This is a genomic window from Nonomuraea sp. NPDC051298 (assembly GCF_055586305.1).
Map to the genome: position 1 here is coordinate 762,508 of NZ_JBVJIM010000001.1, position 56,717 is coordinate 819,224.

A 56,717-nucleotide genomic window follows, 5' to 3' on the forward strand; every position below is an offset into this window, starting at 1 on the left:
CCGAGGTCCCACGCGGGGTCGCCGGCGAACAAGGCATCGAAATCGATCACGCCCGAGAGCGTTCCGTCCGAGACGACGACATTCGCGGGATGGAGGTCGCCATGCACCCACACCGGCGGGCCCTCCCACTCGGGGGCCGCGACGGCATCGGCCCAGACGGCCCGGACGGCGCGGACGTCGCCGACGGCGTCGGGGTCAATGGCCTGCAAGAACTGCTCGAAGCCGCCCGTGCAGCCCTTGGGGTGGGCGCCGCGGTCCGAACTGGCCGGGGCCTCGGCGGGCGCCTCCACATGGAGCGCCTGGAGGAAGCCCGCCAGCGTGTCGGCCGCATGGGTGCCGCGGCTGATCGTGCCGTGGTCCCCCGGCTCGCCGGGAACCCACGTCATCACGGTCCAGTGCTTGGGAAAGCGCTCGGACGGTTCGCCGAACCGCACCGGGGTCGGCACCGGGAGCGGCAGACGCGGGGCCAGCACGGGCAGCCACCGCCGCTCCTTGAGCTGGAGCTCCGGGGTTGGGGCCATGCGCTGCATGCGCACCACCAACTCGTCCCCAAGGCGCCACATTTGGTTGCCCCAGCCGCCCTCCACCTCGCGAATGGTCAGCCCTGCCAGGTCTGGATGTTGCTCCTGCAGCAGTTCGCGGACCAGGTCTGCGGTGATCTCGATCTCGGCCATGCGAAGTCAGTGTACTGAGGCGGCATGCACAGTGGCAGATCAGCGGCTTTGCGACGGAACGGCCGTTCAGACGAGCCTGCATCCGCTGCCCGATGCTGTCGATCAACCCCAAGATGGCACCGCGCTTGGACGAACTGGAGGCCGACCTGCCGACTCGCCGCCAACGCGCGCTTGGCAAGGGCCGGCACGGCGAGCTTGTGGGTTCCCGGCGTTTGCGATGATCGCCGGGCACTGGCCGGTCGAGTTGAGCAAGCATATGCTTGGTTTCGTGTCTGACTATCGCAACCTCATCGGCGGCGAGCTGGTCCCCGCCGCGCGCACCATGGACACGGTCAACCCCGCCACCGGCGAGGCGTGGGCCCGCATCCCGGCCTCCGGCGCGGCCGAGGCCGAGGCGGCGGTCGAGGCGGCCCGCCGCGCGTTCCCCGCCTGGTCGGCGCTGCCCGCCGCGGCCAGGGCCCACTTCCTGCGCGAGGTGTCGGAGCTGTTCGTCCGCCACACCGACGAACTGGCCAGGCTGGAGACGCGCGACAACGGCCGGATCCTGCGCGACACGCTCAGGCGGGACCTGCCGGGCATGGCGTACCTGTGGCAACTGGCCGCCGGGCAGTGCCTGGACGCGGTCAAGGGCGACACCGTCGTGCTCGGGCCGGACACGCTCGGGCTGACGCGGCGCGAGCCGTACGGGGTGGCGGTCTGCATCATCCCGTGGAACTCCCCCATCTCGACCTTCTCGGCCAAGGCCGCGTACGCGCTGGCCGCCGGGAACACCGTGATCGTCAAGCCCGCCGAGCAGGCCGCCGCGTCGGTGCTGCGGCTGGGCGAGCTGTTGGCGGAGGTGCTGCCGCCCGGCGTGCTGAACATCGTCAGCGGCCTGGGCGAGGAGGTCGGCGACGCCCTGGTGCGCCACCGCAGCGTCGGCAAGATCAGCCTCACCGGCTCGACCGCCACCGGCCAGGCCATCACGCGGGCCTCGGCCGACGCGCTGAAGCCGATGACGTTCGAGCTGGGGGGCAAGTCGCCCAACATCGTCTTCCCCGACGCCGACCTCGACGCCGCCACCAGGGGCGTCACCGTGAACTCCGTCTACACGGGCAACGCCGGGCAGGTGTGCGTGGCGGGCTCGCGCATCCTCCTCCACCGCTCGATCTGGGACGAGATGCTCGGCCGCATCGAGCGCGCCTGCGCGGACCTCGTCCTGGGCGACCCGCTGGACCTGGGCACGACGATGGGGCCGATCGTGTCCGCCGGGCAGTACGAGCGCGTGACCTCCTACCTGGAGCTGGCCGAGAAGGAGGGCGCGCGGCTGGTCTTCGGCGGCCGTACCGGCGCGGACGTGGTGCCCGCGCTGCCCGGCGGCTACTGGGTGGCGCCCACGCTCTACGCGAGCGAGGACAACGCGCTGCGTGTGTGCCAGGAGGAGATCTTCGGGCCGGTGGCGGTCGCGCTGCCGTTCTCGACGGAGGAGGAGGCGCTGGCGATCGCGAACGACTCCCCGTACGGGCTGGCCGCCGGGCTGTGGACCCGTGACCTGGGGCGGGCGCACCGGTTCGTACGGGATCTGCACAGCGGCACGGTCTGGGTGAACACCTTCCGCCAGATGCCGCCGGGGCTGCCGTTCGGCGGGGTGAAGGACAGCGGGTACGGCCACGATTCAGTGCTGGAATACACCCGCGAAAAGGCAGCCATCATCCAGATTTAGTCGGATAGATTTACCCCTCGTGAGCGAGGGGATCAAGGACCATTCCGAGCCGTCCGAGCCGTCCGGGCTGTCCGAACCGTCCGAACCGTCCGAACTGTCCGAGGCGGCCGCACAGTCCCGGGCCTCGGTGTTGCGCAGCCGGGCCGAATCGTACATCGCGCTGTCCCGCCACGACGCCGCGATCGCGGACCTGACGGAGTCGATCGCACTGGCGCCCGACCACGCCCGCGCCTGGCGGCTGCGCGGTGAGAGCCATCGGGTGCTCGAACGGCACGAGGCCGCGCTGGAGGACTTCGGCGAGGCGCTGAAGCTGGAGCCGGACAGCGCGTACGCGCTCGGCTCGCGCGGCCAGACCCATGCCGCGATGGGGCGTCTGGAGGAGGCCATGGCCGACTTCGAGCACGCGCTCACCCTCGCCCCCGACTCGTTGTGGATCCTGGAGGCCAAGGCGGACGTCCTGGTGGACCTGGACCGGCTGGACGAGGCGCTGACCGAGCACTCCAAGATCATCTCGCTGGACGAGGAGCTGGCGTACTCGTGGGTGGCCAGGGGCGACCTGTACCAGCGCATGAAGCTCTACGCGGAGGCCATCGACGACTACACCAGGGCGCTGGAGGCCGACCCCGACTACGCGCGGGCGCTGAGCCGCAGGGGCGAGGCGCTGCGCATGGCCGAACGCTACGAGCAGGCGCTCGCCGACCTGAACCGGGCGCTCGAACTGGACCCGGCCAACGACCGGGCGCTCGGGAGCCGGGGGGCGGTGCTGAGCGAGCTGGGCGACAACGAGGGGGCGCTGAAGGACCTGGACAGCGCGATAGAGCTGGACCCCGACTACAACTGGGCCTTCCGGGTGCGGGGGGAGATCCTCCAGGAGCTCGACCGGCACGAGGAGGCGGTGTCGGACTTCACCCGGGTCCTGCACCTGGAGTTCGGCGACTGAGCCACGCGGGGACGGCGGCGCACGCGGCGGGCGGTGTTCCAACGTGGGACGGCCGCCCCCTCCGTGCCGGAGTCCGGTGAGTCCGGGCCCCGGCACGGAGGGGGGTCACAGGGCCAGCAGGGCGCTGACCGGGAGGCGGGAGTCCGACAGCGGACGCATCGCGATGCGCAGCAGCGCCAGCGCGTTGTCGTCGCCCGCGATGCGGTTCGCGCTGAGCCCGCCGCACGACTGGCAGCAGTGGATGATCAGCCACTCACCGTCCGGCCGGACGGTGACGCTCAGCGCCGACATCCGGCCCCGGCAGCCCGCCCGCCGGTCCCCCGGGACGCGGTGGTCGAGGTGCAGGCTGGTCAGGCAGTGCGGGCAGTGGTTGCGATGGGCCGTGCCCGGCGCGGACATCGGCACGTCCAGCCGGCACCCGACGCACCGGAACGCGTCTCCCGGCTCCGCGTGCTGTGCCTTCTTGCGCCGTTGCGGCCGTTCGCGGCCTGGGTTCCTCCTGGGCATGTCACAGGTCGCCGAACGCCTCGAGCGGGAACGGCGGCTGCGCCAGCGGCCTGACGGCCATGCGCATGAGGATGAGCTGGTTGTCGTCGCCGCAGATGGGGTTCGACGTCAGCTCGCCGCACCGGGTGCAGCGATGGATGAGCATCCACTCCCCGGTGCGCAGGACGGCGATCGAGATGGGAATCATCCGTGCCCTGCACTCCGACGGGCCGCCTTCCACGCGGTCGAGCACGTGCAGCGAGTGCAGGCAGCTCGGGCAGTGGTTGCGGCGTACGCCGTCGGGTGCGTTCACCGTGACCGTCAGGCCGCAGCGTACGCACGCGAAGGTGTTCAGGGTGGACGGGGACTTGCCGTTGGTGGACAACCTTGGTACTCCTTGCCGGAAAACAGCTCATAGGGCAGCAAGGAAGCGCCAAGCGGCCTCGCGGGCACGCTGTGGTTGATGACGACAGGCGGTCCGGCCCGTCTGGGGACGGTGTGGTGGTCGTCCTGGTCAGGGGCGGGATCCGCCGGTGGCACGACTGCGAGGCGCACTTGGCGCGGTGCCGGGCATAAATCCCCCTCCTCCACGGGCATGACGGCCCAAAGGTTCCACTGAACGGACGGATCCGACCCTAACCGGGCACGGCGATCGGCCGCCAACCATTTTTTCGAGGCCGGTCGGCGGACGTACCTGGGTCACTGGCTGCTCTCGCGCCACCTCACCGACTCGCGCGGAGAACCGCCGGCTACGTGACCCAAGTCCGTCCATGTGCGTTACAGGGCCATTACTGGACCATCAAGGCGTACTTGTGGGGTGGGATCGCCCCGTGCCGCTGGCAGTACCACGAGTACCACGCCCCTGTGGCCACGCCCTTTCTCCCGACGGCCGCGCAGTCCGCGTCCGACAGGTAATAGCCGTGCAGCCTGTAGGCCGCCGCAGTGCTGGGCGAACCGGCGAGTGTCTCTGCGAGGTTCCCGGCGTCGGCGTTCGCCTGTGCGGGCACCGACACCATCACGCAGGCCCAGACAGCCACCGCTGCCGCCCCCGCCGCCCGTCTCGACCACCGCTGAGCTTTCAGCAATCTCGGCTCCTCTTTCCCCTGACTGGCATGAATGGGAATGCGACACCAGTGACCTTGTCTGTCGCACTTCGAGGATCAGGCGTCGGTGGCATGCAGCGCAAAGTCCCGAATGGACTCCCGACATACCCGCAAGGTATGGACGACCCGCGGCGGGCTCAGGCGGTCGCGGTTCCGGGCCCAGGTGTGCTTCCCGGGGCGATCAGGCCGGTCTCGTAGGCGAGGACGACCGCCTGCACCCGGTCCCTGAGGCCGAGCTTGGACAGGATGCGCGCGACATGGGTCTTCACCGTCGTCGGGCTGAGGGTCAGCCGGTCGGCGAGTTCGGCGTTGCTGAGCCCGGTGGCGAGCAGGCGCAGCACCTCCAGTTCCCGGGGCGTCAGGTCCGACAGATCCCGGTGCACGGTCGCCCTGGCCTCGTCGCGGCGGGCGAACCGTTCGACCAGGCGGCGCGTGATCGTCGGGGCGAGCAGGGCGTCCCCCGCGCGCACCAGGCGCACCGCGGCCACCAGGTGCTCGGGGGTGACGTCCTTGAGCAGGAAGCCGCTGGCCCCCGCGGTGAGCGCGGCGTAGACGTAGTGGTCGAGGTCGTACGTGGTCAAGATGAGGACGCGGGTCCCGGTCGCGCCCTCCGCCATGATCTGCCGGGTGGCCTCCAGTCCGTCCATCTGCGGCATCCTGATGTCCATCAGCACGACGTCGGGCCGCGTACGCCGGACGGCGGCGACGGCCTGCGCCCCGTTGGCCGCCTCGGCCGTCACCTCGATGCCGTCCGCGGCGAGGATCATCCCGAACCCGCTGCGTACCAGGGCTTGATCGTCGGCGATGACCACGCGCAGCGGCCCGCTCACGTCGTCGTCCACGGAACTTGCGCCTCGATCCGGTAGCCGCCGTCGCTCCGCGGCCCCGCCAGCAGGGTGCCGCCGTAGAGGGCGAGCCGCTCCCGCAGCCCGATGAGGCCCCGGCCCTGGCCGTCTCCGGCGCGCGCCGTCCGCCTGCCGCCGGTGTCGGTGATCTCGATCTCCAGCCGGTCGCCGCGGTGGCCGATGGTGACGGACGCCGCCGCACCGGACGCGTGCTTGATCGTGTTGGTCAGCGCCTCCTGAACGACGCGGTAGACGGTCAGGTCCACGCCGGGCGGAAGGGGATCGGGCGGCGGATTGATCGCGACGGTGACCGGCACTCCGGCCGCGCGAACCCGTTCGATCAAGGAGTCGAGCTGGTCGAGCCCGGGTTGCGGTTCGAGCCCGTCGGCGCCGGCGGCCGCCCGCTCGCTCTCCGGCCCGGCGAGCAGGCCCATGACGTGGCGCAACTCGGCCATGGCGGCCCGGCCGCCGGCCTCGACCGCGAGTATGGCCTGCTTCGACCGGTCCGGGGCCGTGTCCATCACCTTGCGTGCCGCTCCGGCCTGGATCACCATCACGTTCACATTGTGGGTGACGACATCGTGCAGTTCGGCGGCGATCCGGGAGCGCTCTTCCCGAACCGCCCCGCGCAGGGCCTCCTCCTGTGCGCGCTGCAGTTCGGCGAGTCGACGGCGGCCGGCGTCCAGTTGCGCCCGCCAGGACCGCACGAAGCTGGCGGCGACCCCGGCGCACACCACCACCACGAACGGCCCCAGCCAGCTCGGCAACGCCGGAACGGAGTCCTGGAAGGCGACGCCCGCCGGCACGGTGGCGACGACGAGCCCGCCGAAGGCCGTCGCACGGTGCCGGCTGTGGGCGACAGCGCCGTAGGCGGCGATGGCGAACGCCAGCACGGTGATCCACGTCGCGTCGTCGTGGGCGGCCAACGCCGCGGCCAGCACCACCCAGAAGGTGGCCAGCGGGTACAGCCGTCGCACCGCCAGCGGCAGAGCCGTCAGGACCACCAGGAGCGGAAGCGGGCCCGGAGTCTCCCGGTCGTCGGCGGGGATGACGGGCCGTTCGAGACGGTCGGGCGGGGCGTCGGTGCTCCGTGGCGGTGGAGACGGCCGCAGTTGCAAGGGCGCCAGGAGGGAGGGGCGCAGGACGTCGACGGGATGGGCGCCGTCCGTGGCGCCCGCCGTCGCGGCCACCGCGACGACGGTCAGGACGAGCGCGAGCAGCAGGTCGGTGACGAGCGACCGACGCGAGAGCCGGGCTGCCCGGGCTGCCCGGGTTGCCGGGGTTGGCCGGACCGGCTCGGCCGGCTGGGCGGGTTCTCGCGCGGGGCGTAGCGCGTCCAGCCAGGACTGCCACCATCCACGTCGCTCGCGCACTGTCGTCATCGGTGCATTGTCCCGGCCGTACGGTATGTCCCGCGTCAGCCCTGGTGACCGGGTCCGACGTCCGCCGGGAGTACATCGCAAGGATGACCCGGCCGAGGGCTCCTCCCCGGGAAGTGTCCTCTTTCGGCAGAACGGCCGACGCGGACGAAACCGGCTGCCCCCTAGCGTCGTTGCCGCCACCGGCCGCCCGCGGAAGCCCCCGCCGAGGCGGCCCGTACGTAGGAAGGACACATGTTGATGGAGCGGGAAAGCACGCACCGCACCGCCTCGGAGGACTCGGGGCGCGGTGGATCCGGCGCGGGAAGAGTGACGACGCCGCGCCGGATCCGCCGGAGCGCCACCACCGTCGCGGCCCTGCTCGCCGTCGTGGCCGCCGCCTCCTGCGCCGCCGCACCCGGTTCGACGGCATCCGATTCGACGGCATCGGCTTCGATGACGGTCGGTACGGTCGCGACCGAGGTGACGTCCGCCCGCACCGGTACGCCGTCCCTCCCGGAACCGACCGGACCCCAGCCGGTCGGCACCACGTCCCTCCACCTCAAGGACACCTCCCGCGCCGACCCCTGGGTCCCCGGCGCCAAGGCCAGGGAACTCATGGTGTCCCTGTGGTACCCGGCCAAGTCCCGTGGCGGGAAGCGGGCCCCGTACATGACGGCGAAGGAGTCGGAGCTCATCCTGAAGGGTGCGGAGATCACCGGCGTGCCGTACGACGCGTTGAGCAGGACGCGGACCAACGCCTTCACCGACGCCGCCCCGGCCGGACGCGCACGCGGCCTGCCCCTGGTGGTGCTCTCCCCCGGCTTCACCGAGCCCCGCAGCTCCCTCACCGCGCTGGCCGAGGAACTGGCGAGCAGGGGCTACGTGGTGGCCGGCATCGAGCACACCTACGAGAGCCTGGCCACGGCCTTCCCCGACGGCCGGGTCACCACGTGCGTCGCGTGCGCGGCGGACAAGACCCAGGAGTTCTGGAACAAGGTGGGCCAGAGCCGGGCGGCCGACGTCTCCTTCGTGCTCGACGCGCTGACCGGCAAGAACCCCCGGTGGAAGGGCGCCTCGCTGATCGCCCCGTCCCGGATCGCGATGGCCGGGCACTCGGCAGGGGGCGCGAGCGCGATCGCCGCCATGCTGAAGGACACCCGCGTACGCGCCGGGATCAACCTGGACGGCACCACGTTCGCCCCGATCCCGGAGAGCGGGCTGTCGCGGCCGTTCCTCTTCCTGGGCACGCAGGCCATGCACAGCCCCGGCGGCAGGGACACCACGTGGGAACGCGACTGGTCACATCTGACGGGATGGAAGCGCTGGCTCGTGGTGGCGGGGGCAGAGCACGCCTCCTTCACCGACACCGCGCTGCTGGTCGAGCAGCTCGGCATCCACCGCAGTCCCGACCTGTCCGGCAAGCGCGCGATCGAGATCACCCGGAGCTACGTCCGGGCCTTCTTCGACCTGCACCTGCGCGACCGGCCCCAACCCCTGCTGGACAGGCCGTCCACGCGCTACCCCGAGGTCAAGCCGTGCGACGTCGTACGGAAGACCTGCGCGTAGACCGCCCGCCGAGCCACGTCACGTGACGGCCGCGGGGCAGCCACCGCCGAACCCCTCCTACCGCGAGTACGCCAAGTGCTGGAGCGACGTTAAGCACGCCTGGGGCCTATCCATGCAGGCCAGCGAGAAGGAAGCACTCATCGAGTCGCTCGCCACCTGTTGGACGGCGACCACTGGAGTCCACGATCGGAAGGAACACCACACCATGGGTTCAGCCACCAGAGCGGCCCTGACCGCCCTCACCATCACGTGCTGCACGCTCACGCCCGTGCCCGCGCAGGCCGCGACACCCGTGGGGAACGCCCCGATGTGCGTGGCCGTCTGGCAGACCACGGGAAGGATCACCAAGACCGGACACGCCCGCAACGACTGCGACACCCGACTACGGCTGCGGATCGCCTGGTCGCGTGGGACCGACAGCGCGTGCGAAACCGTCGACCCCGGAAAGACCATCTCCTCCCGGGTGCCACGAGGTGTCCGTTCCTTCAACGGCGCTGACACCTGCTGACGACCATCCGAGCAAAGGCCCGGCCCCTTCGACTGCGCCAAGAGGGCCGGGCCGTACGACGGCTCCTTGTCCCTACCCCGGGCCCCGCAGCGTGCCGGGGGGCGGGAAGTGGACCGTCGCACCGGCCGCCCCGGCAGCAGAGCAGGGCGGCCGGAGCCGTGTTACGAGCGGCAGGCTCCGCCGGTCCCGGTGATGTGAGCCTGGTTCACCCAGAAGCGGACATTGCCCACCACGGTCGTCGTCTTCACGACCACGATGTTTCCGTGCCTGCGGGTCTCCCCCTGATAGATGTTCAGCAGGGCGCCCGTCCTGAAGAAGTTGTGGAAGGAGAAGGTGCCGTCATTCTTCAGGTACCAGCGCTGGGTGCTTTTGAGGACCTTCACCGGGCAGATGGCCGCCGCGGCCGTGGAGCCCGCTCTCGCCGCCGCCGCTTCCGACGTGCCGGCCTGGGCCGCGGGAGCCGTCAGGGCCAGGGAACCGGCGAACGCGAGCGCCGCCGCCCCGAAAACGGCCGGACGGGCTTTCCGCATGAGTTGGTGCATGACACTCCAGAAGAAATCGGTGCACACCCGCCGCGGTGGTGGCGGGCTTCTGCGCCAAGATTCGCGGCCCGCGCTTGAGTCACACTGAACAGCCGCTGAAAGTGCAGATCATGCCCGCCGGGAGCACCCCGACGCTCCGCGCCTCCCACCCGCCAGTTGGATCAGGAGGTACGTTCCTGCGCGACGCCCTTCCAAGGGGGAATTTCCGCAGCCATTCGGCGGAGACGCCGGGGGAGATCCGGGAGACGGATCAGCGCCGTCCGGACCGGAGCCGGTCCAGGAAGCGCCGGGCCCTCTGCTGGTTGCGGGGGTCACGGGCGATGCGCTTCGCCTTCTCGATGTTCTGCCTGCCTTTGGGGCTGCGCAGGTACGCGCGCACCCGATCCATGAGTCTGGTCATCTGTCTCCCCTACCCTGGCCGGTCGGCACGAATCGCCGCAGCCGCCGCACCCCGACGCTGACAACCTGGTGTCCGGACAAATCCGCAGACCACCGCGCCGCCCGGGTCGTCGGCTCAGCTTGGCTTCGAACCCCGCCTAATCGTCAGCACCATCACCCGCCCGAACCACCGATCCGGGTCGGGTGTACCCAGCCTCGCCGTCGCGGCGTGCTGCTTCGCGACGTCGCATGGCGAGCTTCCTCCCGTATGGCTGTGCCGGGTGGAAAATCTCTCCACTCAGGGGAAAGGTATTCCACCCGCGGGTGGGAAGTGGCGCCGAGCTGGGACGGCACCACGATCCGCCCGGCTGCACGCGAGTTACGTTCACATCTCTACCGCACACGAGGACGCCGCACGGCCAGACGACCCACCCCAGGCCTCACGCCTGGCCGTGTGGCCCACGGCGTTCGATCCTGCCCGTAGGCTCTGACCGTGCTCACCTTCGCCCTCGACATCGGAGAAACTCTTCTCCGCGACGACCGCTACTGGGCCTCGTGGGCCGACTGGCTCGACATCCCCCGCCACACCCTCTCAGCGCTCGTCGGCGCCGTCGTCGCCCAAGGCCGGGACAACGCCGACGCCCTCCGCCTCCTCCGTCCCGGCATCGACCTCGACGCCGAGTACGCCGCACGAGAGGCCGCCGGCCGGGGCGAGCACATCGACGAGGCCGACCTCTACCCGGACGTCCGCCCGGCGCTGATCGCACTCCGAGCGGCCGGCCACCGCCTCCTGATCGCCGGGAACCAAACGGTTCTCGCCGCCGAACTGCTGCGCGCTCTCAACCTCCCAGTCGACGCGATCGCCACGTCCGGCGAGTGGGGCGTCGCCAAGCCCGACCCGGCCTTCTTCTCCCGCCTCATCGAGCTCGCCGACGCCCCGCCGGATCGGATCGTGTACGTCGGCGACCACCCGGCCAACGACATCGGCCCTGCCATGGCGGCGGGACTGCGGGCGGCACACATCCGACGCGGCCCCTGGGGACATCTCTGGGGGGCCGAACCGGAGGCCGCCGCCGCGAACTGGCGGATCAACTCGCTGGCTGAACTGGCGGCCATCGTCGCCTGAAGGCTGGGCAGAGCTGTCACTGAGCAGCTACAGTCCGAGATGAAGCCTCGCTCCGGAGCATCCCCCATGCCCACAGCCCACGGCGGGACAGGCCGCCGCGTCGCCTATCACCGCAGCGTCGCCCGCATGACTCAGCGGCAACTGGCCGACGCCGCCGACATCCATATCGGTACGCTGCGCAAGATCGAGCAGGGGAGTCGGGGTGCTGGTGACAGCGTCCTGAAGGCGATCGCCGCCGCGCTCGGCATCGACCCGTCCCTGCTCTTGGCCGACCGCGCGCAAGCGAGCGCTCGCATCAAGGCGGCGATCCCGGTCCTGTCGGCGGCGATCGCGGTCTACGACGTGCCAGACGATGCTCCCGTCCGAGCGCTGCCACTGCTCCGCAACGCCGTCGCCGAAGCGGTTACCTGGCGGCTCGCCGCCCAGTATGTGCAGATCACCCGTCACGCGCCCGAGCTACTCACCGAGTTGTTCCGCGCCCTGCAGGCCGCACCGTCCCAGGAACAACCAGACGTGGCCCGGCTCGTCGCCTCCGCATGCCGGTCGGCCGACGCCGTCGCCTACAAGTTCGGCGCTCACGACCTGAGTGCCCGCCTCATCGACCTGATGCGTTGGGCGGCCACGCAGGCCGACGACGAACTCCTGAACAGCGTCATCGCCTATGTCCGGACAGAGACATTCTTTGCCGCGCATGCGCACGAGCACGGCCTGCGCGCACTGGAGGCCGCGCTGGACTCGGCAGCTCCGCCCAGCAGCGGGGCCACCATTGCCGCGCGCGGCACCCTCCACATGCGTGCCGCGGTCATCGCAGGCCGGGCCGCCAACCTCGACGCAGCTAACGCGCATCTCGCGGAGGCGCGACGGCTCGGCAACCAGGTGCCCGAGGCGATCTACAGCGGCACCGCGTTCGGCCCTCACTCGGTACGCATCCACGAGGTCTCCGTCGCGGTCAGCCTCGGCACCGAGCATGTGCACCGCGCCCTGGAGGTAGCCCGCGAGTGGGCACCGCCCCCGGAGCTACCCGCCGAGCGGCGATCTGGCTTCTATATCGAACTCGCCCGCGCCCAGCTATGGTCGGGCCTGCCTGACGATGCGTTCGAGTCGCTCAAGGTGGCCAGGAAGATCGCGCCACAGCACACCAGGGACCACCGCTGGGTGCGCGAGGACGCCGCGACTCTCCGCAGGCTGAAGCGCGCCGACGCCGAGAGCCTTACCAACTTCGCCGAGTGGTGTCACGCCACCTGATACCGAGGTGACCCACGCTGGGTCACTTAGCACTCTGCCAGCGTCCCAGTATCTGACTGTTCAGCCGACGGTTACAGACGGGACACGGGTCATGATGACGGCGACTGCACCGATCCTCGTGCGCGACACGTTCGGCATCGCTCCCTGCACGGCCAAGCGTGCATCGCCTGCGGCGCCGTGGCTCGACCACTGCATCCCGCAGGCGACATCTCTCATCGAGGCCGCCTTCGGGCCGCCGTCGCCTGTGACACACATCCAGCCGGTACAAGGCGCCATTGGGCACGGCGACGACACCGCCGACCCAGGCACTTGATCAGGAAACGAGGACCTGACCCATGCCGACCATAGCTCCAGGTGCAGGAACAAATCATGAAATCTGATGACGTCCTGTTTTCCTGGCACGCCCACGACCGCTCAGGCCGCGGAGCATGCGGCATCACCGACGAAGCCGAACTCGCCGCGACCCGGTTGACCACCGCCCTGAGCGGGATGGCCGGAAACGCCTGGGGTCAGATCCAGGAGGTCCGCCTGAACCGCGAGGCCCGGCAACCGGCCTACACCCACGGCCGTGTGGTGCGGCGCGTAGAGCGGGGCGAGAACGTCGACGGTCCGGCGGCGGGCTGATGTTCCCCTTCGCCGGAACCCCCGCTCCTGAGCGGATCACGGAAGGCGTGTGCCGGTTCTGTCACGTGCGGATCGTCCAAGCCAAGGCCGTGCCGATCGGCAACCTGTACTGGAACGCCGTCGAGCCGCAGCCCGCCATGACCCTGACGAACGAATGCACGGGACGTCTTTCAGACCATCACAGACTGTCCGGCCATGAGCCGACATGACGACCCGGCCTGGCGCCTGCGAGATGGCGTCTGGCCGGGTTGTGGCCCCGCGTTGCCCTCCAGCCGCGGGGCCACCCAAAGACGGTGCGGCGGCCCCACACCCAAGGTCTTGCCGCCGCACCCGGATCGCGGCCACCATCGCCACCCGTAATCAAGGAGGCGTCCGGATGGACCTGATCATGCTCGTCCTCGGGGACGCGAATCCCTGGATGCCCACCCTCGACCCCACAGATGATCCCAACCCCGCACCGCCGAACGACGACCAGGTGAGCGCCATGACCAGCAGCACGTACGGGCCACCCGACCTGACCGCCTACCTGACAGGCGCCGGAATACTCGACCCGGGAGCGCCTCGCCAGCGCATCTGGCTGCGGGCAATCGAGCAGGTGCCACGCCACCTCTTCGTGCCCACGCGGGCGTGGGCACAGCCACAGAAGGATCAGCCTGACCACCTGATCGACCTCGCGCAGAACGAGAGCGCCTGGATGCGGCAGGTGTACACGAACGCCGCGATCATCACGCAGCGCGCGGACGGCACGGCCGACATCGCCGACACCAGCGCCCACCCCACGTCGTCGCTGTCGTCTCCGCACGTCGTCGCCGAGATGCTGAACTTGCTCGACGTCGACTGGCACCATCGCGTACTGGAGATCGGCGCGGGCAGCGGCTGGACAGCCGGCCTTCTCGCATGGAGGCTCGGCGACGACCATGTGACCACGATCGAGATCGACGAGGCCGTCGCCGCGGCCGCCACGGAGAACCTCAAGGCGGCAGGCGGCGCTCCCACCCTGCTGGTGGGCGACGGTGCCCACGGTGCGCCGGACAGCGCTCCCTACGACCGGATCCACGTCACCTGCGGCGTCCGCGAGATCCCGTACGCGTGGGTCGAGCAGACCCGGCCCGGCGGCTCGATCGTCATGCCGTGGATGCCGATGCCCGGCCAGTGGGGGCATCAACTCCGTCTCGACGTGCTCGACGACGGCACCGCGGCCGGCCGTTTCCATGGCGGTTGCGGGTTCATGATGCTCCGCTCACAGCGCCGTCAGGATTGGCCACCCTACTCGGACGCCGCCGAAGTAGGCACCAGCCGGGTGGATCCGCGTGAGATGTGGGCCGCGCTCGACCACGGGTTCAGCTTGGAGTTGGCGGCGTCGGCGCCGGACCTTGTCATCACGACGGCGGGACGAGAGGAGAACGAATGGGTGATGCGGCTGCGACACCTGGAGCGGCCGGACTGGGCGATCGTCACGGTGCGGCCGGGCGAGGACACGCGAGTCGTGCAGAGCGGTGCCCGGCAACTGTGGGATGCGATGGTGACGGTGTTCATGCAGTGGCTGGGGGCGGGCCGTCCAGGGCGGTCCGCGTATCGGATGATCGTCACGCCCGGCGGTCAGGACGTGTGGCGGCTCTAGCCTCTCTGGACGACGAAGATGCCCCTTCGCGACGGTGGTGGGCGGGGTCACCTTCGTCTCACCCTTCTTGCGGGCGCCGTACTGCGGCTTGGCGAGGTTCTTCGGCTCCAGCAGACGAAGACTGCCGCCGGACTGCTTGGCGCACACACCGACAGCCTTGGGCGGAGCCGTCGCGGACTCAGTGGCCACACCACCGACGCCGAGCGTCCGGGAGAGAGCGGATAGAAGGACTGCGCTCTGGTTGAACGCCGTGATCCGGGAAGCCAAGTGGCGGAACGTGCTAGCCCTTTTGGTCGCCGTCGTACGGCAAGCCATCAACGCGGCGGTAACCTGCGCAGCCATCGACTTCCTGTTCGACCTCGACCTTGACGCCTACCCGGACTTGCTCGCGGCCGGAATGCCTGTGGGGATCGCCGCCTTCATGGCCATCGCCATGCATCAGAGCGACAACCGGCACGCCGAACTTTTCCTGCGGCACAGGATGACCTGGCAATCGTCCCGGCGTGTGACCCTTCGCCCGCCCGCCAGACTGGGCCCCTGCTCGGAGTCCGACGCGGAAACGACCTAGCCTTCAGTTCGTTACATCGATCAGCCCTGGAAGGTGTCCCTGGGCTTGGCCACTTCGGGCTCGGCATGCCGCGGAAGGCACACCAACCAGGCAGCGGCACCAGCGGGCGCACAGGCCGTCGCTCACTCACCCGCGACGTCAAGTCGGACGGTGACGGACTTGGACCTGCGCGGCAACCAGGTCCGCGCGACCGACCCGGACAAGGGCGGGACCAGAACGACCTACGACGCGAGCGCATGGTCACGCTCACCTACACCTACACCTACACCTACGACGAGCTCGACCGCAAGACCACCCTCACCGAGAGGAACTCCGCGCCGTGGCGTTTGGTCGGCCTCCATCCTCGGGTGTCGACAGTCTCGGAGGTCAGCTCCGCTTCGATCTTCTCAATCACGAGCAGCCTCCGACTTGCAGGTATAGGTGGTGAATCCTGGCTCGGCGCGCCGCCCGGGTCGTCGGCTCAGCCTGGCTTGTCTTCTCTGGTCACGGCCCTGGCCCTGCTCGGCTGGACGCGCATCGGCTCGCCGGGCATCTTCGGGTAGTTGGGCGGGTACGGCATGTCGCCGCGCTCGTCCCCGGCGTACAGCTCCAGCAGGGGCTCGATCGAGTACGCCCGGTCGTCGATGGCCGCGTGCACGTCGCCGAGCTTGGCGAAGCGGGCGGGCACCGTACGGATGTCGAAGTCGCGCGGGTCGGCGTCCGCCAGCTCGTCCCAGGTCACCGGGGTCGAGACGGGCGCGTGCGGCTGGGCGCGCACCGAGTAGGCGCTGGCCACCGTGCGGTCTCTGGCGTTCTGGTTGAAGTCGATGAAGACCCGCTCACCGCGCTCCTCCTTCCACCAGGCCGTGGTCACCAGGCCGGGGTCGCGGGCCTCGACGGCCCTGGCCAGGGCGATGCCGGCGTGGCGTACCTGGATGAAGTCCCAGCGCGGCTCGATGCGGACGGCGATGTGCACGCCGCGGTTGCCCGAGGTCTTCACGAAGCCGGTCAGGCCCAGCTCGCCGAGCACGTCCCTGGTCAGGAACGCGGCCCTGCGCGCGGCGTCGAACTCCAGGCCGGGCATCGGGTCGAGGTCGACGCGCAGCTCGTCGGGATGTTCGACGTCGGCGGCCCGCACCTGCCAGGGGTGGAAGTCGATGGTGCCGAGGTTGGCGCAGTAGGCGATGGCCGCCACCTCGGTGACGCGCAGGGACTGCGCGGTACGGCCGCTGGGGAAGGTCACGGTGACCGACTGGAGCCAGTCGGGGTGCTTGGGAGGCATGCGCTTCTGGTAGATCGCCTCGGTCTGCACGCCGTCGGGGTGGCGCTTGATGTTGGTGGGCCGGTCTCTCAGGGCCCGCAGCGCGCCCTCGCCGACGCTCACGTAGTATTCGACCAGCTCGCGCTTGGTGGCCCCGATCTCAGGAAAGTAGACCTTGTCGGGATTGGTGACCTTGACGGTCCGCTCCCCCACCTCGAGCTCAATGAACGGCGATGCCATACGCCCGAACCTACCCCCCGGCGTCAAGCAGGGTGGGCCCGCCCCGGAGCCGCCTCGGTGGCGGGACCGAGGGCTCGACGGGACGGGCCGCCAGATCGCCCGCCGCCGTTCCGGGCGCTGGCGCGCCACCCGGCCGGCCGTCACGATCCTCCGGCGGCGCCAGCACGGGCGTGGGCTGTGCCGCTCGGTGGGATCCGCGAACGATCTCACCCTTGGCAGGAGGCGATGACACCCCCTTGCCTACAAAGACGCAAATTCACCCCAGAACGGATGCTTCACCCTGCGGAGATCTCTTTTTGCCGGATCTCGTAGTCTGGACGCATGGACAAGGTGGTCAAGAACGAGGCCGAATGGCGGGCGGAGCTGTCGCCCGAGGAGTTCCACGTCCTGCGGCAGGCGGGGACCGAGCGCCCGTTCTCCGGGGAATACGTCGACACCAAGACCGAGGGCGTCTACTCGTGCCGCGCCTGCGGGGCGGAGTTGTTCCGGTCGGACACGAAGTTCGAGTCGCACTGCGGATGGCCGAGCTTCTTCGAGCCGTCCGACTCCGACGCGGTGCGGCTGATCGAGGACCGCAGCCTCGGGATGGTGCGTACCGAGGTACGTTGCGCCCGCTGCGACTCCCACCTGGGGCATGTCTTCCACGGAGAGGGCTACGCGACCCCGACCGACGATCGTTACTGCATCAACTCGATCTCGCTGCGGCTCGAACCCAAGGGGTGATCAGGTAACGACAGGGCGTATCGATCGCCTCCCACGGGTACGAGTGCCGCGTGCGCTTTGTCCATCTTCGCCACCGATGGGTGACGATCGAGACCATCGGACGGGTCGTGACTCAACGGTGCGAAGTGTGTTCGAGGACACGAGTACGGGTCCACTGACGCCTACCCACCCCTCCACCCGGGCCTCGGCCCGCTGATCCCGCATCCCGGCCGGTCAGCCCGGGGACGGGGCCGGGTGGGTGACGCGGCAACTGCGGTCGGCGGGGCCGAGGATGTTGGCGAGCACGGGATTGCCGTTCTCGCCGAACTCGGCCTGCACGAACACGACCGGATTCGCCACCCCGCGACTGTGGAGGTAGGCCAGGCCGCGTTCGCAGAGCGTGATGGCGGTCAGAGAGTTGTCCGCGCTCTCCGGCAGGTCCGTGTATATGCGCAAATATCCGCCTACTGTGCGGATGTCCTTGAGGCGTTTCATGGCCTTGTCGTCCGGGCCCCAGTGCGTCCGGAAATACCGCGCCGCCCGCTGATCGGTGTGCCGGGACGGGCCGTCGGCCCTGTAGTCGGCGCCGTCACCCGGGTCAGCGCCGCCACCCGAGTCGGGGCCGCCGCCCGAGTCGGGGCCGCCGCCCGAGTCGGGGCCATCACCCGGGTCGAGGGCGTCACCCGGGTCAGCGCCGCCACCCGAGTCGGGGCCGTCCGCCGGGTCGGCGCCGTCACCCAGCACGTCCACCGGCACGCCCGTCGGCACGTCCGCCGGGGCCGTGCCGCCCGCCACCGTGCCGGGCTCGGCCCCCTCGCGGCCCTTGCCCGGCGCCTCCGGCCCGCCCTGCTCCCGCGTCCTGGCCTGAGCGCTCGCGTCGGCGCCGGTCCCGCCATCCACACCCGGCCCCGTACCGCGCCCCGCGCCCGGCCCCGCGCCTGTGCCCGGCCCGTTGCCCGGCCCCGTCCCCGATGGCCCGCCGGGACCGGCCTCGCCGCCGCCCGGCCGCCGCCCGGCTCCTGAGCCCTCCCACGGGCTCCCCTCCGAGCCGACCCAACCCCGCGTTCCCAGCAGTCCGTGCGTACCGAGCAATCCGGGCGTACCGAGCAGTCCGTACGCGCCGGACGGGCCGAGCACCCCGCCGACGGCGAGCAGCACCACGCTCCCGCCCGCCAGCACCAGCACCAGCACCCCGGCCGCCGGCCACCTCCGACCCGGCCGGGAACCCCGCTCACCCCCCGCCCCCGTACGCCGCCGCGCATGCCGCCCCGTCGCCTGCCCCCCGGCGGCACGCCGCCCGCGACGGCCCCGCCTTCCGGACTCTCCCACCCGTCCTCCCCGCCCGCCATCTGGAACGTGCCACCCCCGCCGCACGTCCCACGACCCAGAGATTTCCCTGATTGTGACAAAGGGGATAGATCACTTCAGTTGGATCGCCGACTTGGGTCTCGTTCTTCCTCCGCCACCCGGCAGGCGACGCCTTCCCAGGCCCCGGGAAGGCCAAGGCCCCGCCCTCACGGAGGAGGGCAGGGCCTGAGGTGCAGGGGTCAGGGGAGGGCGGCGACCAGTTCCTGGAGCGGCTTGCGGGCCCCGGTGTAGAACGGGATCTCGACACGGGTGTGCCGCCGTGCCTGCGCCCCCCGCAGCGTACGCATGAGGTCGACGATCCGGTGCAGTTCGTCGGCCTCGAAGGCCAGCATCCACTCGTAGTCGTTCAGCGAGAAGCAGGCCACGGTGTTGGCCCGCACGTCGGGGTAGTCGCGGGCCATCCGCCCGTGCTCGGCCAGCATCGAGCGCCGCTCGGAGTCGTCCAGCAGGTACCACTCGTACGACCGCACGAACGGGTAGACGCTCACGTATGCCCGGGGCTCCTCCTCGGCCAGGAAGGCCGGGATGTGGGACTTGTTGAACTCGGCCGGCCGGTGCAGCGCCATCGCCGACCACACCGGCCTGGTGTGCCGCCCCAGCCGCGTACGCCGGAAGCGCGCGTAGACGTCCTGCAGATCCTCCGGCGTGGGCGCGTGCCACCAGAACATGAAGTCGGCGTCGGCCCGGAACCCGGCGACGTCGTAGACCCCCCTGGTCACGACGTCTTTCCCGGCGGCCTGGTCGAGCAGGTCTCGCACCTCGGCGGCCAGGTCGCCGCGGTCGCCCGGGCACGGCTCGGTCACCTGGAAGACCGACCACATGGTGTAACGGATCACCTGGTTGAGATCGCGGGCTTTGAGCCGCGGTGCGCCCTCTGTCATGGTGCTCATTCTCCTCGCAGGGTCAGGTGGTCCAGAATCCGGGCGGCGGCCGTACGGGCGGTGCCGACGCAGGCGGGAATGCCCAGCCCGTCGTACGCCGCCCCGCACACGGCCAGCCCCGGCTGCCCGGACACGGCGGCGCGCACCCGGGCCACCCGGTCGAGGTGGCCCACGTTGTACTGCGGCAGCCCGCCGCCCCACCGCGTGACCCTGGTGTCGACGGGCAGGCCGCTCACGCCCATGACGTCGGCCATCTCGGCCGTGGCGAGCGAGACCAGCCCGGTGTCGTCGCGCTGGAGCAGGTGCTCCTCGCCGACCCGGCCGATCGAGCAGCGCAGGATCACCAGGTCGTTCGACAGGTGCGGCCACTTCACCGAGCTGAACGTGACCGCCTTGACCGGCCGCCGCTCCACCGGCGGCACCAGGTAGCCGCTGGAGGCGGGCGGCTCGGGAAAGGCGTCGACCGGGTACGCCAGCGTGACGACGGCCATGCTCGCGTACTGGATCCTGGCCAGTTCGTCGGCCGCCTTGGGGGCCTCGTCCTTGAGCAGGCGGCTCGCGGCGGGCCCGGGGACGGCCACGACGACCGCGTCGGCCTCGACGATCTCGGGCCTCGGCACGGGGCCGGTCACCAGCAGCCAGCCGGTCTCGGTGCGGCGCAGCTCGCGTACGGTGACGCCGGTGCGCACGTCCGCGCCCGACGCCTTGGCGACCGCCTCGGGCAGGCCGCCGAGACCGTTGCGCAAGGTGGTGAAGACCGGCCCGGCGTCCTTGGGCGCCTCCTCGACGAGGAGCCGGGCGGCGCTCAGCAGCGAACGCTCGGAACGTGCCACCGCCGCCACGCGCGGCATCGTGGCCTCCAGGGACAGCAGGTCGGCCCGGCCCGCGTAGACGCCGCCGAGCAGCGGCTCGACCAGGCGGTCCACGACCTCGCCGCCCATCCGGGCACGGATGTAGGCGGCCACGGACACGTCGGTGCGTACGAGGGTCGGCGGCAGGATCTGGTCGAGCGGCACCCGCAGCAGCCCGCCGGGCGAGATGATGCCGGACTTGGCCAGCTCGGTCAGGTCGGAGGGCACGCCCATGACCTGCCCCTTCGGCAGCGGGCGCAGCGTGCCCCTGCTGTAGACGGCCGAGCGCGTGGTGCCGGGCTGGACCAGGTCGTCACCGAGCCCGACCGCCCTGGCCAGCTCTTTGCCCTCGGGCCGGCGGGCCAGCATGGCCTCGGCGCCGGCGTCCACGCGTATCCCGGCGACCTCGGAGGCGTACAGCTTGCCGCCGATGCGCGGCGAGCCCTCCAGAACCGTCACCCGGAGCCGCTCGCCCGCTCCCTGGCGGAGAAACCACGCGGCGGCGAGACCGGAGATCCCCGCGCCGACGACGACCACGTGCGCCCGATGCCCTTCCACGCTTCCTGACGCTACCGCCTCAAGGCCCCGGGCACCTGCCCGGGGCGCGTGACCGTACCGTGATGGCCCCCCGTCAAACCGGGGTGCGGCGCGCGCCGTCAATTAGGGCATGAGGACAATCCGGTACGGCATCGCGCTCTCGGCCGCGGTCTGCGTGGCTCTGGTCTCCGCGGGCTGCGGCGGTGGCGGTGGCGGGGCCTCCACCATCTCGGCCACCCAGCCGCCGCGGGCGACCTCCGAGCGCGCGCCCGCCATGAGCACCGCCGACGCCGCCGAGCAGGCCGGGCCCGAGGAGCAGGCGGGGTCCGACGAGCAGGGCATCGTCTCCGACGTCGCGGCCACCCGGCAGGCGCGGCAGGTCGTCTACACCGGCAACATGACCGTACGGACGGAGCGGGTGAGCACCGCGGCCCAGCGGGCCAAGCAGATCGTCACCGAGGCGGGCGGCCACCTGTCGGAGGAGCGTACGAACTCCGCCGACGCCACCGAGGACTCGGCCACGCTCGAGTTCAAGATCCCGCCCGACCGGTACCCCGGGGTCCTGGGCCGGTTCGGCAAGGAGCTGGGCAAGCAGCTCTCGATGGAGCAGAAGACGCAGGATGTCACGTTGCGGGTGGCCGACGTCGAGAGCCGGCTGAAGTCGGCGCAGCAGTCGCTGGAGTCGCTGCGCGCGCTGCTGAAGCGGGCCGGCACGATCGGGCAGGTGCTGGACGTCGAGCGGGAGATCTCCAAGCGCGAGGCCGACCTGGAGTCGCTGCAGGCGCAGCAGAAGGAGCTGGCCACCCAGACCGCCCTGGCCACGCTGACGTTGTTGCTGGTGGGGCCGGTCGCCGAGGTGGCGGATCCGGCGGAGGAGCCTGCCGGGTTCCTCGGCGGGCTCAGGGCGGGGTGGGACGCGCTGGTCTCGCTCACGAAGACGGCGCTGACGGTGCTCGGGGCGCTGGTGCCGTGGGCCGTCGTCTCGCTGCCGCTGGTGGTGCTGCTCGTCCTTCTCGTCCGCCGGGACCGCGCCGCGCGGGCCGCGTCGCGTCAGCGCCCCTCAGGACCGGGCCCCGAGGCCGTCTGACCCGCTCTGAGTGCCCCGCTGGCGGGGTCAGGCCGCGGGGTCGTGTTCGTGGACCAGGTCGGTCAGGCGCTTGAGCTGGTCGGGGTCGGTCGAGGGCAGCACCCCGTGCCCCAGGTTGAACACGTGCCCCTCGGCCGCGCTCCCCCGCCGCAGCACCTCGCGCGCCTTGCGCTCGACGACCTCCCAGGGCGCGAGCAGGATGGCCGGGTCGAGGTTGCCCTGCAGCGCCTTGCCCGGCCCGACCCGGCGGGCGGCCTCGTCGAGCGGGACCCGCCAGTCGACGCCCACCACGTCGGCCCCGGCCTCGCCGAGCACGCCGAGCAGCTCGCCGGTGCCCACGCCGAAGTGGATGCGCGGCACCCCGGCGACGCCCTCGAAGATGCGCCGGGTGTGCGGCAGGATGAACTCGCGGTAGTCGTCGGGCGCGACCGCCCCCACCCACGAGTCGAAGAGCTGCACCGCCGAGACCCCGGCCGCGATCTGGATGCGCAGGTGTTCCAGCACGATGCCCGACAGCCGCTCCATGAGCGCGTGCCACAGCTTCGGCTCGCCGTACATCATGGCCTTGGTGCGGTCGTGGTTCTTCGACGGGCCGCCCTCGATCAGGTAGGAGCCGAGCGTGAACGGCGCTCCCGCGAAGCCGATGAGCGGGGTGCCGCCCAACTCGCCGGTGAGCGCCCCGATCGCCTCGGTGACGTAGGCCACGTCGTCCGGCTCCAGGGGCCGCAGCACGTCGAGCCCGGCGGCGTCGCGGATGGGGTCGGCCACCACGGGCCCGACGCCGGGCTTGATGTCGAGGTCGACCCCGATGGCCTTGAGCGGCACCACGATGTCGCTGAAGAAGATGGCCGCGTCGACGCCGTAACGGCGGACCGGCTGCATGGTGATCTCGACGATCAGGTCGGGCGTCGCGCAGGCGGTGAGCATCGGGACGCCCTCGCGGACCTTGAGGTATTCCGGCAGCGACCGCCCGGCCTGGCGCATGTACCAGACTGGTGTGCGCGAGACGGGCTGGCGGCGGCAGGCACGCAGGAACGCGGAGTCGGCGAGATTCACCCCATCAGGGTCCCATGCGCGGGGGCTGGTCATGAAACCGACGCGAGGTGTCGGAAAAAGATGCATTGGACACCCCAAATCATGATCAGATAGTCAGATGAAGGTTTACCGGTCTGCTCGGCATCGGCATCGCACATGGGTCGAACACACCCCATGCCCGCCCAGAGAGCCGGTCTCGACTGGGCCAAATGTTCGCCAAGCCACCGCGCGGCACCGATTCAGCGACCACTTTCGGGACACGCCGAGCGCGTTGCGGGGAATTGTCATCGGCTCGTGCCAACGTCGGAGCCACGACCCGAAGAAAGGCCCCGGTTCGATGACTCGTGCGATGACCGCGTTGTGGATTTCCCCAGAGCGCCGCAGTGAGCCGTGCGCGTCCTGCGCCGGTGAGCGGCCTTTCGAGCAGCCGCCGTGCCTCGACGGGCACGAGCCCGGCCAGTGCCCCGAGTGGGCCTGCGTCGTCTGCGGCCACGCGATCATGCTCGGCGTGGCCGAGACCTCCCGCCCGGCACGCCGGCTGGTTACGGCAGCGGCTTGATCACGAAGGATGAGCACCCCCGTGGTCCCCTTCCGCCCGTCTTCGACCTACGCTTCGGCTATGACGCTCGGTGACCAGCCACCGCCTCCCGCCGCCTTCGCCCGCGCGGCCGAGAGCCTGCGGCTGGCCGACGTACGCCCGGAGATCGAGCTCGAAGACCTGCCCGCGCCCCAGCGGCTGGCCCCCTACTCGGCCGCCATCGGCGCGTCGGTCTACCGCGACGACGACGAGCTCGCGGTCGGCCGGCTGATCCTGCTGTACGACCCCGACGGCCAGCGCGGCTGGGAGGGCCCGTTCCGGCTGGTGGCCTACGTCAGGGCCGACATGGAGCCGGAGATCACCTCCGATCCGCTGCTCGGCCCCGTCGCGTGGAGCTGGCTGACCGAGGCTCTCGACGCCCACCAAGCCGACTACTCCGCCGCTGGCGGTACCGTGACAAGAGCCGTGTCCGAGGGGTTCGGCAACAAGGCCGACGATCCGGTCACGACCGAGCTTGAGCTGCGGGCGTCGTGGTCACCCGCCCAGGAGGATCTCTCCGGCCATGTCGCCGCCTGGTGCGACCTCATGTGCCTGGCGGCGGGGATCCCGCCGCTCCCGCCCGACGTGGCCGCCCTGCCCCGCCGACGTGATGATCCGGAGAGTGACCGAACGAAGTGAGGGCACCAGTCAAGACAGCACCCGCGTCATGAGGCCGGTGAGCTCATGACAGAAGAACGCACCGTGGAGCCGCTGCTGGAGCCGCGCGAGGGCATCCCTCCCGTCGTCGCCGACGCCGCCGGGCTGGCGGAGGTGGTGGAGAGGTTCGCCGCCGGCAGCGGTCCCGTCGCCGTGGATGCCGAGCGCGCCTCGGGCTATCGCTACGGCAACCGCGCCTATCTCGTGCAACTGCGCCGGGCGGGCGCCGGCACCGCGCTGGTCGACCCGATCGGGTGCCCCGACCTGTCCGCCCTCGACCGGGCGGTGGCCGGGGCGGAGGTCGTGCTGCACGCGGCCTCCCAGGACCTGCCGTGCCTGCTGGAGGTGGGGTTCAGGCCGCGCGAGATGTTCGACACCGAGTTGGCCGGGCGGCTGCTCGGCTACGAGCGGGTGGGGCTCGGCACGATGGTCGAGACCGTGCTCGGGCTGCGGCTGGAGAAGGGCCACTCGGCGGCCGACTGGTCCACCAGGCCGCTGCCGGAAGACTGGTTGCGCTACGCCGCGCTCGACGTGGAGGTGCTGGTCGAGCTGCGCGACGTGCTGCACCAGGAGCTGTCGGAGGCCGGGAAGCTGGAGTGGGCGCGCGAGGAGTTCGCGGCCGTGCTCGACACCCCGCCGCCGGTGCCGCGCTCCGACCCGTGGCGGCGCACGTCCGGCATCCACAAAGTACGCAACGTACGCGCCCTGGCCATCGTGCGTGAGCTGTGGACCATGCGCGACCGCATCGCCCGCGAGGCCGACCTCGCGCCCGGCCGGGTCCTGCCCGACGCCGCGATCGTCTCGGCCGCGCTGGAGGGGCCTCGTACGAAGAAGGCATTGACCGAAATTTCGGCATTCACCGGGCGAAGCGCGCGAAGGCACATGAGCGACTGGCTCGCCGCCGTGGCCAGGGCCCGCGCCCTGCCCGACGGGCAGCTCCCCCAGCCCAGCACCCCCGGTGACGGCCCGCCCCCGCCCAACCGCTGGGCCGACCGCGACCCGGCCGCCGCCAAGCGCCTGGCCGCCGCCCGCGCCGTGGTCGCCGCGCTGGCCGACGAGCACCACATGCCCACGGAGAACCTGTTGCAGCCCGACGCCGTACGCAGGCTCACGTGGGAGCCGCCCGGCGAGGTCAGCGACGAGAGCGTGACCACCAGGCTGCGCGAGCTGGGCGCCCGCGAGTGGCAGCTCTCCCTCGCCGCCCACCCCATCGCCAAGGCCCTGTCCAGGCTGGGGACGCGCGACGAGTTCTAAGCTCGTCTTGGGGGGCCTCTTCGCCGTCGTCGCCCCCCGGTCGAGGCCCACCTGAGGGTGGCGCCACTTGACGCCCTCGGTGGCCCGGCCTTACCGTCTTGGAAAGCGCTTTCCATCTGGAGCCTGAAGGGATCCCCATGAGTGTGCGCACCATCGGCGTCGTGATGAACGGCGTCACCGGGCGGATGGGCTACCGCCAGCACCTCGTCCGTTCCGTCCTGGCCATCAACGACCAGGGCGGCGTCACGCTCTCGGACGGCTCCAGGGTCACCCTCAAGCCCGTACTGGTCGGCCGTAATGCCGACAAACTTGCAAATATCGCGAATAGGCATGGGATTACGGATTTCACCACCGAACTCGACCGCGCCCTCGCCGACGACGGCAACCCGATCTACTTCGACGCCCAGGTCACCAGCGCCCGCGTGAAGGCCGTGCTGAAGGCCATCGAGGCGGGCCGGCACGTCTACGCCGAGAAGCCCATCGCCGAGACCACGCAGGAGGCGGTCGCGCTGGCCGAGGCCGCCGCCGCCAAGGGCGTCAAGAACGGCGTCGTGCAGGACAAGCTCTTCCTGCCCGGCCTGCTCAAGCTGAAGCGGCTGATCGACGGCGGCTTCTTCGGCCGGATCCTGTCGGTGCGCGGCGAGTTCGGCTACTGGGTGTTCGAGGGCGACTGGCAGGAGGCGCAGCGCCCGTCGTGGAACTACCGGGCCGAGGACGGCGGCGGCATCGTGCTCGACATGTTCCCGCACTGGCACTACGTGCTGGAGAACCTGTTCGGCCGGGTCACGTCCGTCTACGCGCGGGCCGTGACGCACATCCCCGAGCGGGTGGACGAGCAGGGCAACGCCTACCGGGCGACCGCCGACGACGCCGCGTACGGGATCTTCGAGCTGGAGGGCGGCGTGATCGCCCAGATCAACTCCTCCTGGACCGTTCGCGTGAACCGGGACGAGCTGGTCGAGTTCCAGGTGGACGGCACGCACGGCAGCGCCGTGGCGGGCCTGCGCGACTGCCGCGTCCAGCACCGCTCGGCCACCCCCAAGCCGGTCTGGAACCCCGACCTGCCCGCGACGGCGCGGTTCCGCGAGGGCTGGCAGGAGGTGCCCGACAACGCCGACTTCGACAACGGGTTCAAGATCCAGTGGGAGGCGTTCGTCCGGCACGTGGTGGAGGACGCGCCGTTCCCGAACGACTTCGCCTCCGGCGCCCGTGGGGTGCAGCTCGCCGAGCTGGGGCTGCGCTCGTCCGCCGAGGGCCGCAGGATCGAGGTGCCGCAGCTATGAGGATCGACCTTCCCGGCGTCGGCGCGTACACGCTGAACGAGCCGGTCGCCTGGCCGGCCGTCCGGACACCGGCGTCGAGCCGCGTCGTGTACGCCGCCGCCCACGTCGTGGCCGACCCCCTGGGCGACAACACGCCCGGCTCCCCCGCCGCCCTCGACTGGGACGCCACGCTGCACTTCCGCCACCACCTGTGGTCGCACGGCCTGCGCGTGGCCGACGCCATGGACACCGCCCAGCGCAACACGGGCCTGGACTGGCCGGCGACCAGAGAGCTGATCCGGCGCAGCGCCGCCGAGGCCCGCGCGTACGGCGACCCGGCCACGCTGGTCTCCTGCGGCGCGGGCACCGACCACGTGCCCGACGCCCGCGACCTGGACACCATCGCCGCCGCCTACGCCGAGCAGATCGAGACCGTGCAGTCGGCCGGGGCGGGCGTGATCGTCATGGCCTCCCGCCAGCTCGCCAGGGCCGCCTCCGGCCCCCGCGACTACCACCAGGTGTACGGCAAGCTGTTCGGCCTGGCCGAGCGGCCGGTGATCCTGCACTGGCTGGGCGAGATGTTCGACCCGAACCTGGCCGGCTACTGGGGCTCGCCCGACGTGGCGGCGGCCACGGACGCGTTCCTGGAGCTGATCCACGCCCACGCCCCGATGGTGGACGGCGTCAAGGTGTCGCTGCTGGACGAGGAGCACGAGGTCGGGCTGCGGGCCGCGCTGCCGGAGGGCGTCAGGCTGTACACGGGCGACGACTTCAACTACCCGTCGCTGATCAGGTCGGGCTCGCACGCGCTGCTGGGCATCTTCGACGCGATCGCCCCGGCCGCGGCGGCGGCTCTCCAGGTGCTGGACGCGGCCGAGGCCGCCTGTGACGCGGCGGCGCGCGAGCGGCTGCTGGCCGCGTACGACGGGATCCTCGCCCCGACCGTCGCGCTGTCGCGGAAGATCTTCGAGTCGCCGACCTACCACTACAAGACCGGCATCGTCTTCCTGGCCTGGCTGAACGGCCACCAGGACGCGTTCGCCATGGTGAACGGCGCCCAGTCGGCCCGCTCGCTGCGCCACCTGTCGGAGGTGTTCCGCCTGGCCGACCAGGCCGGGCTGCTGTCGGACCAGGAGCTGGCCGTGCGCCGCATGAAGAGCCTGCTGGCGGTGAACGGGCTGTGAGCCTCTCGCTCAACCAGTGGACCACCCGGCGCTGGTCGCTGGCCGAGGCCGTGGACGGGTGCGTACGGCACGGTCTGGAGGCGATCGGGCTGTGGCGGGAGAAGGTCGCCGAGCAGGGGCTCGCGGAGAGCGTCCGGCTGGTGCGGGCGGCCGGGCTGCGGGTGTCGTCGCTGTGCCGCGGCGGCTTCCTCACCGCGGGCGGGCTGCCCGGCGAGGAGGGCCGTACGGCCTTCGCCCGTGCGCTGGAGGACAACCGGCGGGCCATCGACGAGGCGGCCGAGCTGGGTGCGGCCTGCCTGGTGCTGGTGGTGGGCGGGCTGCCCGGGGTGCGTCCTGGCGAGCCCCTGCCCGCCACGGGCTTCACGCGGGACCTGGCGGGGGCGCGGGCGCGGGTGGCCGAGGCGCTCGCGGAGCTGGCCCCGTACGCCGGGGAGCGGGGGGTCAGGCTGGCCCTGGAGCCGCTGCACCCGATCTACTGCCCGGACCGCGCGGTGCTGTCCACGCTGGGCCAGGCGCTGGAGCTGAGCCTGCCCCATCCCGAGGAGCAGGTGGGCGTGGTGGTGGACACGTTCCACGTCTGGTGGGACCCGCGGCTGTTCGAGGACGTCGCGCGGGCGGGCGGCCGGATCGCCGCGTACCAGGTGTGCGACTACCTGCACCCGCTGCCCGAGGACGTGCTGCTCGGGCGGGGCATGATGGGCGACGGCGTGATCGGCTTCCCGCCGATCACGCGGGCCGTGCGGGACGCGGGATACGCGGGCGACGTCGAGGTGGAGATCTTCAACGCCGACCTCTGGGCCGCCGACCCCGACGAGGTGGTGGCCACGATGAAGGCCCGCTACCGGGACGTGGTGCTGCCCTGACTATGACGGGGGTGTCACGGTTCCCGCGGCGCCGTTCACCGTGATCTTCTGGCCGGAGGCGATGCGGTGGGTGGCGTCGGGGACGCCGACCACGGCGGGGATGCCGTATTCGCGGGCCACCACCGCCCCGTGCGACATCGCGCCGCCCATCTCCATCACCAGCCCGCCCGCCGTCAGGAACAGTGGCGTCCAGCCGGGGTCGGTCGAGGGGCAGACGAGGATCTCGCCCGGCTCCAGATGCGCGCCGATCGGGTCGAGCACCACCCTGGCCACCCCCGTGACGTTGCCGGGCGAGGCCGGGGTGCCCGTCAGCACGCCCTGAGCCGCCGACTCATCCACAGCCCCGGCCCGTGCCCCGCCAGGCGGCTCGTCCAACGCCTCGGGCTCGGTGCCGTCGGAGAGCAGCACGCGGGGCACGTGCCTGCGGCGCCGCTCCCGTTCGTACGACGCCCGCCGCGCCGCCACCAGCTCCCGCAGGTCGCCCCCGTCCAGCGCGGCCCTGGCCTCCCGCAGGTCGAGGAAGAACACGTCGGCGGCCGAGTCCAGCACGCCGAGCCCCACCAGGTGCTCCCCCACCGCGAGCAGGCTGTGCCGGACCGCGGCGAGCGTCTTGACCGCGTAGAACTTGGGCAGCTCCCGCAGCCCGGCATAGCTGCGCGTACGCCCGAGCGCGAAGCGCACCACGGCGGCCCGCCAGCCGCTCCTGCGCCGGGCCCGCGCCACCACGTGGGCGATGGCGGCGCGGGCCTGCCGCTCCCCCTGGGCGAACAGCTCCGAGGGGGTGGGGGCGGTGCCGTCCATGCGCAGGTAGTTGGCCAGCACGCCGAGGATGTGCGTGGGATCCTCCGACCACCTCGGCACGCCCAGGTCGATCTCGGCGACGCCGCGGTGGCCGTACTCGGCGAGGAACGCGGCGATCTCGCGCTGCGCGACGGGCGGAAGCCGTCCCTCCCGGTAGCGGCGGACCAGCTCGGGCACCGGCAGCTCGCGGAACGGCTCCGGCTCGACGCGGGTGGACAGACGCCACAGCGCGAGGTCCATCCGCGTGGTCGGATTGTGCGGCAGGCTGCGCAGGACGTCGCTCATCTCGTCGACCGGCACCCCGGACAGCTTGGCGGCCAGCGCGAACAGGCCGTAGCCGGTGATCGCGATCGGCATGATCGAGATGATCAGCGGGAACGTGCCGGTGAGCACGCGTTCGGCGTGGTCCAGCCGCTGGGCCGGGGTCGCGGAGCCGGGCACCCGGAGCCTCCTGTCGAGGTCCGCGCCCAGCTTGACGGTGAAGGCGAGTGACCTGCCCGGTCTGGTGAGCGCCGTCAGGAGGCGGACGGGGAGGTCGAGGCGGCGGGCGAAGCTCCCCAACCCCCGCAGGAACGGCCGCAGCGACCCGGGCTCCGGCGCCAGGCGGGGATCGTCGAAGAGCCGTTCCATGACGCCTGCCGCGCGGGCCTCGCCGAGCGTCAGCAGGCGGGACATCAGCGCGCGGCCGGGACGGCTGCGCACCGCCGTGGTGAGATCGAGCCACAGCCGCTCCCCCGACACCGCCATGAACGCGGCCCCGTCGAGCGGATCGGCCGGACCGTGCCCCGCCAGGCCCGCGCCGCCCGCGCCGATCACCCGGAACACCGACCGCCCCATCGGCGTGATCGGCCCCATCACGCCCTGGACGACGTTGATCGAGAAGTACACCCGCAGCCCAGGCCGGGGCCGTTCCGGCAGCGGGTAGAGCGTCGTGATCGGCCTGGCCTGGGTGAGCCAGATCGTGCCGTCGCCGTCGATGGCCCACTCCGTGTCCTGAGGCGAGCCGTAGTGCTGCTCGACGCGGGCGCCCAGGGCGGCGAGGCGGCGTACCTCGTCGTCGGTCAGGCAGAGGCCCCGCTCGGCGGTCTCGACGCGCTCGGTGCCGCCGCCGGGCAGGGAGCGGACGGCCAGCCGCTTGTCCCCGGCGTGGCGTTCGAGGATCCGCCCGTCGAGGACGCGGAACCGGTCGGGGTTCACGGCCCCGGAGACGACGGCCTCGCCGAGACCCGGGCTCGCGTCGATGACGGCCTCGTGCCGCCGTCCCGTCACGGGGTTGGCGGTGAACAGCACGCCCGCCACCCGCGCGTCCACCATCGTCTGGACGACCACCGCGAGCCGCACCGAGGCGTGGTCGATGCCGTTGGACTCGCGGTAGGCGACCGCGCGGTCGGTCCAGAGCGAGGCCCAGCAGCGGCGTACGGCCGCCACCACCGCCTGCGCTCCCACCACGTTGAGGAAGGTGTCCTGCTGCCCGGCGAAGCTGGCGAACGGCAGGTCCTCGGCCGTGGCGGAGGAGCGCACCGCCACGGGCACGTCGTCGCCGAGCGCGGCGTACGCGGTGACGATCGCCTCGCGCACGGCGTCCGGCACCGGGGCCTGGAGCAGGTGCCGCCTGGCCCGTTCGGCCAGGTCGTCGCCGCCGACCTCCAGGCCCTGCGCGACCTGCCCGTACGCCTGCGTGGTCAGCACCCAGCCGGACGGCACCGGCAGCCCGGCCCCGGTCAGCTCGCCGAGGTTGGCGGCCTTGCCGCCCACGTCGGCGAGCATGCCCGCGTCGATCTCGGCGAAGTCCAGGATCGTCTTCATCGCGCGCTCCCCTGCCGTTCAGCGTGACTTCACCAGTGTCACGCTTCCTGGGCCGGAATTCAACATGCGTTGAATCACAGGCGGGTGTCGTCCGGGCCACGCACGTCGTGCGGCTCACCGGGGCCGGGCAGCAGGGACGCGCCGTCCAGGTCCCAGGCCGGGTCGACGGGCACGCCCAGCAGGGCCAGGGCGGTCGGGCCGACGTCGACCAGCCGGGGAGCGCCGAGCGAGCCGCCGCCCAGGTCCTCGCCCAGTCTGTTGGCGATCACGAAGACCGTCCGCTCCTCGTCGGAGGTGCCGCCGTGGCCGCCCTCGTCCACATGGCCGTGGTCGGTGGTGACCAGCACGGTCCAGCGCTCGCCCGGGTACGCGGGCCGGGCGCGGATCGCGTCGAGCAGGCGGCCGAGGTAGGCGTCCTGGGTCCGGAGGGCGGCGGCGTACTCGGGGCAGTGGGGGCCCAGCTCATGGGCCACCTCGTCAGTGTCGCCCAGGTAGACGAACACGGCGTCGGGGTCGTCCGCCGCCAGGTGGCGTTCGGCGGCGTCGGCCACCTGGCGGTCGGCGTGGGCCCAGCCGACGGCGTACCCGTCGAGCACGAAACGCCGGTCGATCGCCGGGCCGAACGCGCCGTGCTCGGCGAGGGCGGCCCATGAGAAGAAGGCGGAGGTGGCGAGGGTGGGGCGGGCGCTCTTCGCGCGCGTCAGGAAATCCGGAAATTTCTGGAACTGGGCGGTCGCGAAGCCGTTGTCCACGACGCCGTGCTTGTCCGGCCAGGCCCCGGTGGCGATCGACGACCAGCCGGGGCCGGAGTCGGTACGCGACCTGATCACCCGGCCGCCGTCGCCCGGCTCGGGGCTCTTGGGGACGACCTCGCCGGGCGACCCCGTACGAGGAGTGCCGGCCTCACCGTACGGGAGCCTGCTGGTGCCGTACGCGCCGGAGGACATCAGCCCGGCCAGCACGGGGGCTTCGAGGGCGAGCAGCCGGTCGTACCTCAGCCCGTCCATGCCGACGACGAGCACCTTGCCACGGGGAGCGGTGCCCCGAGGCGGGGAGGCCGGGGTCGGGGAGCCGTGCGATGGGGAGCCGTGCGACGGGGACCCTTGAGATGGGGACATGGCACCATCTAAGCGGGCCGTCCCCTTATGGGAAGAAGCGGCGTACCCACTCGGCCGCGCCGGGCAGGATCTCCTCGACCGGGGCCACCTGCGGATACCAGGTGCGTTCCCATTCCAGCGACACCCAGCCGCCGTACCCGGCCGCGCGCAGCAACTCGCCCGCCTCCTCCAGCGGCACCGAGCCCGCCCCCATGGGCACGGGTGTGGTGTCCTGCGCGGAGACCGCGTCCTTGACCTGCACGTACGACAGGTACGGAGCGAGCGCGGCCAGCGACCGGGCCGGTGTCTCACCGTGCCGCCAGGGATGCAGCAGGTCCCAGAGCGCGCCGGTGGTCTCGGGGGAGCCCGTCCCGTCCAGCAGCGCGGCCACGGCCGCACCGGTCGCCATGTGGTCGTGCGTCTCGACGAGCACGCGGCGTCCCAGGTCGCCGGCCGTACCGGAGACCGCCTTGAGCCGTCGTGCGCCGACGGCCGGGTCGTCGCCGCCGGGGAACACCCGTACACCCGGCGCCCCCAGGTCGGCGGCCAGCCGCAGATCGGCGAGGAGCGCCTCGACGTAGGGCTCGTCGGGGCCGGGCTCGCAGACGCGGACGTAACCGGCGAGCGCCGAGATCTCCAGGCCCGCCCGCTCGACCCGCTCCCGCACCGAGTCCCGCTCCGCCGCGCCCAGGCCGGCGTGCACCCCGGTGTCCGGGTGCAGCCGCAGCTCCAGTCCCTGGCAGCCGTACCCGGCCGCGATCTCGATCGCCCTGTCCAGCCCTTCGCCGGGCATCCCCAGCGTGCTGACCGCCAGCTTCACACGACCCTCCGCATCACCCGACGACCTCCGCCCCGCGCGGGCTCGGCCGCCCGCACGAACCTCACGCCATTCCACCCGTGCCCCGGCACCCGCACAGACCTCACGCCACTCCGCGCGAGTCCAGGCACCCGCACAGACCTCACGCCATTCTCCGGACGCTCTCCCGCAGCACGACCTCGCCCGCGACCTGCTCGACCACCACCGGCTCCGCCTCGTTCAGCGCCAGCTCCAGCGCCCGCGCCCCCATGTCCTGCAGCGGCAGCCGTACCGTCGTCAACGCGGGCACGTGATCACGAAGGGTGACGATGTCATCGAACCCGGCCACCGAGACGTCCTCGGGCACCCTGACCCCGCGTTCGCGGTAGGCGGCCAGCGCGCCCACCGCCATCACGTCGTTCACCGCGAAGACGCAGGTGGCGTCGCCCACCTGCTGGGCCGCGGCGTACCCGCCGTCACGGTCGAACGCGCCGTGGACGACCTGCGGCGCGGGCAGCCCCAGCTCTTCGAGCGCCTCGGTGAACCCCGCGCGCCGGTCGGCCGCCGTCACCAGGTGCGGCGGCCCGGCCAGCACCGCGAAGCGGGTGTGACCGAGCCCGGCCAGCGCCCTGGCCAGCTCCGCGGCGCCCTCCCGGTTGGCGGGCGCGACGGTGTCGACGCCGAGGAGGTCCTGGCCCACGCAGGCCGCCCGGCCGCCGCCCTGCCGGTAGCGGGTCAGCTCGTCACGCAGGCGGCCGGTGACCGCGGGGTCGGCGACGCGCGAGCCGACCAGCAGCACCGCTCGTACGCGCTGGGCGTTCAGCGTGGCCACGTACGCGATCTCCTGCTCCGGGTCGCGATGCGTGGTGCCCACCATGACCAGCAGGCCCTCGGTGGCCGCCGCCCGCATCGCCCCGTCGGCCAGGGCCGCGAAGTACGGGTCGGTCAGGTCGTGGACGACGATGCCGATGACGTTGCTCGCTCCGCGGGCCAGCGTCTGGGCGGCGATGTTGGCGCGGTAGCCGAGTTCGTCCGCGGCCCGCTCGACGCGTGCCCTAAGGGCCGCGCCCACCTGGCGGGTGCTGCCGTTGAGCACCCGCGAGGCGGTCGCGAGCGAGACGCCCGCCTGCCTGGCGACGTCTTCGAGCGTGACCACGACACCTCCACGGAAAGCGGTTTCCAAGTCTGCCCTACCGGCACTTGGATCCGCATCCTGCCACGCCCACGGCCTACGAGAACAGGATGCCCCGCCCGAGATCCCCCGAAAGGGGCTCCCACAAGGATCCCCGAGGGGCTCAGCCCCAGGGATCCCCGAGGGCTCAGGCCCAGGGGAAGAGGATGTCGAACAGGCCCTTGCGCTCTTCCTGCGTGGGCGCGGGGGCCGGCGCCTGGGTCGTGGGGGGCGCCTGGGTGGAGGGCGCGTTCTCACTCGAGTCCGACTGCCCGTCGCCCGAACGGCCACTGCCGCTGTCGCTGTTGTCGCGCTCGTCGCCGGAGGGCGCGGTGTCGTTCATCGTGCGCTCGGGCGAGCGCGTGGGCTCGCCGGTGTTCTTCCTGGTCGGCGTGTCGTCGCCGGTGGGCGACGGACGCTCGGAGGGCTCGCGCGTCGGCCGGGCCCGCTGCTGCGTGGGGGTCGGCATCGCGGACTCGGAGTCGGTCGGCTCCGCGGTGGCCGAGTCGGTGGGCTCGCCGGTGTCGAACTCCTCCTCGACCGGCACCTCCTCCTCGGGGACGGTCGACTCGGACGGCGAGGTCACCTGACCCGCGCTGGCGCACGCGTTGCCCGCGCAGGGGTCGTCGGAGGACGGGCCGGTCAGCATCCAGCCGACACCCACGCCGACCAGCACCACCGCGACGGCCGCCACCAGCAGCAGCCTGGTACGGCGGCGCACCTCGCCCTCGCCGTCACCGGAACCCCCGTCGTCGTAGGAGTCACGGGAGTCGCGGGAGTCGCGGGTGTCACGGGACTCCGGCGAGTCGTCGGTCCAGCCGGAGCCGAGGAAGCCGCGCTTGGGCCGGTCGTCGTCGTGGTCGTCGTGGAAGTCGCGGTCGTCCCGGTAGTCGCGGTCGTCCCGGTAGCCGTCGTCGTGGTGGTCGCGATCACCGCGGTGGTCGCGGTCGTCGTCGCGCCCGGCCTCGTAGCCGCGGTCCAGCGGAAGGTACGCGTTGTCGTCGCCCTCCACCCGGTGCGGTCCGCTCTGCTCACCATAGGTGTCGTACGCGTCGTACGCCTCGTACGCGCCGCCCACCACGTCGTGCGAACCGCTCGGCCCGCCGAGGTCGTGAGCGGAGAGCACGTGGTGGGCGCCGCTCGGCCCGCCGAGGTCGTGGGCCCCGAGCACGTCATGAGCGCCACTGGCGCCGGCCAGCACGTCGTGCCGGGTACCGTCACCGAGCACGTCGTGCGGGTCGCCCGACAGCACGTCACGCGGCTCCGGGTCGTCGAACACGTCACGCCCGCCCACGCTGGTCAGCGGACCACCGCCGGGGGGCATGATGTAGGTCTCGTTGCCGACCACCTGGATCGCGGGCTGCTCGTCGGTGTCATCGGTGCTCCACCGCGGAGACAGCACGTCGCCCGTCAACTCGGGGTTTAACGACCTACCCTGTCCATCCTCGTATGGCCTGTCGTTCTCGTCGCGCGCCACGGTGGAACCTCTCTAGTACGAATGCGGACCGCGCCCTTTCCTACCACTACTTGTCTGGATATTTCACTTGTTTCACTAAAACTACTCTGCGTAACATCTGCCCCGATAAGGATTGGACCGTCCCAATGCCGGGTATGGCGAACGGTTGGCCGGAGTGCCGCCGTCAGCCGCCGATGACCCCGTAGAGCAGGTCGTCGAGCGCCGCCTTCACCCGCTCGACCCCACCCCGCACTCCCCTGAGCCGGTGGGCGGGCAGCGAGGCGTCCGTGCGTTCGCGCGTCTCCCCCGCGGCACCCGTCCCCCGCGTCGGCGCGCTCGCGTCTCGCAGTGTCCATCCTCGCACCGTCGTCCGCCGACGCACCGGTTGCATGCGGAACGCGTTCCGCTTACAGTCGAACCGGAACCTATTCCGCATCAAGGAGACATCATGACGAGGAGAGTTGCCCTGGTGACCGGGGGCAGCAGGGGCATCGGCGCGGCCGTCGCGCGGCGGCTGGCGGCTGACGGGTTCGACGTGGCGATCACCTACCGGAGCGCCGCCGACCGGGCCGACGCCGTGCTCAAGGAGATCGAGGCGGCCGACGGGCGGTCGCTCGGCCTGCGGGCGGAGGCGTCCGACGCGACCGAGTTGGTGGCGGCGGTCGAGGAGACGGCGCGCGAGCTGGGCCGTCTCGACGTGCTGGTGAGCAACGCGGGCATCGCCGCCTACGGAGCGCTGGAGGACATGTCGCTCGCCGACGTGGACGAGTTGCTGACCGTGCACGCGCGGGCGTCGTTCGTGCTGGCCCAGGCGGCGTCGCGGCACATGGGCGCGGGGGCGGCGATCGTCCTGATCGGCAGCAGCCTGGCCGAGCGGGTGCCGTACGCGGGGTGGACGGCGTACTCGATGAGCAAGTCGGCGTTGAGCGGCCTGGCCAAGGGCCTGGCCAGGGACCTGGGCCCGCGCGGCATCACCGCGAACGTGGTCAGCCCCGGCTCGACCGACACCGAGATGAACCCGGCCGACAGCCCCGAGGCCGACGACGAGCGGCGGTACACGGCGCTGGGGCGCTACTGCACTCCCGACGAGATCGCCGCCGCCGTGTCGTACCTGGCCGGGGAGGGCGGGCGTGCCGTCACGGGCACGACGATCGCCGTGGACGGCGGCGTCACGGCCTGACGAGCCCCGACGATCGCCGTGGACGGCGGCGTCAGGGCCTGGCGGGCCCCGCCCCGCCGCATCCGGGCGTCACTGGCACGGGTTGGTGTTGCTGTCGACGACCTTGTCCTTGAGCGAGTCGGGGATGGCCGACACCACCCGCACCCCCGGCCAGTCCTTACCGATGACGAGCTGGATGACCGGCCCGCCGGGCGGCTCGGCGGCCGACTCCGCGGGCGTCGCGGCGGAGGTCGCGGTGGGTTGCGCCGTCGGCTCGTACGGCTGCGTGTTGAGCGGTTTGATCTTGCCCACCACGGGCTTCCGCTTGTCCTTCGACAGCCGCGCGGCCACCACGTCACCGTAGGCGGGCCCGTCCTGGGCGTCCTTCTTCGCGTACCGGATCGTGGTGGTGTCGGCCGGGGCGGCGTTGCCGACCTGCGCGACCGCGAACCCCTGGGCGGCCAGCGCGTCGGCCACCTGGCTGGCCTTGCCCACCTCGCCGGTGGCGTTGAGCACCTGCAGGCGCACCTGCTCGTTCTCGATCTTCGGCGCGGTGGACTTGCCGGGCGTGGGGGCGGCGGTGATCTCGGTGTCGTTGCGTACGCTCTCGAAGAAGTCGCGCGCGGCCGGCTCGGCGAACTGCACCCGGTTCTTGTCCGGCGGGTACGCCTCGACCGGCACCGTGATGCCCTTCAGCTCCTTGGCGGTCAGCCCGCTGACGCTCCTGCCGATCTCCAGCATCTCCTCGAGGGAGAGCCCGTCGTCCACGCTGACGGCCCGGATGGCGGCCTGGAGGAAGGCGTCCAGCTTGCCGGGGTCGGCGAGCAGGCCGCCGTCGGTGACCTCCTTCAGCACGGCGGTGAGGAAGACCTGCTGGCGCTGGATCCGGTCCAGGTCGCTGCCGTCGCCCAGGGCGTACCGGGTGCGTACGTAGCCCAGCGCCTGCTCCCCGTTCACCACGTGCTTGCCCGCGTCGAGCACCAGCTTGGCCTGGGGGTCGTTCACCGGCTTCGGCAGGCAGATCTCGATGCCGCCGATGGCGTCGATGATGGACTTGAAGCCGGTGAAGTCGACCTTCACGAAGTGGTCGATCTTGATGTTGGTGAGGGCCTCGAGGGTCTTGATCGTGCAGTTGATGCCGCCGTCGTTGAACGCGGAGTTGATCTGGCGGATCCCGGCCGTCAGGACGGCGCCGTTCGCGCCCGTGCACTCGGGGATCATGACCATGGAGTCGCGCGGAAAGCTGATCATGGTGGCGTTGTCGCGGTTGGGTGCGATGTGCAGGAGCATGATCGTGTCGGTGCGCTCGCCCAGGCCCTGCGACTTGGGGCCGTACGCCTTGTTGTCGCCCTCGCGGGAGTCGGACCCGACGAGCAGGACGTTGAGCGCGCCGGTCTCGGGCGGGCGGCTGGCGCCCGGCTCCATCGGGGTGCGGTCGATCAGGCTCTCCAGGTAGCGGTAGTAGCCGTACCCGCCGAGCGAGACGGCCACCAGCACGAGCGTCAGCCCCAGGCTCACCCAGCCGAACGGGGTCAGCCGGCCCCGGCGCGGCTCGGAGGGTCGTTTGTGCGAGCCCGGCGGTGGTGGCTCGGCCGGCGGCGCGACCCGGCGTCCGAGAACGGCTTCCTCCTCCTGCTGCCTTCTCACGCGGTTCACCCCTTGCGACATGATCGCGAAGCATATCTCCCAACAGGTAGAAGAAAGATAAGCACGTCAGTCCCGGGTGGTTCACCATCCCGTCATCCGGCGGACCTGACCACACCGGTACTCCTTCCTCACCCGGGCCCGTCCTGAGGAGCGAGGGCTCCATCCAAAGCACACGAACTTCCGGCGCCACCACGTACGGTGACGCCATCATGACGGTCATGCTGTTGACCGAGATGGCACCGCCCCCCGGCGCCCAGGAGGTGGCCGGGCTGCGCGCCCGCGCCAGGACCGCGCGGCGCGGCGCCCTCGTGGCGCTCTCCGCCTCGATCGCGCTGCTGACCACCGTGCAGGTGCTCGCCGACCGGGCCTCGACCAGGGAGCAGACGTTACCGCTGGCCGTGCTGTCACTGGCGGTGTTCGCCGCCGCCCTGCCCGCGCTGGCGATCACCCAGTACGTCTGGGGCGTCCGGGCCCGCCGGGTGCGGCGGCGCGAGCGCGAACTGTACGCCGACGCCCGCTCCGGCGCGTCCCGCCCGCTGACGCGGCTGGCCCTCGCCTGCTGCTGGGCGGTGACGCTGCTGCTCGGCTGGACCGTTCCGCGCCTCTTCCTGCAGGCCGCCCACTACGCGTTCGCCGACGTCCTGAGCCGGGCCGCCGAGGCGCTGTCGCTGATCAGCGTGGCCGCGGGGGTGTTGTTCCTGCTGTGGTGGGCACGGGACGCGGTGGGGACAGTGGCGCGTGCGCTGCGGTCGGGCGGATCGCCCGGCGATCCGTGGGACCCCGGCCGCGGCGCGCGTCCGAGAGAGGGCGCGGTGCTCTGGACGGGAGCCGCCATGGCGGTGGCGGCCCTGCTCGGGGCCCGCGCCCATCTCTGGGAGCCGGCCATCGGCGTGGTCTACGCCCTGCTCACCGTGGCCCTCGTCTGCGGAGTAGTTACTGACGAGTAGCATAGGACCGGAACCCCTGCTAACAACGAGGAGCGAATCCGTGCCTTCCTCTCGTGACGTCGTGTTCGTGGACGGCGTGCGCACGCCTTTCGGCAGGTCGGGGCCGAAGGGGCTGTACGCGGAGACCCGCGCCGACGACCTGGTCGTCCGCGTCATCCGCGAGCTCATCAGGCGCAATCCCAACCTGCCCCCAGAACGCGTGGACGAGGTCGCCATCGCCGCGACCACGCAGATCGGCGACCAGGGCCTGACGATCGGCCGCTCGGCCGCCGTGCTGGCCGGGCTGCCCAAGTCCGTGCCCGGCTACGCGATCGACCGCATGTGCGCGGGCGCGATGACCGCGGTGACCACGGTCGCGGGCGGCATCGCGTTCGGCGCGTACGACGTGGCCATCGCCGGCGGCGTCGAGCACATGGGCCGCCACCCGATGGGCGAGGGCGTCGACCCGAACCCACGTTTCCTGTCGGAGAAGCTGGTCGACCCGAGCGCGCTGGTCATGGGCATGACGGCGGAAAACCTGCACGACCGCTACCCGTCGATCACCAAGGGCCGCGCCGACACGTACGCGGTGCTGTCGCAGGAGAAGGCGGCCAAGGCGTACGCCGACGGCAAGATCCAGCCCGACCTGGTGCCGGCCGCGATCAGGACGGCGGAGCGGGGCTGGGGCCTGGCCGTCGAGGACGAGGCGCCGCGGCCGGGCACCACGATGGAGGGGCTGAGCGCGCTCAAGACGCCGTTCCGGCCGCACGGCCACGTCACGGCGGGCAACTCCTCCGGCATCAACGACGGCGCCACCGGGTGCGTGGTGGCCGCCGCGGACGTCGCGGCCGAGCTGGGGCTGGGGCCGAAGATGCGGCTGGTGTCGTACGCGTTCGCGGGGGTGGACCCCGAGGTGATGGGCATCGGGCCGATCCCGTCCACGGAACGGGCGCTCCGCCTGGCGGATCTCGAGATCTCGGACATCGGGCTCTTCGAGATCAACGAGGCGTTCGCCGTCCAGGTGCTGGCCTTCCTCGATCACTTCGGCCTCGCCGACGACGATCCCCGCGTCAACCCCTACGGCGGCGCGATCGCCTACGGGCACCCGCTCGCCTCCTCCGGCGTGCGGCTGATGACGCAGCTCGCCCGGCAGTTCGGCGAGCGTCCCGACGTGCGTTACGGCATCACCACCATGTGCGTCGGCATGGGCATGGGCGGCACCGTGATCTGGGAGAACCTGGCATGAGTGAGATGGACGTGTGGCGGGCGCTGCTGAGCGAGCGCAACTCCGACGAGGTGGTCACCAAGGCGCTGGTGCGCGACGTGCGGCTCCCCTACGGGGCCGGCACGATGGCGCTGATCACGCTGGACAACGGCTTCGACCACACCAAGCCCAACACGTTCGGCCCGCACGGGCTGTTCGCGCTGAACGGGGCGCTGTCGGAGATCGCCGAGCGTACCGACCTGGCCGCGGTGGGCGTGACGGGCAAGCCGTTCATCTTCGCGGTCGGCGCCGACCTCAAGGGCGCGGCGAGCGTGGCCGCGCGCGAGAAGGCGCTGGCCATCGGCGCGCTCGGGCACCACGTCTTCCGGCGGCTCGGTGAGCTGGCGGTCCCGTCGTTCGCGTTCGTCAACGGCGCGGCCATGGGCGGCGGCCTGGAGCTCGCGCTGCACTGCGCCTACCGGACGATCTCGGCGGGCGTGCCCGCGGTGGCGCTGCCGGAGTGCTTCCTCGGCCTGGTGCCCGGCTGGGGCGGCACGCAGCTCCTGCCGCGCCTCGTCGGCCCGGCGAAGGCGGTCAAGCTCATCATCGAGAACCCCCTGTCGAACAACCGCATGATCAAGGGCAGGGACGCGTACGAGCTGGGCGTCGCCGACGCGCTGTTCGAGCCCGCCGACTTCCTGGAGGAGTCGCTGCGCTGGGCCGCCCGCGTCGTCAAGGGCGAGGTCACGGTGGCGCGGCCGGCCCACGACGGCTGGGAGAAGGCGGTCGCCGACGCGCGGTTCCTGGTGGACATGAAGCTGCGTGGCGCCTCCCCCGCGCCGTACCGGGCGCTCGACCTGATCGCGCTGGCCGAGACGGCCGGTCGCGACGAGGGCTTCGCCGCCGAGGACGACGCGCTGGCCGACCTGCTCATGGGCGACGAGCTGCGGGCCGGGCTCTACTCGTTCGACCTGGTGCAGCGCCGCGCCAAGCGCCCGGCGGGCGCCCCCGACGCCGCGCTGGCCCGCAAGGTCACCAAGGTCGGCGTGGTGGGCGCGGGGCTGATGGCCTCGCAGATGGCGCTGCTGTTCGCGCGCCGCCTGGAGGTGCCGGTCGTGCTGACCGACCTCGACCAGGCCCGCCTGGACAAGGGCGTCGGGTACGTACGCGCCGAGGTGGCCAAGCTGCTGACCAAGGGCCGCATCTCGCAGGACCAGGCCAACCGGCTCACGTCGCTGGTGACGGGTTCGCTGACCAAGGACGCCTTCGCCGACGCCGACTTCGTGATCGAGGCCGTGTTCGAGGACCTGGCGGTCAAGAAGCAGGTGTTCGCCGAGGTCGAGGCCGTGGTGTCGGCCGAGTGCGTGCTGGCCACCAACACCTCCTCGCTCTCGCTGACCGAGATGGGCGCCGAACTGGCCCACCCGGAGCGGCTGGTCGGCTTCCACTTCTTCAACCCGGTCGCGGTCATGCCGCTGCTGGAGATCATCAAGGGCGCCGCCACCGACGACGCCACGCTGGCCACCGCGTTCGCGGTGGGCAAGGCGCTGAGGAAGTCGTCGGTGCTGGTGAAGGACGCGCCGGCGTTCGTGGTCAACCGGCTGCTCACCTGCTTCATGGGCGAGGTCGTGGCGGCCGTGGACGAGGGCACGCCGCTGGAGACCGCCGAGCACGCGCTCGACGGGCTCGGGCTGCCGATGACGCCGTTCGCGCTGCTGCAACTGGTCGGCCCGGCCGTCGGCCTGCACGTGGCCGAGACGCTGCACGCGGCCTTCCCCGACCGCTTCGGCGTCTCGGAGAACATGGGCAAACTGGTCGCCTCCGGCAAGCCGGGCGTCTACCGGCCCGACTTCACGCTCGACCTCGAGGCGGTGGCGCTCTTCGCGGGCGGCTCGGCCCCGTCCACGGCCGAGCAGGTACGCGAGCGCGTGCTGGCGGCGCTGGCGAGGGAGATCCGGATCATGCTGGACGAGGGCGTGGTGGCCGCGCCGCAGGACATCGACCTGTGCATGATCCTCGGCGCCGGGTGGCCGTTCCACCTGGGCGGGATCACGCCGTATCTGGACAGGACCGGCGTCTCGCGGCCCCGGTTCCTCCCGCCTGGGGCGGCCTCGCTGCCCGCCTGATTTTAAGGGGCCTTGAGGAGGCCCGTACGCGGGTCTCCTCACCTCTCCCCCGTCTCCGTCGTAGCGTTTGGTGCCGTCCTACGAACGGAGAGTAGTCATGATGAGAGCAGCCGGCACCATCGCACTCTGCGGCGCCTTCCTGCTGGGCACGTCGTCACCCACGCTGGCCGCACCCCCGCCCAAGGTGCAGCTCAAGATCGTCGATGCCGTCAAGGGCGGGGGCACGAAGACGGCCTGGCTCCACTGCGCGCCCGTCGGGGGCACCCACCCCAACGCCCGCGCGGCCTGCCGCCTGCTGCAGCAGGTCAAGGGCGAGCCGTCGCAGCTCAACGTGGCGCCGAACACCACGTGCACCAAGGAGATCAAGCCGCACGCGGTCGTCGTCGCCGGCCGCTGGCACGAAACCCACGTGAAGTGGGCCAAGGTCTTCGTCAACGGCTGCCAGATGCGCGCGGCCACGGGAGCCGTCCTCGCGCTCTGACCGGGCGGGCAGGTCACCCGGCAGGGTCCGCGCGCTCGGCGTCCGGGCCGCTGCCGGGGGCCGCCGCCCGGCTGTGCCAGTAGCCGTAGACGAAGTAGACGAGCACGCCGACGACCATCCACACGAGAAACCTCAGCCACGTCTGCACGGGCAGGTTGAGCATCAGGTAGAGGCACGCCAGCACGGACGCCACCGGGAGCACCGGCACCAGCGGCACCCGGAACCCCCGTGGCAGGTCGGGCCGGGTCCGCCGGAGGATCAGCACCCCGACCGACACCACCACGAACGCGAACAGCGTCCCGATGTTGACCAGCTCGGCCAGCTCGCCGAACGACACGAACCCGGCCAGCGCCATCGTGACCAGCCCGACGACGACCGTGAGCCGGGCCGGAGTGCCGTAGACGGGGTGCACCTTCGCCAGCGGGCGCGGCAGCAGCCCGTCACGGCACATGGCGAACAGCACCCGGGTCTGGCCGAGCAGCAGCACGAGCACCACGGTCGTCAGGCCGGCGATCGCCCCCAGGCTGATGATCGTGGCCAGCCAGGCGTGGCCGACCGCGACGAAGGCGTCCGACAGCGGCGCCGACGTGCTCAGCCGGTCGTAGCGCTGCATGCCGACGACGACGAGCGAGACGGCCACGTACAGGACCGTGCAGATGGCCAGCGAGCCGATGATCCCGCGCGGTACGTCACGCTGCGGCTCGACGGTCTCCTCGGCGGCGGTGGCCACGATGTCGAACCCGATGAAGGCGAAGAACACGATCGCCGCCGCGGAGAAGATGCCGATCACCCCGAACGCCACCGGCGTGATCCCGAACAGCACCTGGATGAGCGGCGCCTTGAGCCCCTCGACGCGCGCCGTGGAGACCGCCTCGGGGATGAACGGCGTGTAGTTGGCGGCCTTGACGAAGAACAGCCCCGCCACGATGACCAGCAGCACCACCGCGATCTTGGTGGCGACCAGGATCAGGTTGACCCGCGAGGACAGCTTGATCCCGGCCACCAGCACCAGGGTGAGGATCAGCACGATGAGCACGGCCGGGATGTTCACCACCGGGTCGTCGCCGGCCATCCAGGCGGGCAGGCCGAGGCCGACGGACGACAGCAGCGAGGCGAAGTAGCCCGACCAGCCGACCGCCACCACGGCGGCGGCCAGCGCCAGCTCCAGCGTCAGGTCCCAGCCGATCACCCACGCGGGGAACTCGCCCAGGGTCGCGAAGGAGAAGGTGTAGGCGGAGCCGGCGACCGGGATCGTGGAGGCGAACTCGGCGTAGCACAGCGCCGCGAGCCCGCACACGATGCCCGCGACCACGAACGAGACCGCCACCGCCGGGCCCGCCATCTCCCTGGCGACCTGCCCCGTCAGCACGAAGATCCCGGTGCCGACGATCACGCCGATGCCGAAGACGGTCAGATCGGTGGCGGTCAGACGCTTTCGCAGTTGGTGCTCGGGGGCCTCGGTGTCGCGGATCGACTGCTCGACGCTCTTCGTGCGAAAGATCTCCACACCTGGTGATCCTTCCCACACCCCCCGTGATCACGCCCGCGCGGACCCGGCCCGCGAGGGCTCGCACGGAGCCCTCGCGGCAGCCGACCGGCCCTATCTCCAGGTCAGTGGGAGGCGGGCTCCACGGCAGAGGTACGCTTCGCGACCGCCTCGGTGATCTGACGGGCCAGGTCTTGGCCGGTCAGTCCGATCCGGCCGAGGATCGCGGCCCGCTTGGCGTGGTCGAGGAACTGCTGCGGGATGCCGTAGGTGCGTACGGGCACGTCGACGTCGGCGTCACGCAGCAGGCGGGCCACCGCGTCACCCACGCCGCCCACCCGGCCGTTGTCCTCGACGACCGCCACCAGCTTGTGGGCGGAGGCGGCCAGCACGAGCGCCTCGTCGAGCGGCTTGACCCAGCGGGGGTCGACCACGGTGGCCGGAATGCCCTGCGCGTCGAGCAGGACGGCAGCCTCGAGGCAGACCTGGGCCATCGGGCCGACGCCGACGAGCAGCACCCCGGGCTCTTCGTCGGCGGCGCGCAGAAGGTCCATCTCGCCCAGCTTGCCGACGGGCTCGACGGACTCGGCGACCGGGCCCTTGGGGAAGCGCAGCACGGTGGGGCCGTCGGTGACCTCGACGGCCTCGCGCAGCAGCTCGGTCAGCCGCTCCCCGTCGCGCGGCACCGCGATCCGGAGCCCGGGGACGACCTGGAGGATCGACAGGTCCCACATGCCGTTGTGGCTGGCACCGTCGTCACCCGTGACGCCCGCCCGGTCGAGCACGACCGTGACCGGCAGCCGGTGCAGGGCGACGTCCATGAGGAGCTGGTCGAAGGCCCGGTTGAGGAACGTGGCGTAGACGGCCACCACCGGGTGCAGGCCGCCGAGCGCGAGCCCGGCGGCGCTGGTCAGCGCGTGCTGCTCGGCGATGCCGACGTCGTAGATGCGCTCGGGGAACGCCTCGGCGAAGGCGTGCAGGCCGGTCGGGTGGAGCATGGCGGCGGTGATCGCGACCAGGTCGTCGCGCTCCTTGCCGAGCCTGACCAGCTCTTCGCTGAAGACGTTGGTCCAGATGCGGCCCTTGGGCTTTTCCGCGCCGGTGGCCCGGTCGAAGGCGCCGGGCGAGTGGAACTGGTCTTCGTCGTGGTTTTCCGCGGGGCTGTAGCCGCGGCCCTTCTGGGTGAGGGCGTGCACGATGACGGGGCCGCGGAAGTCGCGGGCCTTGCGCAGCGCCGCCTCCATGGCCTGCTCGTCGTGGCCGTCGATGGGGCCGACGTATTTGAGGCCGAGGTCTTCGAACAGGGCCTGGGGCGCCAGGACGTCTTTGACCCCCTTCTTGAGCCCGTGCAGCGCGTCGTAGAGGACCGGCACGTTCCCGATCTTGTCTTTGACGTATCCGAGCAGGTCCTCGTAGCGGCGGGTGACGCGCAGGGTGGACAGGTGGGAGGCCAGGCCGCCGATCGTGGGCGAGTAGGAGCGGCCGTTGTCGTTGACGACGATCACGACCGGCAGGTCTTCGACGGCGGCGATGTTGTTGAGCGCCTCCCAGGCCATGCCGCCGGTCAGGGCGCCGTCGCCGATCACCGCGACCACCGTGCGGTCGCGCTCGCCGCGCAGCTTGAACGCCTTGGCCAGGCCGTCGGCGTAGGACAGCGCGGTCGAGGCGTGGGAGTTCTCGACGAAGTCGTGCTCGGACTCGGCCTGGCTCGGGTAGCCGGACAGGCCACCCTCCTGCTTGAGCGCCGCCAAGCCGGCGGCCCTGCCGGTGAGGACCTTGTGCACGTACGCCTGGTGGCCGGTGTCCCAGACGACGGGGTCGTCGGGGGAGTCGAAGACGCGGTGGAGGGCGATGGTGAGCTCCACCACGCCGAGGTTGGGACCGAGGTGACCGCCGAACCTGGCGCACGAGTCGACGAGGACGTCACGGATCTCCCCCGCGAGCCGCGGCAACTCCTCGACACTGAGCCGTTTGACGTCATGCGGTCCCTTGATCGAGCCCAGCAACCCGCTCACGGATGCGACTCCCCTCTTCTTTTTGCGCCGATCCCACGAGTGTAGTTCGCGGATGCCTCACTGACTCCATCGAGTCAAATCCACCCACATATGTCAGCGCTTGACCTAGTCTTTCGATACCTATGAACTCCGTCCCCAAAGGCCGACTTGTGGCACTCGTCGCAGTCGTGCTGGCGCTCGCCCTGGCCGTGGCAGCTCTGGTGCTCGTTCTGGCGGACGTGGCCACCACGTCCGCCGACCCGGTGAACGAGGCCCAGCAGTTAGCGTCCCCGCCCGCGAAGGCCCCCGGCGACGGTGACGCCAACAACGGCGGCGACGGCAAGGGCAAGCAGCCGGCCGCGCAGACGGGACAGAGCCTGGCGACGGCGAGCCGCCTCTACAGGACCGGCCGCCTCGCCGACGCGAACTGCTCGCCCGGCGCGCTCCCCGCGGGGAGCATGGTGGCCTACCGGCGGTTCCTGACCCGGGTGACGGCCTGCCTGAACAAGGCGTGGGGCGCGCAGTTCCGCAAGGCGAGGATGTCGTTCACCAAGCCGCGCCTGCGCATCATCACCAGGAAGGTACACACGCCGTGCGGGGCGTGGAACACCGGCGCGGACGGCGTCTACTGCGCCGCCGACCGCACGATGTACCTGATGATCAGCAAGGACCAGCTCCGCAACCCGTTCCCGCTGGGCATCACCCGGCTGATCGCCCACGAGTACGGCCACCACGTCCAGCAGGTCTCCGGCATCTGGAGGTACTACTGGACGGCCCGCGCGATCGCCGGCAAGGCCAGGCGGCTGCAACTCTCGCGCAATTCCGAGTTGCAGGCCGAGTGCTTTTCCGCGGTCTTCATGAGCACGATGAAGGGCACGTCGCTGGTCACGGACGCCGACTGGGCGTACACGGTGAACTGGTTCAGGAAGAACGGCGCCAAGGGCTGGCCGCAGAACGACCACGGCAGGGGGCCGACGCAGGCGGCGTGGATGACGAGGGGTTTCAACCGGGGCACTCCCGGCGCGTGCAACACCTGGGCCGCCGATCCCCGAAAAGTCACCTGACGCCTCTTTAATCTGCCTTTACCTGGAACTCCCTCTTTAATAGGGTGCCTTCCCATGCGTATCCCCCGATTGGCGCTCATGGCGGGCGCCCTGGTGAGCGTGCTGTTCGCCGGTACCGCCCACGCGGCCACGTCCTCCGCGGCGCCGGCGTTCAAGCCGGCCCTGACGAAGAACCCGCTGTACAAGACGGGCAAGCTCGGCACGGACACGTGTGAGGAGCCGACGGTCCAGAACGGGACCGTCGAGGAGGCGACGGTCTACTTCGAGACCGTGATGGGCTGCCTCAAGAAGGCGTGGAGCCCCGTGGTCAAGAAGGCGGGCTACGGGTTTGGCTCGCCGAAGCTCGCCGTGGTGACCAAGGTGGGCGAGAAGACCCCGTGCGGACGCTTCCCCGCGGGCGCGCAGGCACTCTACTGCCCGGCGGCGAAGTCGATCACCGTGCTGCTCAGCCCGGAGATCGTCGAGGAGCCGACGAACCTGGCGCTGATGGTGGTGCTCGCCCACGAGTACGGCCACCACGTCCAGCAGCTCACCGGCATCTGGAAGGTCACCTCCGCGTTCTACGGCAGCGCGAAGGCCGGCAAGCGCACGCTCGACGGCATCCGCCGCTCCGAGCTGCAGGCGCAGTGCCTGTCGGGCGCGTTCGTGGGCCGCGTGTGGACCTCGCTCGGCCGCGACGACGCCGACTGGGACGCGATACTCGAGTCCACGCACAACTTCCTCGACCTGAGCGCCATCGGCGTGAAGGTGCGCAGCGGGGCCGACCAGACGCACGGCAACGACGGCAACAACGCCCACTGGCTGCAGCGCGGCTTCACCGCCCAGTCGGCGAGCGCCTGCAACACCTGGACCGCCCCCGCGGCCAAGGTCCTTTAGACCTCTCGCCCAGAGATACCTCTACAAAACCCCTCAGAACGCCTAAGATCCGCGATCATGCGCATATCTCTCATAGCGCTGGCCACGTGCGTGGTCGCGGGCCTGCTCGCCCCCGCCCCCGCACGGGCCGCTGGCCGCGTCACGCAGGCCGGGCTGCTGAGCGCGATGGGCGAGGACGGCGAGGACACGGCCCGCCAGTCCTGCGCGGTGCCCGCGATCCGGCTCGGCAGCGTGGCCTCGCTCAGGTCCTTCCACCGGGCGATGGCCGACTGCGCCGACCGCTTCTGGTCCGGCCGGTTCGCCGCCGCCGGCCTGGCGTACGGCCCGCCCGAGGTGACGGTCACCACCGGGAACGACTCGGTGTGCGGGACGATCACCAGCAGCGGCGCGCAGTACTGCCCTGACCAGCGCACGATCGTCATCCGGATCATGAAGAACGACCTGCGCGACCCCTTCAGGATGAACATCGCGCACTCCGTCGCCCACGAGTGGGGGCACCACGTGCAGCAGCTCATCGGGGTGCTGGACGCGCAGGCGGCGCTGTACGTGCCCGCCTCCGACGGGGCGCGCAGGCTGCTGAGCCACCGGCTGGAGATGCAGGCCGAGTGCTTCGCCGGAGTCTTCTACCGGGCCACGCTCACGTCGATCGAACCGGGGATCACGTGGGAGGACTGGATCACGGCCGTACGGACGGCGGACGAGAGCGACGTCCACGGCAAGCCCCGCAACCTGGCGTTCTGGCAGGACCGTGGCTACCGGGGCGGTTCCACGGCCGACTGCAACACGTGGACGGCCGACCGGGACAAAGTCGGCTGAGGAGTTCGAGCCCCCGAGAGGGCCGCCGAGGGCCGCCGAGAGGGCCGCCGAGAGGGAAGGGTCGCGGGGTCAGCCGTTGACGCGGGCGAGGACTTCCAGCGGGTCGGACAGGACGTGGGCGAAGGCCAACTCGGCCGCGCCCACCAGGGTGGCCGAGTCGCCCAGCGCCGACGTGCGCAGCCGCAGCCGCTCCCGCTGCGGCGCCATGGCATGCAGGGTGAGCTGCGAACGCACCTGGGCCGCCGACCCCAGGTAGATCTCCCGCAGCATCCCCCCGAAGATCACCATCTCCGGGTTGAAGACGTTCACCAGGTTGGCCACGCCCAGCCCGAGCCAGTCGCCCACCCGGCTGAGCGCCTCCTGGGCCACGATGTCGCCCCGGTCGGCGGCATCCACCACGGCGCGCACCGCGTCGCGGCCCTGCCGCCCCGCCGAGGCGCGCCCGGCCGACTCCAGCAGGGCCCGCTCCCCCACCTCCGCCTCCAGGCACCCGTGCGAGCCGCACCCGCAGGCGCGGCCCCCGGGGTTGACGACCATGTGGCCGACCTCGCCGCCGTAGCCTTCGTGGCCGCCCAGCAGGTGGCCGGCGGCGATGATGCCGCCGCCGATGCCGACGTCACCGTGCAGGTAGATGAGGTCTCTGACGCCCGCGCCGACGCCCCGGCTGTGCTCGGCGAGCGCGCCCAGGTTCGCGTCGTTGCCCACGCTGACCGGCAGGCCCAGGCCGAGCCGTCGGCCCAGCTCCTCGCCGAACGGCACCTCCTCGGCCTTGAGATTGGGCCCGAACCTGACCACGCCGTCGGCCTTGCGCACGCCGCCCGACACGGCCGCCGCCGCCCCCACGCAGACCGTGTCGTCGCGGGTCTTGCGGCGCATCAGCCGGGCGAACCCGGCCAGCACGCCCGTCAGCTCGTCCAGCTCGAACGTGTCGCGGTCGCGTACGGTCTCCCGCCGGTCGAGGATCACCCCGCCCAGCCCGACCCGCGCCGCCGCCAGCCGGTCGGGGCCCACGTCGAAGGCGAAGACGTAGACCCGCGCCGACTCGGGGCGCACCACGAGCGAGGGCCGCCCGGCGCGGCCCGTCTCGCGCGGCAGCTCCTCGCGCACCAGCCCGGCGGCGGTGAGGTCGGAGGTCAGCGCCATGATGGTGCTGCGGTTGAGCCCCAGCTTCGAGGTCAGCTCGGCGCGGGAGATCGGCCCGCCCAGGTGGACATGGCGCAGCAGCGCGCCGAGGTTGTGGCGCCTGATGTCCTCTTGGGAGGGGCCGGCACGCATCGTCTGAGGGTCCTTCAGGGGCTGTGAGTCGCTGCTCACCTTAGACCAGCGGCAGCCGCCCGCTTGCGCGCCAGCGCGTCGACGCCTGCGGCCAGCAGCAATACAGACCCTGTGACCAGGTATTTCACGCTCGAACCGTATCCCATCAGGCCCATGCCGTTCTCGATCACGGCCACCACGGCGCCGCCGAGCACGGCGTCGAGCACCCTGCCCTTGCCGCCGAAGAGACTGGTGCCGCCGATCACGGCCGCGCCGACCGCATACAGCAGGACGGAGGAGCCGCCCGTGTTCGGGTCGACGGAGCTGGCCCTGGACGCGGCCACGATCCCGCCGACGGCGGCCATCGCGGAGCAGATCACGAACGCGCTGATCTTGATCCGGTCCACCGGGATGCCGGCCCGCCGGGCGGCCTCGGTGTTGCCGCCGACCGCGTACAGGTGGCGTCCGAACGCGGTCCTGCGCAGCACCAGCGTCCAGGCGATGAGCAGCGCCAGGATGAGCGGCACCACGATCGGCACGCCGGTCAGCGAGACGAGCGCGGGGTTGCGGCTGCGTTCGAGGTTGAGCGCGAAGACCGCGAGCCCGGCGAACAGCGCCAGCAGGCCGACCCGGAACGCGATCAGCGAGAGCGGGTCGGCGACCAGGCCGCGTCTGGCGCGGTTCCTGGCCCGCCGGAGCTGCACCCCGGCGAACACCCCCACGCAGACCGCGTACAGCACCCAGCCGAGCCAGGGCGCCAGGTTCCTGTTGGCGATGGCGACGACCACGCTGTCGCGGATGGAGATGTTCGTGCCCTCGTCGACCAGCACCAGCACCAGGCCCTGGAAGGCGAGGAAGGCGGCCAGCGTGACCACGAACGACGGTATGCCGACCTTGGCCACCAGCGTCCCCAGCACGGTGCCGATGATCACACCGGTCAGCACGGCGGCCGGCACGCACACGTACCAGGGCAGGCCGGCGCCGGTCAGCGTGACGGCGAGGACCGCCGCGCAGACCCCGCTGGCGAACCCGGCCGACAGGTCGATCTCGCCGAGCAGCAGCACGAACACCAGGCCCATGGCGATGAGCGTGATCGCCGCGCCCTGCGTGAACAGGTTGGCGAAGTTGATGGCGGTGACGAACGAGGGGCGGGCGGCGGCGAACACCACGCAGAGCACGACCAGGCCCAGCACGGCGGGCAGGGCGCCCATGTCGCCGCCGCGGACCCGCTGGACGTACGCGAGGAAGCTGTTCCTGATCGACGGGGCCTGCGCCGCCGCGACGATGGCCTCGCCGGGGAGTTCCTTGACCTTGTTCATGGGGCTGTTCATCGGGCTGTTCGTGGGGCTGTTCATGAGGTGACCCCGTTCTTGAGGCCCAGTTCGCCGCTGCGGCCGGACGTGATCAGTTCGACCACCTGCGCGTGCGTCACGTCGGAGGTCCTGACCTGGGCGGCCATCCTGCCGAGGTAGAGCGCCGCGATCCGGTCGGAGACGGCGAACACGTCGTTCATGTTGTGCGAGATGAGCACCACGGCCAGGCCGGTGTCGGCCAACCGGCGCACCAGCTCCAGCACCTGCGCCGTCTGGGCCACGCCCAGCGCCGCGGTCGGCTCGTCGAGGATGACGACCTTGCTGTTCCACAGCACGGCCTTGGCGATGGCCACGGTCTGCCGCTGCCCTCCGGACAGGCTGGAGACCTGCTGCCTGATGGACTTCACCGTACGGACGGACAGACCGCTCAGTGTCTTCTCGGCCAGTTCCTCCATGGTGTCCTCGTCGAGCAGCAGGCCGTTCCTGCGCTCCCTGCCGAGGAACATGTTCTGGACGATGTCGAGGTTGTCGCACAGGGCGAGGTCCTGGTAGACGATCTCGATGCCCAGCTCGCCCGCGTCGCGGGGGCTGTGCACGTGGACCTCGCGGCCGTCGAAGAAGAGCTGGCCCGCGTCGATCGGATAGATGCCGCCGATGCACTTGACCAGCGTGGACTTGCCCGCGCCGTTGTCTCCGACCAGGGCGGTGACCTCGCCCGCGTAGGCCGAGAGCTCCACCTTGTGCAGCACCTTCACCGGACCGAAGCTCTTGTCGATCCCGCGCACTTCAAGGAGGGGGGTCATGTGGCTCCCTAGAGAGGGGCACGGCCGCGCTCGTGACGCGGGCCGTACCCCGCAGAGTTACTGAATTCCTGCCTCGGTGCACTTCTCGGCGAAGTCACCCGTGCACAGGTCCTCCTTCGTGACGTAACCGTCGGCCACCACGTCCTTGACGTTGTCGAAGTAGATGGCCTGCGGCTCCATCAGCTCGGCGGGCACGTCACGGCCGGACTCGGGGTCCTTGACGCTGCTGCTCGCCGTCGGCTTCTCGCCCTTGGCCAGCGCGACCGCGAGGGCCGCGGCGGCGTCGGCCTCCTTCTTGACGGCCTTGTAGACGGTCATGCACTGGTCGCCCGCCAGGATGTTCTGCAACCCCTGGACGGTGGCGTCCTGGCCGGTGACCGGGACCTTGCCGTTGAGGTTGTTCTTCTTCAGCACGGTGATGGCGGCGTTGCCGAGGCCGTCGTTGGCGGCCAGCACACCGGCGATCTTCGGCTGCTGGGTCAGCATCTGCTCGAAGATCGTGCCGGCCTGGGTGTTGTCCCATTCGGGCACGGCCTGGTCGGGGCCCTTGACGTACTCGCCCGCGTCGAACTTGGGCTTCAGCACGCCGTCGTAGCCGTTCTTGAACAGGGTGGCGTTGTTGTCCGTCGGCGACCCGTTCAGGTAGGCCACGATCGGCTTGTCAGCCTTCTTGTCGGTCAGGCACTTGCTCAGGCCCTCGCCCTGGAGGGTGCCGACCTTGGTGTTGTCGAAGCTGACGTAGTACTCGGCGCCGCCGCCGAGCGTGAGCCGGTCGTAGTCGATCGTGGCCACGCCCTGCGACCTGGCCTTGTCGATCACCGTCTTGCCGGTGCCGCTGTCCAGGTTCACGATCATCAGGACTGTCGCGCCGTTGGTGATCATCTGGTCGGCGATGGTCTGGAACGCCGTCTTGTCGTTCTGGGCGTTCTGGATGTCGTACTGGACGCCGGCGGCGTCGAACGCCTCCTGCAGGTACTTGCGGTCCGCCGTCTCCCACCGGGCGGAGGACTTGCTGTCCGGCAGGATGACGCCGACCTTGCCCACCTTGGCCGGGGCGGCCGAGCCGGAGGCGGTCGAGGTCGAGGTCGTGGTCTGACCGCTGTCGCCCCCGCAGGCGGTGAGACCGAGGGCGAGCGCGGCTGCCGCGGCGGTCATGCTGAGGATCCCCTTGCGCATGGTGCAGGGTCCTTTCTTCCGGAGGGGCCCGGATGAATGTTGTTTGCGGCAACGTATTTCGGGACGGAGCACTTTGGAAGGGGGTGGCGGGGGCTAGTTTGTTGTTTCCGGTAACAATCCAGAAACGTCGGCTCAACGCTCCCGACTCCTCCCGTCCGACGTTGGGAGCGCCAGGAGATCGCAAACGTCAATGCGCCTCCGAGGCGATCTGGGTTCACCTCACCGGGGGCGAGCACCTCTTCGGCCCACGTCCGATCGAAGCTGCACAGCCTCCTGCTCTCAACGTGAGTGGGCACGCCGCCGGACCACCACCTGGAGCAAATTTCCTAAGCGCTCGGAACCGCCACTACGCCCACCTCGAGGAGCTTCTTCTCCACCATGCTGATCATGGAGGCACTCGTCGACGGCCTACTCGGCGCTTCGGTCGTTGTCCAGGGTTGTCAAGCGAATTGGCTGGTCAGCCGCGTAAAGGCAGGTCAGGCACGTAAGGCAAGCAGGTGCGCGGCAGTCAGGCGTGGCGGAGCGTCTTGACGGCCGAGATCAGCAAGACGATGGCCAGGACAGGGATGAGCCAGGTCCGGGATGACGCCGGGCAGCAGGCCGCCGAGGAGAGCTCCGGTGATGGAACCAGCGACCATGGCGGCGACGAACCGGCGGCGGGTGGGCCCCATGTGGGCTTGCCGCCTGGCGGCCATGGACCCACGCACCGGTTCGATATGGAGGACCGGCAGCTCGCCGACCAGTCATGGTCGCGGCGAGGCCGCGTCCAGGAGAGCACGTCCAGCCTTGGTGAGCTCGTGCGTGGCCGTGCGACCGGCCCGGCTGCTGTCGATCAACACGCGTCTCGCAGGATTGCCAGGTTCTCGCCGGCCGTCGGGGTGGTGACGCTCACCAGCCTGGCCACAACGGCCGTGCAGCGGAGTGGTGAGCGCGGCCAGGACCCTCAATCGAGTCGCCGGTTCCGTGCGGGTCATGAGGTCGATCATGCGCATCGTCGGGTGATCCCTTGCGGCCGGCCGCCCGGACCTCCATGTGCGGGGGATGGCCGGGCGGTAACCCCGGATGTCGTTACTTACTGGATGGGGACTTGGAGGTCGTGGAACGGGCCGATCTTGACTTTGAGGGCGTCGGTGGTGTCGGGCAGGGCGAAGAGGTTCCAGAACTCGCGGGTCTGGCCTGGTGCGAACTTCTCGGTGCTGATGCGGACGCCGGAGACGTCTGTGCATGCGCAGTAGCAGTCGACGCCGTCGTCGGTGGGGACTTCCAGGCGGCCGGGCAGGTACTGGCGGCGGGCGGCGACGTCGGTCACGCGGACGTTGGTTGCGGCTTGGTATTTGTACGCCTCCCAGTCCTGGGCATGATGAAGGTCGCGGAACCAGGTTTCGGCCGATCCCTTGTTGGTGATCTTGTAGGTGAGCAGGCCGAGGCCGCCGGGCAGTCGGCGCAGGCCCGTGACCTCCATGGCGATGGGCTGGCCGTCCGCCTTGGTCGTGTCGGTCAGGCCGGTCGCGCCGGGAGAGGTCGTGGCCGCCGGTTCCTGGGCGGCGGGTTGAGGTTTGGGGAAGGTGACCGTGACGCGGCGGTTGCGGCGTTTGCCCTCATCGCTGTCGTTGCTGTAGAGGGGTTGGCGTGAGCCGTACCCCTTGGCCTGGAAGCGGATCCCGTCCCTGGTCAGCAGTGCCGACAGGGCGCGTTGTACCGCCTGGGCGCGGCGTAGTGACAGTGGGTCGTTGATGGCGTCGTTGCCGGAGGAGTCGGCGTGGCCCGCCACCGTCACCTCTGTGGCGGGGGAGGCGTCGATGAGCTTGGCCGTGCGGGCCAAGATCGACTTGGCATTGGCGGTGAGAGTGGCCTTGTCCACCGCGAACAGCACGTCGGAGGAGAGGTTGACCTGCAACTCCTTGCCGTCGTCGGCGGTCTCCTCCGATTTGTCCAGGGACTCGGAGGGGAGGACGAGGCGGCGGGTGACCGGCGTGACGGGCTCGGCATCGGGGTCGGGAAAGTCGCCGGTCGGAGCTTCGTCGCTGATGGGCACGTCGAGCATCGGCGGGCTCATGGGGGTGACGACGGTGGTCGACGCGGGGTTGCCCGACGGCGCGGGCAGCACCGCGTAGACGGTGATCGACCGACCGGGGTCGATGAAGCGGCCGAGGCCGTCGCGGTCCAGGTCGCTGCACAGGCAGGGAGAGTCGGCGGGCTGGTACGGCAGGAGCCAGGTGCGGGCCTGCGTGTCGAGGA

At 71.3% G+C, this 56,717-nt stretch carries 53 protein-coding genes (2 of these 53 only partly in view); 26 read left to right on the forward strand and 27 right to left on the reverse strand.

Annotated elements, in window-relative coordinates; all coding sequences use genetic code 11:
* Positions 1–674 carry the 5' portion of an aminoglycoside phosphotransferase family protein gene (locus tag ACZ6S0_RS03735; RefSeq protein ID WP_465913033.1) on the reverse strand. Its footprint begins 223 nt before the window's first position, so 674 of the gene's 897 nt are visible here — the first part of the coding sequence; the start codon lies at positions 672–674; its stop codon lies off the left edge, out of view.
* Positions 675–942: 268 nt separating this feature from the next.
* Between ACZ6S0_RS03735 and ACZ6S0_RS03740 the strand changes: the two genes are divergently transcribed.
* Positions 943–2,376 (forward strand): aldehyde dehydrogenase family protein, encoded by a 1,434-nt coding sequence (locus tag ACZ6S0_RS03740; RefSeq protein ID WP_465913034.1) that lies wholly within the window; start codon positions 943–945, stop codon positions 2,374–2,376.
* Positions 2,377–2,395: 19 nt separating this feature from the next.
* Positions 2,396–3,316: a tetratricopeptide repeat protein gene (locus tag ACZ6S0_RS03745; RefSeq protein WP_465913035.1), complete on the forward strand. Its 921-nt coding sequence runs from the start codon at positions 2,396–2,398 to the stop codon at positions 3,314–3,316.
* Between the two features lie 105 nt (positions 3,317–3,421).
* Here ACZ6S0_RS03745 and ACZ6S0_RS03750 read toward each other — a convergent pair whose 3' ends face one another.
* The 5 genes from ACZ6S0_RS03750 to ACZ6S0_RS03770 form a co-directional block, all read right to left on the reverse strand.
* Complete coding sequence (locus ACZ6S0_RS03750; RefSeq protein ID WP_465913036.1) at positions 3,422–3,823, reverse strand: RNHCP domain-containing protein; 402 nt, start codon at positions 3,821–3,823, stop codon at positions 3,422–3,424.
* A 1-nt stretch (position 3,824) separates the two neighbouring features.
* Positions 3,825–4,187, reverse strand: a complete 363-nt coding sequence (locus tag ACZ6S0_RS03755) for an RNHCP domain-containing protein (RefSeq protein ID WP_465913037.1) — start codon at positions 4,185–4,187, stop codon at positions 3,825–3,827.
* Between the two features lie 403 nt (positions 4,188–4,590).
* Positions 4,591–4,839 (reverse strand): hypothetical protein, encoded by a 249-nt coding sequence (locus ACZ6S0_RS03760; protein ID WP_465913038.1) that lies wholly within the window; start codon positions 4,837–4,839, stop codon positions 4,591–4,593.
* 203 nt (positions 4,840–5,042) lie between these two features.
* On the reverse strand, positions 5,043–5,747 hold the full coding sequence (locus tag ACZ6S0_RS03765) for a response regulator (protein WP_465913039.1): 705 nt from the start codon (positions 5,745–5,747) through the stop codon (positions 5,043–5,045).
* The gene (locus tag ACZ6S0_RS03770) at positions 5,732–7,132 is read right to left on the reverse strand and encodes a sensor histidine kinase (protein WP_465913040.1); all 1,401 of its coding nucleotides are present in this window, start codon (positions 7,130–7,132) and stop codon (positions 5,732–5,734) included. Before ACZ6S0_RS03770 ends, ACZ6S0_RS03765 begins: the two co-directional genes overlap by 16 nt.
* Positions 7,133–7,363: 231 nt before the next feature.
* On the opposite strand from ACZ6S0_RS03770, the gene ACZ6S0_RS03775 reads away from it, so the two are divergent.
* Positions 7,364–8,677, forward strand: coding sequence for an alpha/beta hydrolase family protein (locus ACZ6S0_RS03775; protein ID WP_465913041.1), 1,314 nt, complete (start codon positions 7,364–7,366; stop codon positions 8,675–8,677).
* Between the two features lie 205 nt (positions 8,678–8,882).
* The gene (locus ACZ6S0_RS03780) at positions 8,883–9,185 is read left to right on the forward strand and encodes a hypothetical protein (protein ID WP_465913042.1); all 303 of its coding nucleotides are present in this window, start codon (positions 8,883–8,885) and stop codon (positions 9,183–9,185) included.
* Between the two features lie 161 nt (positions 9,186–9,346).
* Here the strand turns inward: ACZ6S0_RS03780 and ACZ6S0_RS03785 are convergent, their stop codons facing one another.
* On the reverse strand, positions 9,347–9,715 hold the full coding sequence (locus tag ACZ6S0_RS03785) for a hypothetical protein (RefSeq protein ID WP_465913043.1): 369 nt from the start codon (positions 9,713–9,715) through the stop codon (positions 9,347–9,349).
* Between the two features lie 262 nt (positions 9,716–9,977).
* Positions 9,978–10,127, reverse strand: coding sequence for a hypothetical protein (locus ACZ6S0_RS03790; RefSeq protein WP_465913044.1), 150 nt, complete (start codon positions 10,125–10,127; stop codon positions 9,978–9,980).
* A 471-nt stretch (positions 10,128–10,598) separates the two neighbouring features.
* Between ACZ6S0_RS03790 and ACZ6S0_RS03795 the strand changes: the two genes are divergently transcribed.
* The 7 genes from ACZ6S0_RS03795 to ACZ6S0_RS03825 all read left to right on the forward strand — a co-directional run bounded on the left by ACZ6S0_RS03795 (position 10,599) and on the right by ACZ6S0_RS03825 (position 15,289).
* Entirely contained in the window at positions 10,599–11,231 is a 633-nt protein-coding gene (locus ACZ6S0_RS03795; RefSeq protein ID WP_465913045.1) for an HAD family hydrolase, read from the forward strand.
* A 66-nt stretch (positions 11,232–11,297) separates the two neighbouring features.
* The gene (locus ACZ6S0_RS03800) at positions 11,298–12,476 is read left to right on the forward strand and encodes a helix-turn-helix domain-containing protein (RefSeq protein ID WP_465913046.1); all 1,179 of its coding nucleotides are present in this window, start codon (positions 11,298–11,300) and stop codon (positions 12,474–12,476) included.
* A 91-nt stretch (positions 12,477–12,567) separates the two neighbouring features.
* Positions 12,568–12,789 (forward strand): hypothetical protein, encoded by a 222-nt coding sequence (locus ACZ6S0_RS03805; RefSeq protein ID WP_465913047.1) that lies wholly within the window; start codon positions 12,568–12,570, stop codon positions 12,787–12,789.
* A gap of 41 nt (positions 12,790–12,830) precedes the next feature.
* The gene (locus ACZ6S0_RS03810) at positions 12,831–13,100 is read left to right on the forward strand and encodes a hypothetical protein (protein WP_465913048.1); all 270 of its coding nucleotides are present in this window, start codon (positions 12,831–12,833) and stop codon (positions 13,098–13,100) included.
* Positions 13,100–13,309 carry a hypothetical protein gene (locus tag ACZ6S0_RS03815; protein ID WP_465913049.1) on the forward strand — a complete coding sequence of 70 codons (210 nt, stop codon included), beginning with the start codon at positions 13,100–13,102 and terminating at the stop codon, positions 13,307–13,309. The genes ACZ6S0_RS03810 and ACZ6S0_RS03815 overlap by 1 nt, the downstream gene beginning before the upstream one ends.
* A gap of 167 nt (positions 13,310–13,476) precedes the next feature.
* On the forward strand, positions 13,477–14,721 hold the full coding sequence (locus tag ACZ6S0_RS03820) for a methyltransferase domain-containing protein (protein WP_465913050.1): 1,245 nt from the start codon (positions 13,477–13,479) through the stop codon (positions 14,719–14,721).
* Between the two features lie 241 nt (positions 14,722–14,962).
* Complete coding sequence (locus ACZ6S0_RS03825) at positions 14,963–15,289, forward strand: hypothetical protein (protein WP_465913051.1); 327 nt, start codon at positions 14,963–14,965, stop codon at positions 15,287–15,289.
* Between the two features lie 460 nt (positions 15,290–15,749).
* Here the strand turns inward: ACZ6S0_RS03825 and ligD are convergent, their stop codons facing one another.
* Positions 15,750–16,769 (reverse strand): non-homologous end-joining DNA ligase, encoded by a 1,020-nt coding sequence (gene ligD / locus ACZ6S0_RS03830; protein ID WP_465913052.1) that lies wholly within the window; start codon positions 16,767–16,769, stop codon positions 15,750–15,752.
* Positions 16,770–17,090: 321 nt separating this feature from the next.
* Here ligD and msrB point away from each other — a divergent pair, with 321 nt between their 5' ends.
* The gene (msrB, locus tag ACZ6S0_RS03835) at positions 17,091–17,492 is read left to right on the forward strand and encodes a peptide-methionine (R)-S-oxide reductase MsrB (RefSeq protein WP_465913053.1); all 402 of its coding nucleotides are present in this window, start codon (positions 17,091–17,093) and stop codon (positions 17,490–17,492) included.
* A gap of 213 nt (positions 17,493–17,705) precedes the next feature.
* Here the strand turns inward: msrB and ACZ6S0_RS03840 are convergent, their stop codons facing one another.
* The 3 genes from ACZ6S0_RS03840 to hemG all read right to left on the reverse strand — a co-directional run bounded on the left by ACZ6S0_RS03840 (position 17,706) and on the right by hemG (position 21,129).
* Positions 17,706–18,662: a hypothetical protein gene (locus ACZ6S0_RS03840; protein ID WP_465913054.1), complete on the reverse strand. Its 957-nt coding sequence runs from the start codon at positions 18,660–18,662 to the stop codon at positions 17,706–17,708.
* Between the two features lie 356 nt (positions 18,663–19,018).
* Positions 19,019–19,729, reverse strand: coding sequence for a hydrogen peroxide-dependent heme synthase (gene hemQ, locus ACZ6S0_RS03845; protein WP_344885976.1), 711 nt, complete (start codon positions 19,727–19,729; stop codon positions 19,019–19,021).
* Positions 19,726–21,129 (reverse strand): protoporphyrinogen oxidase, encoded by a 1,404-nt coding sequence (hemG, locus tag ACZ6S0_RS03850; RefSeq protein ID WP_465913055.1) that lies wholly within the window; start codon positions 21,127–21,129, stop codon positions 19,726–19,728. Before hemG ends, hemQ begins: the two co-directional genes overlap by 4 nt.
* A gap of 109 nt (positions 21,130–21,238) precedes the next feature.
* On the opposite strand from hemG, the gene ACZ6S0_RS03855 reads away from it, so the two are divergent.
* Entirely contained in the window at positions 21,239–22,195 is a 957-nt protein-coding gene (locus ACZ6S0_RS03855; RefSeq protein WP_465913056.1) for a DUF4349 domain-containing protein, read from the forward strand.
* 27 nt (positions 22,196–22,222) lie between these two features.
* Here the strand turns inward: ACZ6S0_RS03855 and hemE are convergent, their stop codons facing one another.
* On the reverse strand, positions 22,223–23,284 hold the full coding sequence (hemE, locus tag ACZ6S0_RS03860) for a uroporphyrinogen decarboxylase (RefSeq protein WP_465913057.1): 1,062 nt from the start codon (positions 23,282–23,284) through the stop codon (positions 22,223–22,225).
* A 565-nt stretch (positions 23,285–23,849) separates the two neighbouring features.
* Here hemE and ACZ6S0_RS03865 point away from each other — a divergent pair.
* The 5 genes from ACZ6S0_RS03865 (at position 23,850) to ACZ6S0_RS03885 (ending at position 29,027) form a co-directional block, all read left to right on the forward strand.
* Positions 23,850–24,446, forward strand: coding sequence for a DUF3000 domain-containing protein (locus ACZ6S0_RS03865; protein ID WP_465913058.1), 597 nt, complete (start codon positions 23,850–23,852; stop codon positions 24,444–24,446).
* Between the two features lie 45 nt (positions 24,447–24,491).
* Positions 24,492–25,718, forward strand: coding sequence for an HRDC domain-containing protein (locus ACZ6S0_RS03870; RefSeq protein ID WP_465913059.1), 1,227 nt, complete (start codon positions 24,492–24,494; stop codon positions 25,716–25,718).
* 137 nt (positions 25,719–25,855) lie between these two features.
* On the forward strand, positions 25,856–27,001 hold the full coding sequence (locus tag ACZ6S0_RS03875) for a Gfo/Idh/MocA family protein (RefSeq protein ID WP_465913060.1): 1,146 nt from the start codon (positions 25,856–25,858) through the stop codon (positions 26,999–27,001).
* A complete protein-coding gene (locus ACZ6S0_RS03880) occupies positions 26,998–28,164 on the forward strand; it encodes a dihydrodipicolinate synthase family protein (RefSeq protein ID WP_465913061.1) in 1,167 nt (388 codons plus the stop codon). Before ACZ6S0_RS03875 ends, ACZ6S0_RS03880 begins: the two co-directional genes overlap by 4 nt.
* A complete protein-coding gene (locus tag ACZ6S0_RS03885; protein ID WP_465913062.1) occupies positions 28,161–29,027 on the forward strand; it encodes a sugar phosphate isomerase/epimerase family protein in 867 nt (288 codons plus the stop codon). The genes ACZ6S0_RS03880 and ACZ6S0_RS03885 overlap by 4 nt, the downstream gene beginning before the upstream one ends.
* On the opposite strand, the gene ACZ6S0_RS03890 is transcribed toward ACZ6S0_RS03885, so the two are convergent.
* The 6 genes from ACZ6S0_RS03890 to ACZ6S0_RS03915 all read right to left on the reverse strand — a co-directional run bounded on the left by ACZ6S0_RS03890 (position 29,028) and on the right by ACZ6S0_RS03915 (position 36,518).
* On the reverse strand, positions 29,028–31,634 hold the full coding sequence (locus ACZ6S0_RS03890) for a PEP/pyruvate-binding domain-containing protein (protein WP_465913063.1): 2,607 nt from the start codon (positions 31,632–31,634) through the stop codon (positions 29,028–29,030).
* A 74-nt stretch (positions 31,635–31,708) separates the two neighbouring features.
* Positions 31,709–32,641, reverse strand: coding sequence for an alkaline phosphatase family protein (locus ACZ6S0_RS03895; protein ID WP_465913064.1), 933 nt, complete (start codon positions 32,639–32,641; stop codon positions 31,709–31,711).
* 136 nt (positions 32,642–32,777) lie between these two features.
* Positions 32,778–33,551, reverse strand: coding sequence for a sugar phosphate isomerase/epimerase family protein (locus ACZ6S0_RS03900; protein WP_465913065.1), 774 nt, complete (start codon positions 33,549–33,551; stop codon positions 32,778–32,780).
* A gap of 139 nt (positions 33,552–33,690) precedes the next feature.
* Positions 33,691–34,683, reverse strand: coding sequence for a LacI family DNA-binding transcriptional regulator (locus ACZ6S0_RS03905; RefSeq protein WP_465913066.1), 993 nt, complete (start codon positions 34,681–34,683; stop codon positions 33,691–33,693).
* Between the two features lie 163 nt (positions 34,684–34,846).
* Positions 34,847–36,100, reverse strand: a complete 1,254-nt coding sequence (locus tag ACZ6S0_RS03910; RefSeq protein WP_465913067.1) for a hypothetical protein — start codon at positions 36,098–36,100, stop codon at positions 34,847–34,849.
* 238 nt (positions 36,101–36,338) lie between these two features.
* Entirely contained in the window at positions 36,339–36,518 is a 180-nt protein-coding gene (locus tag ACZ6S0_RS03915; protein ID WP_465913068.1) for a hypothetical protein, read from the reverse strand.
* A gap of 84 nt (positions 36,519–36,602) precedes the next feature.
* Here ACZ6S0_RS03915 and ACZ6S0_RS03920 point away from each other — a divergent pair, with 84 nt between their 5' ends.
* Positions 36,603–37,334: an SDR family NAD(P)-dependent oxidoreductase gene (locus ACZ6S0_RS03920; RefSeq protein WP_465913069.1), complete on the forward strand. Its 732-nt coding sequence runs from the start codon at positions 36,603–36,605 to the stop codon at positions 37,332–37,334.
* 69 nt (positions 37,335–37,403) lie between these two features.
* Here ACZ6S0_RS03920 and ACZ6S0_RS03925 read toward each other — a convergent pair whose 3' ends face one another.
* The gene (locus tag ACZ6S0_RS03925; RefSeq protein WP_465913070.1) at positions 37,404–38,960 is read right to left on the reverse strand and encodes an LCP family protein; all 1,557 of its coding nucleotides are present in this window, start codon (positions 38,958–38,960) and stop codon (positions 37,404–37,406) included.
* Positions 38,961–39,178: 218 nt separating this feature from the next.
* Between ACZ6S0_RS03925 and ACZ6S0_RS03930 the strand changes: the two genes are divergently transcribed.
* From ACZ6S0_RS03930 to ACZ6S0_RS03945, 4 genes are all read left to right on the forward strand, one after another.
* Positions 39,179–39,907 carry a hypothetical protein gene (locus ACZ6S0_RS03930; protein ID WP_465913071.1) on the forward strand — a complete coding sequence of 243 codons (729 nt, stop codon included), beginning with the start codon at positions 39,179–39,181 and terminating at the stop codon, positions 39,905–39,907.
* A gap of 40 nt (positions 39,908–39,947) precedes the next feature.
* Positions 39,948–41,132, forward strand: coding sequence for a thiolase family protein (locus ACZ6S0_RS03935; protein ID WP_465913072.1), 1,185 nt, complete (start codon positions 39,948–39,950; stop codon positions 41,130–41,132).
* Complete coding sequence (locus ACZ6S0_RS03940; protein WP_465913073.1) at positions 41,129–43,216, forward strand: 3-hydroxyacyl-CoA dehydrogenase NAD-binding domain-containing protein; 2,088 nt, start codon at positions 41,129–41,131, stop codon at positions 43,214–43,216. Before ACZ6S0_RS03935 ends, ACZ6S0_RS03940 begins: the two co-directional genes overlap by 4 nt.
* Before the next feature lie 97 nt (positions 43,217–43,313).
* Positions 43,314–43,697 (forward strand): SSI family serine proteinase inhibitor, encoded by a 384-nt coding sequence (locus ACZ6S0_RS03945; protein ID WP_465913074.1) that lies wholly within the window; start codon positions 43,314–43,316, stop codon positions 43,695–43,697.
* 13 nt (positions 43,698–43,710) lie between these two features.
* Here the strand turns inward: ACZ6S0_RS03945 and ACZ6S0_RS03950 are convergent, their stop codons facing one another.
* Both ACZ6S0_RS03950 and dxs read right to left on the reverse strand, forming a co-directional pair.
* Entirely contained in the window at positions 43,711–45,204 is a 1,494-nt protein-coding gene (locus ACZ6S0_RS03950; RefSeq protein WP_465913075.1) for an amino acid permease, read from the reverse strand.
* A 104-nt stretch (positions 45,205–45,308) separates the two neighbouring features.
* Positions 45,309–47,189, reverse strand: a complete 1,881-nt coding sequence (dxs, locus tag ACZ6S0_RS03955) for a 1-deoxy-D-xylulose-5-phosphate synthase (RefSeq protein WP_465913385.1) — start codon at positions 47,187–47,189, stop codon at positions 45,309–45,311.
* Between the two features lie 158 nt (positions 47,190–47,347).
* Between dxs and ACZ6S0_RS03960 the strand changes: the two genes are divergently transcribed.
* Genes ACZ6S0_RS03960 through ACZ6S0_RS03970 form a run of 3 tightly spaced genes read left to right on the forward strand, consistent with a single transcriptional unit; the run spans position 47,348 to position 49,933 of the window.
* Entirely contained in the window at positions 47,348–48,241 is an 894-nt protein-coding gene (locus ACZ6S0_RS03960; RefSeq protein ID WP_465913076.1) for a neutral zinc metallopeptidase, read from the forward strand.
* 54 nt (positions 48,242–48,295) lie between these two features.
* Positions 48,296–49,117, forward strand: a complete 822-nt coding sequence (locus tag ACZ6S0_RS03965) for a neutral zinc metallopeptidase (protein ID WP_465913077.1) — start codon at positions 48,296–48,298, stop codon at positions 49,115–49,117.
* A 57-nt stretch (positions 49,118–49,174) separates the two neighbouring features.
* A complete protein-coding gene (locus tag ACZ6S0_RS03970; protein WP_465913078.1) occupies positions 49,175–49,933 on the forward strand; it encodes a neutral zinc metallopeptidase in 759 nt (252 codons plus the stop codon).
* Positions 49,934–50,002: 69 nt separating this feature from the next.
* Here ACZ6S0_RS03970 and ACZ6S0_RS03975 read toward each other — a convergent pair whose 3' ends face one another.
* The 5 genes from ACZ6S0_RS03975 to ACZ6S0_RS03995 all read right to left on the reverse strand — a co-directional run.
* The gene (locus tag ACZ6S0_RS03975; RefSeq protein ID WP_344886049.1) at positions 50,003–51,208 is read right to left on the reverse strand and encodes an ROK family transcriptional regulator; all 1,206 of its coding nucleotides are present in this window, start codon (positions 51,206–51,208) and stop codon (positions 50,003–50,005) included.
* 35 nt (positions 51,209–51,243) lie between these two features.
* Positions 51,244–52,542, reverse strand: a complete 1,299-nt coding sequence (locus ACZ6S0_RS03980; RefSeq protein ID WP_465913079.1) for a sugar ABC transporter permease — start codon at positions 52,540–52,542, stop codon at positions 51,244–51,246.
* Positions 52,539–53,303, reverse strand: a complete 765-nt coding sequence (locus ACZ6S0_RS03985; RefSeq protein ID WP_465913080.1) for an ATP-binding cassette domain-containing protein — start codon at positions 53,301–53,303, stop codon at positions 52,539–52,541. Before ACZ6S0_RS03985 ends, ACZ6S0_RS03980 begins: the two co-directional genes overlap by 4 nt.
* A gap of 57 nt (positions 53,304–53,360) precedes the next feature.
* On the reverse strand, positions 53,361–54,479 hold the full coding sequence (locus ACZ6S0_RS03990; RefSeq protein WP_465913081.1) for a sugar ABC transporter substrate-binding protein: 1,119 nt from the start codon (positions 54,477–54,479) through the stop codon (positions 53,361–53,363).
* 1,072 nt (positions 54,480–55,551) lie between these two features.
* Positions 55,552–56,717, reverse strand: partial view of an OmpA family protein gene (locus tag ACZ6S0_RS03995; protein ID WP_465913082.1) — the 3' portion only. Its footprint extends 175 nt past the window's final position; 1,166 of the gene's 1,341 nt are visible here — the last part of the coding sequence; its start codon lies off the right edge, out of view; the stop codon is at positions 55,552–55,554.

Excerpts from the sequence above, each read along its gene's own strand:
- ACZ6S0_RS03990 (WP_465913081.1), bottom strand. The coding sequence starts at position 54,479 with ATGCGCAAGGGGATCCTCAGCATGACCGCCGCGGCAGCCGCGCTCGCC.
- ACZ6S0_RS03750 (WP_465913036.1), bottom strand. The coding sequence starts at position 3,823 with ATGCCCAGGAGGAACCCAGGCCGCGAACGGCCGCAACGGCGCAAGAAG.
- ACZ6S0_RS03780 (WP_465913042.1), top strand. The coding sequence starts at position 8,883 with ATGGGTTCAGCCACCAGAGCGGCCCTGACCGCCCTCACCATCACGTGC.
- ACZ6S0_RS03815 (WP_465913049.1), top strand. The coding sequence starts at position 13,100 with ATGTTCCCCTTCGCCGGAACCCCCGCTCCTGAGCGGATCACGGAAGGC.
- ACZ6S0_RS03895 (WP_465913064.1), bottom strand. The coding sequence starts at position 32,641 with ATGGACGGGCTGAGGTACGACCGGCTGCTCGCCCTCGAAGCCCCCGTG.
- ACZ6S0_RS03880 (WP_465913061.1), top strand. The coding sequence starts at position 26,998 with ATGAGGATCGACCTTCCCGGCGTCGGCGCGTACACGCTGAACGAGCCG.
- ACZ6S0_RS03970 (WP_465913078.1), top strand. The coding sequence starts at position 49,175 with ATGCGCATATCTCTCATAGCGCTGGCCACGTGCGTGGTCGCGGGCCTG.
- ACZ6S0_RS03890 (WP_465913063.1), bottom strand. The coding sequence starts at position 31,634 with ATGAAGACGATCCTGGACTTCGCCGAGATCGACGCGGGCATGCTCGCC.
- ACZ6S0_RS03785 (WP_465913043.1), bottom strand. The coding sequence starts at position 9,715 with ATGCGGAAAGCCCGTCCGGCCGTTTTCGGGGCGGCGGCGCTCGCGTTC.
- ACZ6S0_RS03775 (WP_465913041.1), top strand. The coding sequence starts at position 7,364 with ATGTTGATGGAGCGGGAAAGCACGCACCGCACCGCCTCGGAGGACTCG.
- ACZ6S0_RS03980 (WP_465913079.1), bottom strand. The coding sequence starts at position 52,542 with ATGAACAGCCCCACGAACAGCCCGATGAACAGCCCCATGAACAAGGTC.
- ACZ6S0_RS03855 (WP_465913056.1), top strand. The coding sequence starts at position 21,239 with ATGAGGACAATCCGGTACGGCATCGCGCTCTCGGCCGCGGTCTGCGTG.
- ACZ6S0_RS03945 (WP_465913074.1), top strand. The coding sequence starts at position 43,314 with ATGATGAGAGCAGCCGGCACCATCGCACTCTGCGGCGCCTTCCTGCTG.
- msrB (WP_465913053.1), top strand. The coding sequence starts at position 17,091 with ATGGACAAGGTGGTCAAGAACGAGGCCGAATGGCGGGCGGAGCTGTCG.
- ACZ6S0_RS03920 (WP_465913069.1), top strand. The coding sequence starts at position 36,603 with ATGACGAGGAGAGTTGCCCTGGTGACCGGGGGCAGCAGGGGCATCGGC.
- ACZ6S0_RS03965 (WP_465913077.1), top strand. The coding sequence starts at position 48,296 with ATGCGTATCCCCCGATTGGCGCTCATGGCGGGCGCCCTGGTGAGCGTG.
- ACZ6S0_RS03875 (WP_465913060.1), top strand. The coding sequence starts at position 25,856 with ATGAGTGTGCGCACCATCGGCGTCGTGATGAACGGCGTCACCGGGCGG.
- ACZ6S0_RS03800 (WP_465913046.1), top strand. The coding sequence starts at position 11,298 with ATGCCCACAGCCCACGGCGGGACAGGCCGCCGCGTCGCCTATCACCGC.
- ACZ6S0_RS03940 (WP_465913073.1), top strand. The coding sequence starts at position 41,129 with ATGAGTGAGATGGACGTGTGGCGGGCGCTGCTGAGCGAGCGCAACTCC.
- ACZ6S0_RS03930 (WP_465913071.1), top strand. The coding sequence starts at position 39,179 with ATGCTGTTGACCGAGATGGCACCGCCCCCCGGCGCCCAGGAGGTGGCC.
- ACZ6S0_RS03820 (WP_465913050.1), top strand. The coding sequence starts at position 13,477 with ATGGACCTGATCATGCTCGTCCTCGGGGACGCGAATCCCTGGATGCCC.
- ACZ6S0_RS03790 (WP_465913044.1), bottom strand. The coding sequence starts at position 10,127 with ATGACCAGACTCATGGATCGGGTGCGCGCGTACCTGCGCAGCCCCAAA.
- ACZ6S0_RS03870 (WP_465913059.1), top strand. The coding sequence starts at position 24,492 with ATGACAGAAGAACGCACCGTGGAGCCGCTGCTGGAGCCGCGCGAGGGC.
- ACZ6S0_RS03865 (WP_465913058.1), top strand. The coding sequence starts at position 23,850 with ATGACGCTCGGTGACCAGCCACCGCCTCCCGCCGCCTTCGCCCGCGCG.
- ACZ6S0_RS03975 (WP_344886049.1), bottom strand. The coding sequence starts at position 51,208 with ATGCGTGCCGGCCCCTCCCAAGAGGACATCAGGCGCCACAACCTCGGC.
- hemQ (WP_344885976.1), bottom strand. The coding sequence starts at position 19,729 with ATGAGCACCATGACAGAGGGCGCACCGCGGCTCAAAGCCCGCGATCTC.
- ACZ6S0_RS03770 (WP_465913040.1), bottom strand. The coding sequence starts at position 7,132 with ATGACGACAGTGCGCGAGCGACGTGGATGGTGGCAGTCCTGGCTGGAC.
- hemE (WP_465913057.1), bottom strand. The coding sequence starts at position 23,284 with ATGACCAGCCCCCGCGCATGGGACCCTGATGGGGTGAATCTCGCCGAC.
- ligD (WP_465913052.1), bottom strand. The coding sequence starts at position 16,769 with ATGGCATCGCCGTTCATTGAGCTCGAGGTGGGGGAGCGGACCGTCAAG.
- ACZ6S0_RS03805 (WP_465913047.1), top strand. The coding sequence starts at position 12,568 with ATGATGACGGCGACTGCACCGATCCTCGTGCGCGACACGTTCGGCATC.
- ACZ6S0_RS03985 (WP_465913080.1), bottom strand. The coding sequence starts at position 53,303 with ATGACCCCCCTCCTTGAAGTGCGCGGGATCGACAAGAGCTTCGGTCCG.